Below are 55,975 nucleotides of genomic sequence, written 5' to 3'. Positions count from 1 at the left end.
TCTTGGAAGGTTTGCAGCAAGCGTCCGTCTATGCTCCACAACTTCGCTGTTCCCCCCTCCCCCAATCCCCAATCCCCGAACCGCAATTTACCACTTCCAATGACTACGCTCTTGCCATCGGGCGCAAAAGCTACGCTAGTGACTGGAAATTCTTCTTGGAAGGTTTGCAGCAAATGTCCGTCTATGCTCCACAACTTCGCCGTTTGATCTCTACTCCCAGTGAGAATGAATTTCCCATCGGGTGCAAACGCTACGTCAATGACGTAATCTTGATGACCTTGGAAGGTTTGTAGCAATCTGCCATCGATGCTCCATAACTTCGACGTTTTATCCCCACTGCCCGTGAGAATGGATTTCCCATCGGGTGCAAAGGCGACGCTAGAGACGGGATCTTGATGACCTTGGAATCTATTTTTTTCTTTGCGGATCATTGTAGCCCGATGAACGGTAGACATAAGCTCTAGTCTAGTATCTCCCCGAAGATCGCCTAGGGACTGGAGCCATTTCTCTTTTGACTTGGCAACCATCGCCACCTGTTCATCCAGATTCAATAGCTCCGCATCCATTAACCCCTTCCAATAGAGACTATCCACCACCGCCTCAGCATTCAGCGTATCCAACTTACTTTTTTGCGCGAATTCTTTCGCCTCAGCCTCAGCCCGTCGCGCAATATCCGCCTTCTGCTCCGCAATCTGTCGTTGTGCTAACTCATTCTGTTTCGCCTGTTCCGCCTCCTTACGACGCTCCTCCTCCTTTTCCCTTGCTGTTTTTTCAGAGTCCCTCGCCTTATTCGCCACTAGTTTTTGATCGTTAGCAATTCCCTCCTGAGTTTTAGCAAGCTTCGTCTGTTTCTCAGCCTCCTCTTTCTGTTGTTTAGCAATTACTGTTTGTCTATCTGCGTTCTCTTTTTCCTGTTTAGCAATTTTCTCTTGATTCTTTGATTCCAATGCAAACCCAACCGCCACTAAACTTAGTCCAGCCATGACCAAAGCCGCAATCAAACTCCCCTGCAACAACCACTTATTTCGTTTCTGTAAACTTGCCTCTACTTCCTTCCGTTTCTGTCGCTCATCCTCCAACCTTTTCTCTAGTTCCCCTCCAAATTGCTGACGAATTGGCTTTACAAGATAATCATGAATCAACTGATAGCAAACCTCTGGACTAGCAGGAATATCAAAAGCTAAGCCAGCCCCAATCAAAGCTCTCAACACAAAATCTAAATCTCCCCTGACTATCAAATCGCGCTCATCTCCCAATAATTCCGAAGAATCCAATCTCACTTCCCTTATTAACTCTGTCTTAGTCTTCTTTGGACGCTTCTCTGGCTCCTCCGTCAACGCATACAACACCCTCTGCGCCAACTCCTCATTCTCCTGCCCACAATCCCGCACCACCTGCATCAACCACCCCTCTACCAGCGCCCGTTTCGGATTCTTCCCCAACCCCTCATACGCCGCCAAAGTCGTAATCTTCGCCTCCCCATGCAACATCTGCGCCCCCACCACCTGCAACTCAATCGGACGCACATCCCCAAACTCCGCCGCCAGATCCGCCACCAACCGATCCACCAGCGCCTCCTCCAACCGATAAGGCGATCGCTCCGTCAACTCCTTAATTACCGCCTTCGCTCTCTCCTTCGAGAAATTACCAAGGTAATAGCGCACATTCTTATTGAGAATGTCATTGTTAATCAATTCAATATTGGCAAGGCGATCGCATTCCAGCAAATAGTGAATATAATCCTCACGCAACGACAAAATCACCCATACATAAGGCACAGCCAGACATTCACGCAAAAAATCATATAACTTACGGCGATCGGGTACTTCCGTATGCTTAAAAAAGAACTCCTCAAACTGATCGAAGATGAGAACCGTAATTAGATTCTGGCGATCGCGATCGTGTAGTTGCGCGATAAGTGACTCAGATCCCCCTAAATCCCCCTTAAAAAGGGGGACTTCAAGATCTTCTTCTTTTCCCCCCTTCACAAGGGGGGCTAGGGGGGATCTCCCAAACTTACTCGCCAATTCCCCTTGCCAATCTTCATAATGCTCAATCACCACAGGTTGAACCGATCGCGATTGATGAATAACCTTCCGCAAGGCTGGTACTAACCCCGACTGCAACAGCGAACTTTTCCCCACACCTGACGGCCCATGCACCACCGTTAACCGACAATCGCTGCGTTTAACCCGATCCACCAACGCCTCAATATCCGCCTGTCGTCCCGAAGCCGCAACCTCCTCCATCGCATCCTCACCGATCGCCCCGACACGACGCTGTGGTTGCAACCTTCCCGCCCCAATAAACGCCCGAAAACCATAACTCGTTTCCACCGACTCGCGATCGCACTTCACCGTAAACGCATCACGATAATTTCCCACCACCGTATAAGCCCGATGCAAAGCTTGCAAAATCCGAATATGCAAATCAGGATCGACCTCTGGCAATACCAAAGCTTTCGCCTGTTCTAAAGGTGCGATCGCCTCCTTTGCTCGCTCCATACCAATCAGCGATCGCCCCAAGGACAACAAATAAAAACCTTGGCGCTCCTTTCCCTGTAAAGCTTTCTCCGCTTCAGTCTTGGCAACTTGCCAATCTTGACTTGCGATCGCCACCTCAGCACGTAACCCCGCCGCCCAGTCGGGCAGAATTACCAACTCATTTGCAAAATTTGCTAATGCTTCCCATTGGGTCGCATTTCTAGTTTCTGGCAAAGCTAAAGCTAACAAAATCTCACCTAAAGCCAAAGCTACCGATACTTGCTTACCCTCAGGCTCATGCCAAGCCATCTGTAACTGCTCACGGGCGCGATCGCAATTCACCAAAAAATTGACGCGCTCCTGCTTGCCCCGCAGTTGCCACCACAAACCCAACCGATAACGCGCCGCCGCCGCCAAACTCCCCGTACTCACCTGCACCAGACAATTCTCAAAATGCTCCCGTGCAACATCACCACTCCCAGCCTCAATCCCAAATGCCAATGCAACCTTTGCCGCTAACTCAGGCGATCTGTTTTCCTCAAGGCGTTGCCATTCTTGCCATGCCCACTGTAACTCTTGCCCAATCCCGCGTTTACCCTCCCGCGCAAACGCCCAATCCAAAACATCCGCAGTCTCACGCTCCAGCATTGCTTGCAATTCTGCACGATCCAAAGCAAAGTCAAAGGGAGGCGCAGCCCAACTTGCCAAATCAGGCGATCGCCTGCGTAGTTGGGCATCCACCTCATCCGTCACCCATAGCACCAAGGGAAACTTAAACCGCTTCCGAAATTCCTCTCTCGCATTATTCGCCAGCGCCAAAATATCATTCAGGTGTGGTGAAGCTTCCAACCCCGTGACACTAATTACCTGCGTCCCCTCCTCCACCTCATCCAAAATATCGACAAGATTTACCACCCCATCCGCATCTGTGACATGGCGATCGTAAAGCCTATCCCCCAATTGTGCCTTCAAATCTGCCACAAGGCGATCGCGCACCTCTATCGAGTTACAACGTGCCAACAGCAAAGCAAAATCGCCTTCAGAAAGTGCGATCGCCCGTAATAGCCGTTTCAGAGTATCCTGTCTATCTGCACTCATCTCTATCCACATCAGCGCTTTTAAATTAAAACTTTCGAGCCGATTCACTGAAAAAATCAAAAAAAATTAGTAGCTGCTCAAGTACAAATGCTATTTCTCAATATGGCGATTATTTCTGTATTTATTAAGATTTAGTCATATCTAAATCTTATAAAGAAACCGTTTCCTTTGATAACTGAGTAGATGATTCTAATAGCTTATTTTGGGAAGATGGCGGCGATAGCAATTTGCCCTCACTACCCAGAAACTTATCAAACAACTCAAAAAACTTATCTAAAGCATCTCTCTCATCTCCAGAATAAAATAAAATTATTTCAGCCCATGAATGAGAAGAAGTAATCTTAAATCTTGATTGAATCCATTCTTGAAATTTATTCAACGTTTCCTCCTGTTCGTTGAGAGCAAAACCCAAGTCATTTCTCGCACCAATATAGCCATCTAAAAAAGCTTTAAAACGAGTAATATAAGGTTTACCCAAATACATGCTTGGTCTAGTCCTGATCCTCTGTATAAGTTCATATATATCGGTCATAATCCACCAGTCTCTGCTTGAAATTTTGCTTGAGATTAGAAGTATTGTTCAGTGATTTGAAATTGCTTACCTAGATAAAGTTTACCATCAAATTTTAGGTTGTCTAGCCATTGATTTCTAGGCAGTCCATTTGGGTGCAGATTGTCATAGATCACTTCCATTCCATTCACAATAATCGACACTCCCTCATGCCGACCATTAACTGAAATCGCATATCCCAAAAGATCGTCATAAATATTTGCATCCCATCCCATTGACGAACCCGTATAAATTTTAATCCTCTTTCCCTTGATTTCTTGACTAACTAAGTATTCTTGAATTGCCTGAGCAGTTTCAACGCATTGAAAGTTTTCAAAATCATCGATTATTGTCTGAATTTGGCGAATGTGTTTAATACTAATTGAAATAATATTTGCTCCTACTAAGCCCAATAATGCATCAATTTATAATAGTTTGGCCAAAATGACCTCTTTTTGATGTTGGTTTATGGAACGATCGCCTTGTTAATTTATGACGATGGATTTAAGCGATCGCTATACAGGAATACTTAATATATATAGTTGTAATAATTTTTAATCACAATCATGACGAACCCTCTCAAACGTACTCCTCTTTACGATCTCCATGTTGCTGCTGGTGCGCGGCTAGTGGAATTTGGCGGTTGGGAGATGCCCGTGCAGTATAAAGGGCTGGTCGCCGAACATAATGCCGTGCGATCGCAGGTGGGGATGTTTGATGTGTCGCATATGGGTAAATTTGCGATCGCAGGCGAAGGTGTTCTCGAAACCTTGAACAAACTCGTACCATCGAACTTAGGGCGCTTAAAGGTTGGACAAGCACTCTATACAGTTTTACTCAATGAGCAAGCAGGAATTATTGACGATGTGATTTTTTATCGTCATGAGCCTGATGGCGATCGCGAAAACTGGTCAGTTATCGTCAATGCCTCAACCACCGACAAAGACAAAGCATGGTTGCAACGGCACTTAGGCGATCGCTTGATTGATAACTCAGATTCGCAAATCTTGATTGCGGTACAGGGTAAAACTGCGATCGCTACATTACAAGAGTTAGTAACAGCGGATTTATTGAAATTACCTCGTTTGCGATTTGGGCATACTCGCACCGATATTTTGGGAACATCCAGCTTTATTGCAAGGACGGGCTATACAGGCGAAGATGGCTGCGAAATTATGACCGATATCGAAACGGGTAAAGCGCTTTGGCAAAAATTGCTCGATCTTGGAGTTGTACCTTGTGGTTTAGGTTGCCGTGACACCTTGCGTCTGGAAGCAGGAATGCATCTCTATGGACAGGATATGAATGACACGATCACACCTCTCGAAGCCGATCTTCAGTGGATCGTGCATCTCAAAGAGAAAGGTGATTTTATTGGGCGTGAGGTTTTAGAAGAGCAGAAACAGAATGGAGTCACCCGCAAATTAATCGGGCTTGAATTGGAAGGTCGCAATATTGCCCGTCATGATTATCCAATTCGTTATGAAGGCGAAACTGTCGGGCTTGTAACCAGTGGCACAATGTCACCAACTCTGGGAAAGGCGATCGCCTTTGGCTATGTCCCATCTGAATTAGCAAAAATGGGGCAAATTCTCCAAGTCCAAATCCGCAACAAAGATTTTCCTGCCAAAGTCACAAAGCGTAATTTCTTGTGAGCTTTTTATGACCCAATTTTAAGATTTGTCGCGATGGTGCGACAAATCTTAAAATTGGGTCATAAAAAAAATAGCTTGACAATCAGATCGCAGCTGCGTTAGGATAATGAGCTTATGTCTTGAGTCAAACCTAGACATATACTCCGCCCACTAAAACTGCAGTCACTTAGTGCATGAATAAGCCTACTCTTGTTACTCCTGCCTTCGTTCTACCAGATCTTGTAGAAATCCAGCGGGAGAGTTTTCGATGGTTCCTAGAAGAAGGACTTATTGAAGAGCTTGAGAGTTTCTCACCGATTACAGATTATACGGGCAAAATGGAACTCCATTTTATTGCCAAAGATTATAAACTCAAGCGCCCAAAATACAGTGTTGATGAGTCCAAACGTCGGGATGCCACCTATGCCGTACAGATGTACGTTCCCACGAGGCTCATTAACAAAGAAACAGGAGAAATAAAGGAGCAAGAAGTTTTTATCGGCGATCTGCCTCTAATGACAGATCGTGGAACATTTATTATCAACGGTGCTGAGCGAGTCATCGTCAATCAGATTGTGCGTAGCCCTGGGGTTTATTACAAACAAGAAATTGACAAGAATGGTCGCCGCACTTACAACGCCAGCCTTATTCCTAACCGAGGAGCATGGCTGAAATTTGAAACCGACAAGAACGATCTTGTATGGGTTCGTATTGACAAAACCCGTAAACTTTCTGCGCAGGTACTACTCAAAGCGATCGGCTTGAGTGATGCTGAAATTCTTGATGCTCTTACTCACCGTGAGTACTTCCAGAAAACAATTGACAAAGAAGGTCAGTTTGACGAAGACGAAGCACTCAAAGAACTTTATCGTAAGCTCCGTCCAGGTGAACCACCTACAGAGTCGGGTGGTCGTGAACTGTTGCGATCGCGCTTCTTTGACCCCAAACGTTATGATCTCGGAAAGGTTGGGCGTTATAAGCTCAATAAGAAATTGCGCTTGAATACCCCTGACACCATGCGGGTATTGACCGAGAAGGATATTCTCACTGCAATCAACTATCTGATCAATCTCAAGTTTGACATCGGTGAAATCGATGACATTGACCACTTGGGCAACCGTCGTGTTAGGTCAGTTGGTGAATTGCTGCAAAACCAAGTCCGTGTTGGCTTAAACCGTCTTGAAAGAATCATTCGTGAACGGATGACCGTCTCCGATGTTGATGCTCTCACCCCAGCTTCCTTGGTTAATCCCAAACCCTTAGTAGCCGCAATCAAAGAATTCTTTGGTTCCAGCCAACTATCGCAGTTCATGGATCAAACTAATCCTCTGGCTGAGTTAACTCACAAACGCCGTCTTAGTGCTCTTGGTCCTGGTGGTCTAACTCGTGAACGTGCAGGCTTTGCGGTTCGCGATATTCACCCTAGCCATTACGGTCGTATCTGCCCCATCGAAACTCCTGAAGGACCTAACGCAGGTCTGATCGGTTCCTTGGCAACCCACGCGCGTGTTAACCAGTACGGATTCATCGAAACGCCTTACTACGCGGTCGAAAACGGTAAAGTTCTGAAAAATCAAGAGCCTGTCTATATGACGGCTGATGAAGAAGACGAATTCCGTGTCGCCCCTGGTGACGTAGCTACCAACGACGAAGGCTATATCTTCCTTGAAATCGTGCCAATTCGCTATCGTCAAGAATGGGGTACGGCAAGTCCCGAAGAAATCGACTATGTCGCGGTTTCACCCGTACAGATTATCTCGGTGGCAACATCGCTGATTCCATTCCTTGAGCATGACGATGCTAACCGCGCCCTGATGGGATCGAACATGCAACGTCAAGCGGTTCCCTTATTGCGTCCTGAACGTCCTCTTGTTGGTACTGGGCTAGAAGCTCAAGCCGCTCGTGACTCAGGGATGGTAATCGTCTCGCGGGTTACAGGTGAAGTCTCCTATGTATCTGCTGATGAGATTCGCGTCAAGGCTGATGATACTGGACTAGAGAGCAGCTACCGTCTGCAAAAATATCAGCGATCGAACCAAGACACCTGCTTAAATCAGCGTCCTCTGGTCTGGGTTGGCGATACTGTGGTTTCAGGACAAGTTCTTGCCGACGGCTCCGCAACTGAAGGCGGCGAAATCGCGCTCGGACAGAACATTCTCGTTGCTTATATGCCTTGGGAAGGCTACAACTACGAAGACGCAATTCTAATCAATGAGCGTTTGGTAATTGATGACGTTTACACCTCGATTCACGTTGAGAAATACGAAATTGAGGCAAGACAAACCAAGCTCGGTCCCGAAGAAATCACTCGCGAAATTCCTAACGTCGGTGAAGATTCACTTCGGAACCTTGATGAGCAGGGCATTATCCGCATTGGTGCTTGGGTAAGTTCTGGAGAAATCCTTGTTGGTAAGGTCACACCTAAGGGTGAATCCGATCAACCACCCGAAGAAAAACTCCTAAGAGCGATTTTCGGTGAAAAGGCTCGTGATGTACGTGATAACTCTTTGCGTGTGCCTAATGGTGAAAAGGGTCGTGTTGTTGATGTGCGCGTATTTACTCGCGAACAAGGCGATGAGTTACCCCCTGGGGCAAACATGGTCGTCCGCGTCTATGTCGCTCAAAAACGCAAGATCCAAGTCGGCGACAAGATGGCTGGTCGTCATGGTAACAAGGGAATTATTTCTCGGATTTTACCAAAAGAAGATATGCCTTTCTTGCCCGATGGTACTCCTCTCGACATCGTGTTGAACCCTCTGGGCGTACCTTCACGGATGAATGTTGGACAGGTGTTTGAATGCTTGCTCGGTTGGGCTGCGGAAAACTTGAATGCTCGCTTTAAGATCGTACCTTTTGATGAAATGTACGGTGAAGAAGCCTCGCGCGAGTTGATCAATGGTCAACTTTCCCATGCGCGTGAACACACTGGCAAAGACTGGATCTTCAATGATGAATTCCCTGGAAAGTTGACAGTATATGACGGGCGGACTGGTGAGCCATTCGATCAACCCGTGACCGTAGGTAAAGCATATATGCTGAAACTAGTTCACCTTGTCGATGACAAGATCCATGCGCGATCGACTGGTCCTTACTCACTAGTTACTCAGCAGCCTCTCGGTGGTAAAGCACAGCAGGGTGGTCAGCGCTTTGGAGAAATGGAAGTATGGGCGTTGGAAGCATTTGGTGCAGCCTATATCCTTCAAGAGTTGCTCACGGTCAAGTCTGACGATATGACGGGACGTAACGAAGCTCTCAATGCGATCGTTAAAGGTCATGCAATTCCTCGCCCTGGCACTCCTGAATCTTTCAAGGTATTGGTGCGAGAGCTTCAGTCTTTATGTTTGGATGTCTCAGTCCACAAGCTGTCTGAGGACGGCAGTAACCAAGATACAGAAGTGGATTTGATGGTGGATACTGGCTCACGCCGTACACCAAATCGTCCTACCTATGAGTCAGTCTATCGAGGCGATATCAATTTTGATGAAGATGATGACTAACTAAATTAGATAACTCGTAATTCGTAATTCGTAATTATCAATTACGAATTACGAATTACGAATTTATTGATAATCAGCTAAAGAATTTATAAATAGTCAATTTACTAAGGACGTTGTAACGTATGGCGAAAGTGGAACAGCGATTTGACTATGTCAAGATTGGCTTGGCATCACCCGATCGCATTCGTAAATGGGGCGAGCGCATCCTGCCAAATGGCAGTTTGGTTGGCGAAGTCACAAAACCAGAAACTATTAACTACCGCACATTGAAGCCAGAAATGGATGGCTTGTTCTGTGAACGGATTTTTGGTCCTGCAAAGGATTGGGAATGTCATTGCGGTAAATATAAACGTGTGCGCCATCGTGGCATTGTCTGCGAACGCTGCGGTGTGGAAGTGACAGAATCACGAGTACGTCGTCATCGCATGGGCTTTATTAAGCTAGCTGCCTCAGTTACCCATGTGTGGTATCTCAAGGGGATCCCTAGTTATATGGCTACTCTGCTAGATATCCCTCTACGTGATGTTGAGCAAATTGTTTACTTCAATGCCTACGTTGTCCTTAATCCTGGAATTCAGTCCGAGGTTGATGGCGAAGTCACCGTAGTCAATAGTCGAGAAATTCGTGTGCGTGGAGTTGATGGCGTTGAGACAGCTTACCCTTTGCACCCCAAGCATACTCCAACTACTTCAGAAGGAAAAATTGTTGAAGTAGGAGAAGTGATCGCTACTGCCTATAACCTTTCTTATAAGCAATTACTGTCGGAGGATCAATGGATCGATCTCGAAGATCAGATTTATGCTGAAGATCCTGTCTTAGACGGAATTGAAGTAGGTATTGGTGCAGAAGCAATCAAGCAGTTATTGCAAAATATCAATCTTGAGAAAGAAGCAGAGCGTCTCCGTACCGACATCGAAAACTCTAAAGGTCAAAAACGCGCCAAATTAATTAAGCGTCTGCGCGTGGTTGATAACTTTGTGGCGACTGGTTCTAGACCAGACTGGATGGTATTGGATGTCATTCCTGTGATCCCTCCAGATTTACGTCCGATGGTACAGCTTGACGGTGGGCGCTTTGCAACCAGCGATTTGAATGACCTCTATCGTCGAGTAATTAACCGTAATAATCGCCTAGCGCGATTGCAGGAAATTCTTGCGCCTGAAATTATCGTCCGTAACGAAAAGCGGATGTTGCAGGAGGCTGTTGATGCATTGATCGATAACGGTCGTCGTGGACGCACAGTCGTTGGTGCAAATAATCGCCCCCTTAAGTCGCTCTCGGACATCATCGAGGGTAAGCAAGGTCGGTTCCGACAAAACTTGCTCGGTAAACGGGTTGACTACTCAGGTCGTTCGGTGATCGTTGTAGGACCTAACCTCAAGATCCACCAATGCGGTCTGCCCAAGGAAATGGCGATCGAGCTATTCCAGCCTTTTGTGATTCATCGCCTGATTAAAACAGGGTTGGTGAATAACATTAAAGCGGCAAAGAAACTGATTCAGCGCAATGATCCAGCCGTTTGGGATGTTCTTGAAGATGTGATCCGCGAACATCCAGTCATGCTCAACCGCGCTCCGACGCTGCACAGGTTAGGTATTCAAGCCTTTGAACCTTTGCTGGTCAGTGGTCGAGCCATTCAACTGCATCCGCTTGTATGTCCAGCCTTTAATGCTGACTTCGACGGTGACCAAATGGCTGTTCATGTGCCTCTGTCGATTGAAGCTCAGGCGGAAGCGCGTCTATTGATGCTTGCATCTAATAACATCCTCTCACCTGCAACTGGTCGTCCGATCGTTACACCTAGCCAAGATATGGTTTTGGGTTGTTACTATCTCACAACGGATAATCCTTACAAACAGAAGGGTGTAGGACGTTACTTTTCCAACTTTAATGATGTCGTGATGGCATACGAACAGGGCGAAATTGATATTCACGCCAGTGTTTGGGTGCGTTTTGAAGGAATTCTTGAAGGACAAGGCGAAGAAAAAGACGATGAAGAACCCAAGGTCACAGTTCTAGAAGATGGTACGAAAGTAAAGGAATTTGATTTCCGTCGTATTCGTGAAGATGCTGAAGGCGGTTTGATTTCTCAATACATTAAAACCACTCCTGGGCGTGTGATTTTCAATCAAGCAATCTATGCATCCCTAGCGAGCTAACTGTTTTTAGTCACATCGCTTGGCGATGTGACTAAAAACCATAGAATTTCGATTAATTATTCCAAAGATTATTTAATAGCTTAATACCATGGCAGATTTCACGACTAGCAACACGGACTCGCCTGAAGAAAAGAAGCCTCAGCGCTTTATCAATCGCACAATTGACAAAGGTCAACTGAAAAAGTTAATTGCTTGGGCTTTTACGAATTATGGAACCACTAGCGCTGCTAACGTTGCTGATCAACTTAAAGCTTTAGGGTTTCGCTATGCGACTCAGGCAGGTGTTTCAATTAGTATTGAGGATTTGCAGGTTCCTGCTAGTAAAAAAGCTTTGCTAGCGGCGGCGGAACTGGAGATTGAAGAAACAGAAAGCCGTTATACAAGAGGCGAAATCACTGAAGTAGAACGTTTCCAAAAGGTAATTGATACATGGAACGTGGCTAACGAGAATCTCAAGGATGAGGTGGTGAAAAACTTCAAGAGCAATAATCCTCTTAACTCTGTTTATATGATGGCGTTCTCTGGTGCGCGTGGCAACATTTCGCAAGTACGTCAGTTAGTAGGTATGCGCGGTTTGATGGCTGATCCACAAGGCGAAATCATCGATTTACCTATTAAAACTAACTTCCGCGAAGGTTTAACAGTTACTGAATACATTATTTCTTCATACGGTGCGCGTAAAGGTCTAGTAGATACAGCGTTACGGACTGCTGACTCTGGATATCTTACTCGCCGTCTGGTAGATGTATCACAAGATGTAATCGTCCGCGAAAATGATTGCGGTACGACTCGCGGCATTCGTCTGAAAGCAATGAAAGACGGGGAAAAGACCCTGATCAAGCTTTCCGATCGCTTATTTGGTCGTGTAGCTGCCGAGGATATTGTCGATCCGAAAACAGGCGAAGTGATTGTTTTTCATAACCAAGAAATTTCTGAAGATTTGTCGCTAGCCGTAGCAAAAGCTGGTGTCGAAGAAGTTTGTGTGCGTTCTGCCTTTACTTGTGAATCTACTCGCGCAGTTTGCCAGATGTGCTATGGCTGGAGCTTAGCTCATTTAGAGTTAGTAAACATCGGCGAAGCTGTGGGAATTATTGCAGCGCAGTCCATCGGTGAACCTGGTACACAGCTTACCATGCGGACATTCCACACGGGGGGTGTATTTACTGGAGAAGTTGCGGAACAGCAACGCGCTCCCTATGATGGCACAATCAAATACAACAAAAAGCTGAAAGTTCGCCCCATGCGTACTCGTCACGGTGAAGATGCCTTTATCGTTGAGTCCAATGGTGACTTTTCTTTAGAAAGTTCTGAAGGCAAAAAGGTCTATGCGATCACTCAAGGTTCGACATTATTGGTGCGTGAGGGACAGAAAGTAACTCAAAACCAATTGATGGCTGAGGTATCGATCACTGGTAAAACCTCTCGTAAAACCACAGAAAAAGCGACTAAGGCGCTCAATACTGGTTTAGCTGGCGAAGTATTATTCTCAGATCTTGCGATCGAAGAGAAAAAAGACCGTCAAGGTAATACCAGCTACGTCGCTCGTGGTGAAAAAGGTCGAGTTTGGGTATTGGCTGGTGAAGTCTATGATTTACCCCCAACTGCGGAACCAACCGTCAAAAATGAAGCGCAAGTCCAAGAGGGCGATGTGCTTGCGGAAACCCGCTTGATTACTGAGCATGGTGGCGTTGTCCGTCTTAGCGAAGAAGATAGTCGCCACAACCGTGAAGTGGAAATCATCACTGCTTCGGTAATCTTGGATCAGGCGATCGTCAAGGAAGAAAGCTATCAAGGGCGCGAGCATTATGTGCTTGAGACTCAAGGTGGTCAAAGCTTCTCCCTTAAAGCTTCTCCAGGGACGAAGTTGATTAATAATCAAGTCGTTGCCGAATTGATTGATGATACTTACCAAACTAAGAGTGGCGGTATTATCAAGTTTGCGGGTGTGGAAGTTGCGAAGCGCAGCAAGGGTAAGCAGGGTTATGAAGTCGTTAAAGGCGGCACATTGCTCTGGGTTCCTGAAGAAACCCATGAAGTTAATAAAGATGCTTCGCTGTTGATGGTGGAAGAAAATCAGTTTATTGAAGCTGGTACAGAAGTAGTCAAGGATATCTTCAGTCAAACAGCTGGTGTAGTCGAAGTATTCCAAAAGAACGATATTTTGCGCGAAATCGTGATCAAGCCAGGTGACTTGCATTTGGTCGATGATCCGCAAACGGCGATGCAAAAGAATGGAACTTTGGCTTATCCAGGCACGGAAATTATGCCAGGATTGACTTCGCCCGAACTCCGCTATGTGGAATATCTGGACTCAACCGAGGGCCCAGCATTGCTGTTGCGTCCTGTAGAAGAATACCAAGTCCCTGATGTACCAACGGTTCCTAGCCAAGAATCGGTTAATCAAGAAGGTCGTTCAATTGGTCTACGTGCAGTTCAGCGCATTCCTTACAAAGATGGCGATCGCGTGAAGGCGATCGATAGCGTTGAGCTATTGAAGACCCAATTATTGTTAGAAGTTGATACTGATGCCCCTCAATTAGCAGCGGACATCGAGTTCATTCCTAACGATACCGACCCAGGAAGTCTGCGCTTGCAATTGGTGATTCTCGAATCGTTGGTGATTCGTCAAGACAACTCTGGCGATCCTGCCCATAGCAACTCGCGTACAAGACTATTGGTAAATGACGGCGATCGCATTGAGCCAGGTGCAGTTGTTGCGCGTACCGAAATTCTTTGTAAGAAACCAGGTCAGATCCGTGGTATTCGTCAAGGCTCGGAAGTCGTTCGTCGTTTGCTGGTAGTCACGGAAGCCGATTGCATTACGACTCATTGTCCTAATCCCACAGTTCAAGTTGGCGATCTCTTGCGATCGGGTGATGAAATTGGCGATGGTGTAATTACAGAAGAGTCTGGACAAGTCCTCAGGATTGAGAATGACTCAGTCGTATTTCGGATCGGTCGCCCCTACCTCGTATCCCCTGGAGCCTTGTTGCAAATCCATGATGCTGACCTTGTTCAGCGGGGTGACAACATTGCGTTACTGGTATTTGAACGTGCCAAAACTGGAGACATCATCCAAGGGTTACCTCGGATTGAAGAACTGCTCGAAGCACGTAAACCCAAGGAAATGTGTGTACTTGCGCGGACAACAGGAACTGCTCAAGTTACCTACGACTCAGACGACAATCCTGAAGTAAAGATTCTTGGAGATGATGGCGTTCTGGATGATGACTATTCATTCAATGCGGGTCAGAGTGTAATTATTTCTGATGGTCAGAAGCTTTTGGCTGGTGAAGCACTTACCGATGGACCTGCCAATCCCCACGACATTCTCGACATCTATTTCCATGCTTACAAGGAATCCCTTGGAGTAAGAAAAGCTGCTCTAATTGGTTTGCAAAAGGTACAAGAGTTCTTAATGAACGAAGTCCAGTCTGTATACCAATCTCAAGGTGTAGATATTTCCGATAAACACATTGAGGTAATCGTGAAGCAGATGACCTCAAAGGTGCGGATCGAGGATGGTGGTGATACCACTCGTCTTCCTGGTGAGTTGGTAGAACTTCATCAAGTTGAACAAATCAACGAAGCGATGGAAATTACGGGCGGCGCACCTGCGGATTACACGCCTGTATTGATGGGTATTACGAAGGCAAGTTTAAATACCGACAGCTTTATCTCGGCAGCGAGTTTCCAAGAGACCACTCGTGTTCTCACCGAAGCTGCGATCGAAGGTAAGTCTGACTGGTTACGTGGCTTGAAGGAAAACGTGATTATCGGTCGTTTGATTCCTGCGGGTACGGGCTTTAATGCTTACGATACGCCAATCGTAGATGTCGATAATGGCTATGAGCCAGAACTTGGCTATGACGAAGAAGCGGATGATGTGATCATTGATGACAATACTGCGCGCAATTATCAAATCATTGAGCCTCGAATTGAGCCAATTCGCGTCGTCGATAAACCTCGCAGTCGTCGCAGTTTTGACGATGAGCTAGTGGATGATGATGTCGAATTTGAAGATGATGATGAGGAAGATGATGATGAGTTTGAGGATGAAGACTAGATAAAAAAGGCGGTGCTAAGCACCGCCTTTTTTTTAGGGATTACGCAAAGATGCGATCGCTTGATTAAGCGATCGCATCTCTTGCAAAATTTCTCGTAATAGTCGATTAGTCTCGTTTTGGGCTGGCTCTTGTACCTGAATGGTCACCTGTTTCATTTTCAAAACATCCCGTGCAAATCTTGATACCTCCGTGGGATGAAATAATAAAGGTTCGCGATCGCTTTGGCGTAGTTCAGGATTTAGTCTCGTTGGATCGTAGGGTAAATTAAGTAAACCTTGTGCTGGATCAGTATGGGCATAGCGATATATAGAAGCACGCGATCGCCCTAAAGCCTTTTGGATTGCTTCTACATCCATTAACTCGTAAGTATAATCAGATTTCAGTTCAGAGTGAGAAAACGAAGGACTCAAGTCATCGCTTGTATTCATAATGATAGTTAACGTGAGTTCGGGATAATATTCTCTTGGAGTCAAAAGGCAAAAGCCTCACTGAGTGAGGCTTTTGCCTTTTGAGTTGTCAATTTCTCAAGCTTAACTCAAACTGACGTTAGTTAGTCCAAACCTGTAAAGTTGCGCCCCTGCGGGGCGCAACTTTACAGGTTTGGGTTTGTAATTAACTATGTACATTTACTTATAATAAAACTGTATTTCGTGGAGATTTCGGTGAAGCGTAATTTTATGCTCTCTTTTTTGAGTCGAGGACTAGCCACCGCGATCGCAGTGGTGATGCTCGGTAACTTGCCCCTATCTTGGCAATCATCTTTGTGGCAATTGTCAGGTGGTCAAGCATATGCTGCTCAACCTGATCTAGTTGCTAAAACTACTACAATTACTAACCAATCGCCCGACTCGTTGACAGGAAATGTGATTAAAACTGTCTTAGAGAACGGTTTGACGGTGTTAACTAAGCAAGTGAATACGGCTCCTGTTGTCAGTGTGCAGGTTTGGTATCGCGTTGGTTCCCAAAACGAGAAAGCAGGGATTACAGGTATTTCTCACCAGCTTGAACATTTGCTGTTTAAAGGTACAAAAGAGCGTCCGATCCAGTTTGGACGCTTGTTTAGTGCCTTAGGTAGTGACTCTAATGCGTTTACTAGTTATGACATGACTGCCTATGTGGGGACAGCAGGGAGCGACAAACTGGATGCGATGCTTAGGTTGGAAGCCGATCGCATGGTCAATACGGTCGCGGGTGAAAATGAACTCAAAAGTGAGCGTACTGTTGTTTTGTCGGAGCTAGATGGTGGCAACAACAGTCCAGGCACGCGACTTTATCGACAAGTAATGTTAGCAGCCTATCCCGATAGTTCTTACGGTTGGCCGGTAATTGGCTATCGTCCCGATGTTGAGAACTATACAGTTGAGGATATCCAAAACTATTACCGTACTTTCTATCGTCCTGATAATGCCACTTTGGTAATCGTTGGCAATTTCGAGACGGAATCTACGCTCGAAAAAGTGCGCGAAATCTATGGTGCGATCGCAGCTCCAACGAAGCCCAAAATTTTAATCACCCCCGAAGTCCAAAAAAACAAGCCTAAACCGCCACAGCCTAAATCGGCTCAAGAGCCAATTCGGATCAAAGAACCTGGTAGCGTGCCATTTTTGCAAGCCGTCTATCCTGACTTGCCGAAGGTCGATGGCGCAGATGTGGCTGCGATCGACGTGATGGATAGCATTCTCACATCAGGTAGAAGTTCACGGCTCTATCAAGCGCTAGTGGAAACTGGCTTAGCGAGTAGTGCCAGTGGCAGTGCATCGTCAATGATTGGCACGGGCTGGTATTTTATGAGCGCCACACCGACAGAGGGCAAATCTCTCGAAGAACTTGATCGCCTATTGCTAGCTGAAATCGACAAGCTCCAAACGCAGCCAATTACCCCAGCAGAACTAGAACGCGCTAAAACTAGTATGCGAGCTAGTTATATTCTGGGCAATCGTGATATTGGTTCTCAAGCTACTCAAATTGGTTATAACCAAACTGTCGCTAAGGATTATCGCTTTAGCGATCGCTATTTGAGTGCAGTCAATAAAGTTACGAGTGCAGATGTCAAGCGCGTCGCCAAGCAATATTTGCCACGCGATCGCCGTGTGGTGGGATATTTCGAGCCATCGGTAATTACGGCTGGTGCTGGCACAACTCCGAGTAATGCCCATTCTGCTCAAGCGTTTAAACCTAGCTCGCCCGTCGATCCATCGGAAGTGGCGAAGTATTTGCCAGAAAGCGCTTTAAATAACCGAGTCGATATTCCCACAGCCGTACAGCCCGACAAGTTCACATTAGCCAATGGCTTGAAAGTTCTGTTATTGCGCGATCGCAGTACACCGACGGTAACTCTAGTAGGTGAAATCAAAGCAGGTGCAGGCTTTGACGTAATTGAAAAAGCGGGATTGGCAGGAATCACAGCTCAAAATCTTACTAATGGTACAACCACCAAAGATGCGTTGACCCTTGCATCGCGTTTAGAAAATCGTGGCGCTAGTTTAGGATTTTCAGCAGGGCGTGAAAGTGTGGGTATTTCTGGCATTGCCTTAGCCAAAGATTTGCCAATTGTGATCGATCAATTAGCCGACTTGCTCCAAAATGCGACTTTCCCAGCGAAGGAATTTGACCTCAATCTTCAGCGCAATCTCTTAGCCTTTAAGTCGGAACTGGATAATCCTAATGCCCTAGTGCGGCGGATTTTTCAATCCACGCTCTACCCTAAAGGACATCCATTTAATGCGATGCGAACTGAAGCAACTATCAAATCTTTAAAACGCGAAGATTTGGCAAAGTTCTATAAAACCTATTATCGCCCTGACAGTACGATTCTCACGCTGATGGGAGATTTCGAGCCTGTGACAGTGAGAGCTTTACTCGAAGAAAAATTGGGTGAATGGCAAGCTACTGGCAAAGCGCCAAAGTTCCAATTCCCAAAAGTCCCCAATCTTGCAGCTACCAACGAGAAGCAAACATCTCTAGCAGGTAAAACTCAAGCGGTGACGATCATTGGACATCCGAGTATTTCTCGCTCTGATCCGCAGTATTATCCTGCGATATTGCTAAATCAAGTCTTAGGTGGTGACACATTATCCAGTCGCCTTGGTACCGAAATACGCGATCGCCTTGGTTTGACCTATGGTATTTACAGCTATTTCCAAGCGGGCAGACCGCCACAGGGCGCATTTATCGTGCAGATGCAGACCAGTGGCAAGGATACCGCCAAGGCGATCGCAGCGACGGTGGGTCTACTCAAAGATGTCCGCGATCAGGGCATTACCGAAGCTGAATTTGATGTCGCAAAGAAGAGCTTGATCAATAATTTTTCGACTGAGTTTGCCGATCCTGATAACATTGCTAGTTCTTTACTCAGCGATGAGATCTATGGCTTACCAGTTGGCGATTTTTACAAGTTTCCGCAGCGCATCCAATCAGTAACTTTTGAGCAAGTCAATCGTGCTGCCAAGGAATTATTACAACCCGATAATCTCTTGATTGTGTCGGTAGTTCCTAAAGCTGAGAAATAAATCATTCAATGCGGCGCAATGCGCCGCCTTGAATGATTTTAAAAAGCAGTTAAAACTGTTACGATCGATCTTAATTAAGTATTTTGAAATTTAAATTTGGTTACTATCGTGGACGCGATCGCCATTAGCACTCTTACTCTCAATATTGTTTTGGGACTATTCATCCTGATGTATATATTTCGGATCATCATGACATGGTATCCCCAGATTCCTCTCAAGCAATTTCCCTATAGCCTGATTACTTTCCCGACTGAGCCTTTGTTATTTGTGCTACGGAAATTAATCCCGCCTATTGGCGGTATTGATATTTCACCTGTAATTGGTGTTGGCATTTTTAGCCTATTGCGCGAAATGTTGCTAGGTCAGCAAGGAATTTTGACGATGATGCAATAGAAAAGCGGCGCGATGCGCCGCTTTTCTATTTTTAAATTGTAGCAATAGTAGAGAAAATTTGCTATAGTTATAAATTGTGATTATTCCAAGAGCGTAAATCTTGATAGAACGCTATACATTGCCCGAAATGGGTCGGTTATGGACAGATCGGCACAAATATCAAACTTGGTTGCAAGTAGAGATTGCCGTTTGCGAAGCGCAGGCAGAATTAGGCTATATACCTGCCGACGCTGTCGAAGAAATAAAAGCAAAAGCAAACTTCGATGCCGATCGCGTCAATGAAATTGAATTAACGGTCAAACACGACATGATCGCGTTTTTGACCAACGTAAATGAATATGTAGGTGATGCAGGGCGCTACATCCACCTCGGTTTGACTAGTTCCGATGTGCTAGATACGGCTCTAGCAGTGCAATTAGTCGATAGCTTAGAAATCATCCAAGCCCAGTTAGAAGAAGCAATCCAAGCCATTCGCTACCAAGCCCAGCAACATCGCTACACGATTATGTCGGGTCGGACGCATGGTATTCATGCGGAGCCAATTACCTTTGGATTTAAGCTCGCTGGCTGGTTAGCAGAAATGCTCCGCCATCGCGATCGCCTATTAAACTTAAGCAAAACTATTGCCGTTGGTAAAATTTCGGGCGCAGTCGGAACCTATGCCAATGTCGATCCGCGTATTGAAGCGATCGCTTGCCAAAAGTTAGGACTCCAGCCCGACTGTGCCTCTACACAGGTAATTTCTCGCGATCGCCATGCGGAATATTCGCAAGTATTAGCGCTGATCGGTGCATCGATAGAGCGCTTTGCGGTGGAGATTCGCAACCTGCAACGCACCGATGTACTAGAAGTTGAAGAACATTTCACCAAAGGTCAAAAAGGCTCTTCGGCAATGCCCCACAAGCGTAACCCGATTCGCTCGGAGCGCTTAACTGGTATGGCGCGGTTGCTACGCGGCTATGCGACAACGGCTCTAGAAAATGTGGCGCTATGGCATGAACGCGATATTTCCCACAGTGCGGCGGAACGGGTACTCCTACCCGATAGCTGCATTCTCACCCATTTCATGCTTAGAGAAATCACCGATCTGGTCAAAAATCTGTTGGTGCATACTCACAACATGGAGCGCAATCTCTATTGTTATGGTGGCGTGGTCTTCAGTCAGCAAGTGCTGCTCACATTGGTAACTAAGGGTCTGAGCCGTGAAGATAGCTATGCGATCGTCCAGAAAGCCGCGCACTTAGCATGGAATAAACCTGAAGGCGATTTCCGTAAGTTGATTAGTGAAGATGAAACCGTGCGATCGACTTTATCTGATGATGAGTTAGCTGCTTGTTTTGATCCGAATAAACATCTCAAAAATCTTGACCAAATCTATCAACGGTTGGGTATATAATTCCTAACCTAGGCTAGAAGGGTAGCTAAAAAGCTACCTTTTTAGTTTATTCTTTATTTTTCGTGATATCCGCTAAAGTTTATACAGACTTAATCAGGCTATGATCGCAGTATAACTTTAGATATCACAATGAGTCATCGTTAAAACAGTTCAGCAAATATACCTGTCTTAAGAAAAAACATGTCAAGAGCCAAATTCGCAAAATCACCACTAACAGAGGTAATTTGTGGAATTGAGTTCAATGCCACAGAATTTTCATCTGTTCATTTTGGTTTGTACTGGCAAACTATCCGAGACAAGTTTCCTAACCCACCACTAGATCGACCACCAATAGGCGCAATTGAATTTTTATCCATCCTTCCAAATCTTCGGAGAGTTTGGTTTGAGTCTGAAGACAGAAAACAACTAGTTCAGTTACAAGCAAACCGTTTTCATTACAATTGGCGACGACAAGAAGAAGATCAATACTTTCACTTCCAAAAAATTTATCCAAAATTCGCCCAAGAATGGCAAGGTTTTCAAGATTGGTGGATAAATACTGAAGGCACACCATTACAGCCAATCCGCTATGAACTTTCGTACATCAATCAAATAGATCAAAGCTTTGGGTGGAATAGTGTTAGTGATCATCAAAAGATATTTAGATTTTTTACTGAAAGATTTGATAGTCTATCTTTAAATCCTAGTAGATTTGACTTTAATTTAGAGCTTGAATTAAAAGAAAATAATGGGAATTTATCTGTTAGATTACATCAAGGTGTTAAACCAAATGATAGCCTCCCAGTTATTATTTTGGAATTAACCGCTAGCACTACAGGTACAAATATAGATGACCAAACATGGTTTGATTTAGCTCATAGATCTACAGTAGAAACATTTTTAAGCTTGATTACTGATGAAATTAAAGAAGAATGGGGTTTTGAATGGCTGGATTAATTACTAGTTCAAAAGATTACAAGCTAGATAATGCTCAAAGCTTTTCTAAAGCGAGTTCTGTTGATGCTTATCGAAGTGATCCAGATCTACTTATTAGAGAATATTTTTTATCATCTTCATTGCAAAGATCTAAATCAAGGAAGGTTATTTTTCAATATATTAATTCATGGCAATCTGTTTTGGATGTTTTACGATGGGGAGCAAATAGTAAAGCTAATGAGAGCTACGATGGCGCAGTTAACTTATTAGCTGAGATTGATAGTTTTGCTGTTTTAGAAATACTTGGATTAGTTGCTAAAAAGCTATATATTCCAATGTTAGATAATGAAGCTCATAGATGTTTGGCAGATTCTTGTTTGGAAATATTAATTAAATCTATCGCTTGTGCTTACAAAGTTGATCCTACACAAAGATATAGGTTGATTTTTGATGTTATTCCTCCAACTAATAGACGAACAATTAAGGCATCAGTTATAGATGCTTTGTTAATTATTGCTGATGAAATTGACGTAAATACTATCAAAAATGCTATAGAGCGTTATACCTTTGACAAAGATCAATATATTTGTGACTATGCTAAAGAAGCTTTGCAAGAGCTTAACCTAGATTAATTGCTTATGCTTCCAACTCTTGCGGATTTTGATATTCTTTCTGGCATTTTTATCAGAAAACTAAATAAGCGTACTCATTGGGATCCACAGGAAGGTGATAATGACTTATCTTTGCGAGCTAAATTAGCCTCAGAGAGAATTTTTCCTGCTGAGCGAAAACACAGTCTTTGGTATGTCAGCACCGAGAGTGAATTTTATGGTGTAGTAGCTTCACTGACTGCTACAGCAACACCAAAAAATAGGGATATTGATTTTATCTGGATAGAAGAATGTGAGTTGCAAGAGGTTGGAGTAATATTTGAAAGTATTCCAAATGGGGACTGTTTACATGTTAAATCTTTACACATTGATGCGGAGATTAATAAAAGTATTTTCCAAAACCTTTGCTACAACTTGATGAATAAAAAAAGAGAAGCTTATCGTTGCTCAAAAAGACAAACGACTTACATCCTTGAATATCAAAGACAAATCGGATGCAAATCAACAGATACTGATTTAAAGTCCTGCGAATGCCAGAGATAGAGCTAATAAATATGCATGTTTTACCAATATGAGATGTTTTCTTTGATTTTTGAAGTTTTCAAATATAAAAAATGGTACAAAGTGCCATTATTCTTTTTTGGGTAGTAATCGCAATCAGCAATTCTCATTATGATTTTTGCTTTGTCCAAACCGACAAATTTTCAACGAAGATATAGGCTTTTCAAGGATTGCTATTGCAATTATTCTCAATAACTGCCGCCAAATCAAGCCAAAATTGTCATAATGAGAATTGCTTAATCGCAATTATCGCGATCGCTGTAGTGTTAGGGATTCTGGTATAATACATAACTGAAAAATAAATGTTTTACTCAATGCTTTTAAGGCAACTCCATTAAGAAAAGTTAAGTTAAGAAACATCAATGCAACTCACACATCGTCCTCGTCGCCTCCGCCGTAATCCTTCTGTCCGCAGCCTCGTTAGAGAAAATCATCTATCAACAGATGACTTTATCTATCCCATGTTTGTAATGGAAGGAGAGAATAATCGTGTTGAAATCCCATCCATGCCCGAAGCCTATCGCTTTACCCTCGATCTGTTGGTTAAAGAAGTAGAAGAGATTTATGCTTTAGGAATTAAGGCGATCGCCCTTTTTCCCGCTGTACCTGAAGAGAAAAAAGACCTCACTGGTAGCGAAAGCTTTAATCCTGAAGGACTAGCACAGCGTACAGTTCGGGCGATTAAGGCAGCAGTCCCCGATGTGATTATCTTCACCGATGTGGCTCTCGATCCTTTCACCACCCATGGACATGATGGCATCATTGATGACAATGGCGTAATTCTTAATGATGAGACAGTGGAAGTTTTGGTCAAAATGTCCATTTCCCAAGCTGCCGCAGGAACTGATTTTGTGTCGCCTTCTGACATGATGGATGGACGCATTGGTGCAATTCGGCAAGGACTAGATGAAGCTGGATTTGAAAATGTTGGTATTCTTGCCTATTCCGCAAAATATGCATCCGCTTACTATGGACCATTTCGTGATGCGCTAGGCTCTGCACCCAAGTCGGGCGATAAAAAGACCTATCAAATGGACCCCGCCAATTCCCGTGAAGCAATTAAGGAAGTCTATCTCGATATTGCCGAAGGTGCAGATATTGTGATGGTGAAGCCTGCGCTCGCCTATTTGGATATCATCGCTAAGGTCAAAGAAGCAACTAATGTACCTGTAGCAGCCTATAACGTCAGTGGCGAATATGCGATGGTCAAGGCGGCGGCGCAACTGGGCTGGATTGATGAGAAGAAGGTCATGTTTGAAACTCTGTTAAGCATGAAGCGTGCTGGTGCAGATATTATCTTGTCTTATCATGCTAAGTCAGTCGCGCAATTGCTTGCTTCAGGTTATCGTTACTAATTGTCTTTCCCTCAACCATGAACGCAAAAGAACTTCTTGAAAGTTACGCTTTGGGCGATCGCGACTTTAGTAAGCGATCGCTCGGTGGATTGATTTTGACTGGAGCGAATTTGTCTGGAGCAAATTTTATTGAATCAGATCTCGAAGAGATTACGCTGGATATTGCTAATTTAGAGGATGTGGAACTAAATCTAGCTAATTTAATCAGAGCGAACTTGAGTGGTTCAATTTTGATTCAAGCAAATCTCAATGGCACAATTCTCGAACAGGCTTCATTGATCGGTGCAAATCTTTCTGAAGCTTTTTTGATTGAAGCCGATCTTAGTGATGCGGTATTGGTGGAAACGAATTTTAGTAATGCGTTTTTGACTAGCGCTAACCTGACGCGATCGCGCCTATGTCGAGCAAATTTATCGAATGCCTTTTTGACAGGCGCTTGTTTGAACGGTGCGGATCTGCGTGGTGCAAACCTCACGGAAGCAGATTTAACAAGAGCAAATTTGACTGGTGCAAATCTGGCTGGTGCGGATCTTAGCCGCGCAAACTTAACTAACGCCAAGCTAAATTGGGCAAATCTTGCCAATGCCAAGTTAATTGGTGCAGATTTGACAGGAACTTATCTATCAACACTGAAAAGTATTGATGGGACGGATTTTACCGATGCGCGTAATGCCCCGAACTCCGTCGAGCTTGTTAAGATGGAAGAGTTAACTCCAGAAGAATAGAATTTTTACGGTCAATAACGTAAATTAAAAAGTTTATGCCCTTGTTTCGCTCACTCACCAAACTCACCAATCTCGCTCTAGTAATGACAATCGCTACGGTGATCGCTATGCCGATTAGCGAAAAGGCTCATGCCCAAGACAAAAAGGATGCTACGGAATGGATCAGGCAGGGGCGGCAACTGTGGCAAAACAATAACATTTCAGGCGCGATCGCTGCTTATCAACAGGCTGCGAATTTAGAGCCAAAAAATTCTCGCATTTTAACTAGTCTCGGCTTTTTATTAACCCAACAGAACAACTATTCTGGGGCGATTGCAGCTCTAGACAAAGCGACCAAACTAGATGCGAATAATGCTAAAGCCTTTAATGCATTGGGATATGTCTATGTACGTATTAAAGACTATCCCAATGCTTTAACGGCTTATCGTCGCGTCATCGCCTTGGATCGCCAAAATATTGATGCCTATAACAGCGTCGGTTTTTTGTTGACTGAACAAAAAAATTATACTGAAGCCGCCAAAGTTTATCGTCAAGCGATCGCGGCGGCTCCAAGAGATCCGAAAAGCTATCTGAATTTGGGCTATATATTGAAATTATCTGGCGATCGCAAGGGTGCGTTTGCTATTTATAACCAAGCTGATAAGATTGCACCCTTTGATGCCGATGTCTTGGTGGCAATTGGTGGGTTGTTTGCTGAGCAAAATCAATATGAGGAGGCGATCGCTAATTACAAACGTGCCTTAGAAATCAATCCGCGTCATCCCCAAGCCAATCTTGCGATTTCTAGGGTCTACCAAAGTGAAGGTAATTATGCTGAAGCGATCTCCTCTTTGCGTCGAGCCGCAGGAGCGCGAAATATCACTGCTAATAATTTGATCGAGTTGCAACGTGCGATCGCCGATATCTATATTCAGCAAGGTTCTCTATCGGGTGCGATCGTCGCCTATCGTCAAATTCTTGAGGCTGAGCCAGAGGATGCCCCGACTTATCTAGCTTTAGGGAAGCTTCTGGCAACCCAGCAACGTGCGATCGAAGCTCGCAAAATGTTAGAAAATGCTGAGCGTTTCTTTAATCGACAAGGCAATATTGATGGTTTAGCCCAAGCCCGTAAAGCTCTAGCGGAGCTTAAATAACAGAAAGAGGCTGTGCGATGCACAGCCTCTTTCTGTTATTTAAATTCGCATAATTTATCTAAAATCGAAGGATATTCTAGAGTGGAAGTATCGCTGATGATTTATTGTCCAGAGGCAAGCGATCGCATAATATCCCTGTCGTTTATGGTGATACAAGTCTAGAGTAGAAAGTTTTTATGTTACCAAACAATTCCAATTTCTTTACCGAAATCTCCACTAAGTAACTCCTCCCACTCCTTGTAAGTTCTTACTTTCTTAGTCCCCGCCATAACTTCTTCAGGTTTTAGATATGTAACCATAACTCCAAACCCTCTAGAGATCTTGCTGCGCCTCATTGAGGATCGGTTGACCGTATTGCGTGATGAGACTTTGTATATATTCTTTCGCCCTGCTTCTTGAGTCGGTAAACGCATACACTTCACCTTGTTCTAAACGTATAGAGTTCTTATAGGTCATGCCTATTTTTTCTTTGTAGTAGTTGAATGCTTTAGGCTTAGAAAAAAGGAAAATCATAGGATTATTCTCTACATCTTTACCTAAGCAGAATTTGATGCCAACTCTGTAACAATACCATAATAACCATTTTCCGATAGGTTCAACAAGCCTATCTTGCACATTTTGTTCTGTTTCTAAATGCTCAACAACCAATGTATTCCGATTTTCGCCAATTATATAATTCACCAATCCAAGTACCTTCTTCTCGTATTCAAATTTTACTAACACTCTTTTTTCGGATTTGGCACTTTTCCTAATATCAACTTCCCAATGAAATGACCAATTGCCTGTAATTGGTTCATCGGATTCATTTATGGGCATTAAGATGGCATAGTCGTTTTTGCTATTTGAGTTTAGTGTGATTGGCACTTTAACATGACCAATATTAAAATCATTAAAATTTCGTGATTGCAGCATATTTTATATTTCTTAACAACTCTTAATATTACAGTATAAAAATGTGATTAAGAGTTTGACTTGCTTGGTGTAAAACAAAACCTGAAAATATTCACAAAGAAGGATCTCAATTTAGTTGAGATCCTTCTTTGTTTCATTTATACCAATTCACAAAAGTGTGACAACACTTCTGTGAATTAAAAAGCAAACCCTGTAAGGGTTTTAAAAACACAAAGTGGCGTAGCCACTTTGTGTTTTGGTATTATGCCCCTTCACGTAACTTATCGAGAACCGAACGATCTTCTAATGTGGAAGTATCGCTGGTAATTTCTTGCCCAGCCGCTAGCGATCGCAATAGGCGGCGCATAATTTTACCCGATCGCGTTTTTGGTAAAGCTTCCGCAAAGCGAATCTCACTCGGACGTGCGATCGCGCCAATCTCTGCAACAACATGCTTCTTCAATTCCTTCGCGAGTTCGTCACTAGGTTGATGATCGCCTTCTAGAATTACAAAAGCAAAGATATCTTCACCCTTTAATTCATCAGGCTTACCAACTACAGCAGCTTCCGCAACCGCAGGATGAGAAACTAGCGCTGATTCGATTTCCATGGTTCCCAAACGATGTCCAGCCACATTAATTACATCATCGACACGACCCATCACCCAATAATATCCATCCTCATCCTTACGCGCACCATCACCTGCAAAATAGACATAGTTGCCATCCTTGGGCGGAATATGTTCCCAATAGCTCTTACGGAAGCGATCGGGATCGCCGTAAACCGTTCGCATCATCCCTGGCCAAGGATGACGCACGATTAGATAGCCACCTTCATTATCAGGCGCTGAATTACCCTCAAGATCGACTATATCAGGAATAATTCCTGGGAAAGGAAGTGTAGCGGAACCTGGTTTGGTCGGTACAGCGCCAGGGAGAGCTGTAATCATAATTCCGCCTGTTTCAGTTTGCCACCATGTATCCACAATCGGACAGCGGCTACCACCAATCACACGGTGATACCACATCCAAGCTTCAGGATTAATTGGCTCGCCCACAGTGCCTAGTAAACGCAGTGAGGTCAAATCGCGGGTATTGGGATGATGTTCGCCCATTTTGATAAAGGCGCGAATTGCGGTGGGTGCAGTATAGAAAACACTGACTTGATACTTCTCAATGACATCCCAAAAACAGCCAAGGTTAGAAGGGCGTGGCGCTCCTTCGTACATCAGTGTCGTCGCCCCATTGGATAAGGGACCATAGACAATATAGCTATGCCCTGTAATCCAACCCACATCTGCTGTACACCAATAAACATCGGTATCCTTGAGATCAAAAATCCATTTGGTGGTCATGTGGCTATACAGATTGTAGCCAGCGGTAGTATGCACGACTCCCTTCGGTTTACCAGTACTGCCAGAAGTGTAGAGAACGAACAGCATATCTTCGCTATCCATTGGTTCGGCTTCACATTTAGCGGAAACACCCTGCTGCAAGTCATGCCACCAATGATCGCGCCCTGCGGTCATATACGTATTTTGACCAGTACGTTTCACAACTAAGACATCGGTAACAGAAGGAGCGGCTCCATTAGCGATCGCCTTATCCACTTGTTCTTTTAAAGGCACGATCGCATCTTTGCGCCAACCCCCATCGGCGGTAATGACGAGTTTTGCCTCGGCATCGACAAGGCGATCGCGTAAAGCCTCAGCACTAAATCCGCCGAATACTACTCCATGCACTGCGCCGATTCTGGCACAGGCAAGCATGGCGATCGCCGCTTCAGGAATCATCGGCATATAAATACCAACGCGATCGCCTTTTGTAACTCCTAATTGTTTGAGGGCATTGGCAAATTGACAGACTTCGCGATGCAATTGGGCATAGGTCAGCGTGCGCGAGTCGCCATTTTCGCCTTCCCAAATTAGAGCAGCTTTGTTTTTGCGCCAAGTGGTCAAGTGGCGATCAAGACAGTTATAGGAAATATTGATTTTGCCACCATCAAACCATTTCACTGATGGTGGTTGCCAATCGAGAACGGTGTGCCATTTCTCAAACCAATGGAGTTCCTGCTCGGCAAGCTCCGCCCAGAATGCAGCAGGATCGGCTTTTGCGCGATCGTAAATTTGTTGATATTCAGCAAGACTTTTAATATGGGCTACTTGCGAGAACTCCGCAGAAGGCTCAAACAAGCGCTTTTCTTGTAAAACAGATTCAATCGTGGGTTGTGACATAGATATAAGGTTAGTAATTACAACAAATTGAGTTTAGAAAGACTAATAATTCATGTAATAAGTTGATCGCTATGCCCCTAGTGTAAATTACTAAGAATACTTAATTGAGAAACGGTAAAGTTCCGCAACGATTAGCAACATAGAAATCAATAATTACTATCAGCAACACAAATACCTTGGCATTTAATGCCATTAGTGGCTGTACGCAGGCAGTGAGCGCAGAGAATTGGTTCTTGCTTAGTCTCAGGACAAGGTTGCCTATCAGGTTGAGGTTGAGTATTCATATTTTTGAAATTAGCGAGAAATGGAATCTTTTATAATAGCCTTGCACTCGAATAGCCTTGCACTCAAGTGCGGGCTAAGAGCGAAAGTCTGCTGAAGCAGACTAAAGAATAATTCTAGGAAACCCGTTTCAACGGGTTGATTTCGTTCATTCATCTTCAGATGACTTGAGCAAGTAGCCAAGAACACAAGTTCTTGGCTACTTGTTTGTACAGGGTAGCAAAAGCAGGGTTGTTTCAAGAATGAATAAGGAAACAATAAAAGCAAATTATAGCCATAAGAAAAGAATATAGTCGATAATTTCAGAAAATAAAGTCAAATGAGGTAGAAAATGAGTAAAAACATTGTAGATTATTTGAAGGAAGTACCAGATCCACGAGAAGCTCAAGGAAGTCGGGACGACTTATGGCAAATCCTGCTGATCATCATCATGGGAATTATGAGCGGAAAGCATACTTACCGAGGATTAGAGAGATTTGTCGAGAGACATAGGCGCAATCTGATAAAGCAACTAGCACTCAAACAAGGAACAGCCCCGTCATATTCAACACTCAGACGAATCATGATAGCCGTAGATTATGCCAAGCTTAATAGTGCATTTAATAGCTGGGCGCAAGAACAAACAAGGCAAACAGGAGAGGCGATTGCAGGAGAGGGCAAAAGTCTGCGAAATACAGTAAGTAATGCAGACAATAACCAACAGAACTTTATTAGTATGGTATCGCTATTCTCCCAACAGCAAGGCGTGGTAGTAGCAACCGCAATCATGGAGAACAAAAAAGAAAGTGAAATCAGTGTTATTCAACAACTGTTGTCGCAGCTTAAATTAGAAAATCATGTGTTTTACGATGGATGCATTACATTGTCAAAAGAAGACAGTGGAGACGATAAAAGAAACAACGACTACATCATTAAAGTAAAAAAATCAGTCAAAACTACGAGAGGCGATTAGAGTCCAGACAGAACAAGAAATAGCGATTCAAAAGTCAAGATTGAGGAGGAACAATCAAAAGGACGCAAAGTACAGAGATTGGTGGAGGTATTTACGCCGCCACCAAACATAGCTTCAAGCTGGAAAGATGTGCAGTCGGTGATACGGGTAACTCGTTCTGGTGAACGTGATGGCAATGCATACAGTACATTGAGTTACTACTTCAGTTCTTTGCCACCCACATCTGCACGGATTGCCAAAGTGATTCGAGGACATTGGCAGATTGAAAACTGACTACATTGGGTAAAAGATGTAATTTTTGATAAAGATAAGAGTCCTCAAAGGGCAGGAAATGCGCCGATTAATCTATCAATTATCAAGACTTGGGTACTTTCTATATTTAGAATTCATGGTTTTACCTCAATAAAGAATGCAATTGACCATTTTTCTCATAATATACCTGCCATGTCGTCTTTACTCATCTAAATACTCTCTTACCCTTTCTTGAAACAGCCCTGGGTGCGGGAGCGGGGGGACACTTGAGAAAGAAAAACCACCCATCTTCGGCATGATTCAGGGCGGTGGTGAAGTGGTAATTCGCATGTTAGAAAACGCGCAATAACAAACTATTGAGCCTCTGATTAAAGCAACGATTGCTCTGTTTACATTGACGAATATGCTATCTACATCCCTTTACAAGATTGGGGCTATGGACACAAAACTGTTTGTCATGGTGCAGGAGAATAGGCACGAGATGAAGATGGCGATGTTTTTTGTGAAATTCATGTCAATACGATGGAAGACTTTTGGTCGCTTTTGCGCTCTTGGCTAAGACCTCATTGCGGTATTTCTCAAGAAAAGTTACCTTTGTATTTGAGTTTCTTTGAGTTTGTTCATAATGCCAAGAGAAGGGGTAAAGCTTTGCTGAGTGCTTTGCTGCACTCTCTTCTTTCCTTACCTCCCCGAAACACCTATTGCTCCTGATTTATTACCTACTGGCGGATTTGGATCAATTACGCGATCCACCTCATCGATCTCATCCATCTTCTTCAACTCAGACACAAGGCGCTGAGACTGTTCATCAAGATCTTCTGAATCAAGATCAGGATCATTAAATGCGATCGTAAATTTAATGCTGGAGTTAGAAGCCATACTGATTCAAAGAGTTTTTCATATTCTTTACTCGATTACTGCGAATTATATCAGCTAAAAACTTGATATTCATTAAAACGTCTCGATTAAAGCGATCGCCCCATCCATCAAACATTGCGTTAAAGTTAAACTTACTGCACAAAGCCCGATCGCCAATATCAACCATGAATATTAAAGTCAAGCTTCGCCGCCAAACATCGCGCACCAGCGAACCCACCTATCAAACCTTTCAAATCGAAGCCGATCCAACTCGCACAACAGTATTAGATGCATTAATTAAAATCCAGAGCGAACAGGATGGCTCCATCGGCTTTCGGCGCAACTGTCGCAATGCTATTTGCGGCTCTTGCTCAATGCGAATTAATGGGCGATCGGGCTTAGCTTGTCAGAAACATATCAGCGAAGTGATGAGCGATCGCGATACCGAACTAGTCATCGAACCAATGCAAAATCTACCCGTGATCAAAGACTTGATCGTGGACATGACTAAGTTTTGGGATAATCTTGCCAAAGTCGATCCCTACGTCTCCACTGCATCACGGCAAATTAGCAAAACTGAATACCTCCAAACCCCAGCCCAACGTGCCAAACTCCAAGCCGCCGCCAATTGCATTCTCTGCGGTTCCTGCTATTCAGAATGTAATGCTGCGGCTGTCAGCGATCGCTTTGTTGGCCCCCATGCATTAGCGAAAGCATATCGAGTCATGGCAGACAACCGTGACGATCGCACGGCTGAACGAGTAGAAAAATATAACGAATCAGGATTTGTCTGGGACTGCACGCGCTGCTATAACTGCAACGAAGTCTGTCCAGTAGAAGTACAACCCCTAGATCGAATTTCCCAAATCAAACATGAGATCCTCGCTAATACAGATTTACAAGAATCCACCGCTCAACGTCATCGTCACGCGATGGTTGAGCTAGTCAAAGAAGATGGATGGATCGACGAAAGCAAATTCGGAGTGCGCGTAGTTGGTAATAACTTCCGAGATATCAAAGGATTATTAAGCATTTTCCCTCTCGGCATTCGCATGATTTTAAGCGGCAAAATGCCCTACCCTTGGCAATTTCAAAAATCAGAAGGAGCAAAAGAAGCTAAAGCTTTGATTGAGGCGATCGCTTCTGCGAAAAATCAGAAAATGCCTGCGGATTCGTAGAGACGGCGAATGAGAGCGAGTATCTTGCGATCGTAGAGAGGATCGATCGCCCAACGTCCTGTTAGTTGATGTAAGACTGGGGCAATACCTCTCGCCACCAAATGGAATCTGGGTGCAACTAAAGGTTTAAATAGCGGGGCATTACTGGCATAAGCTTTAAGCTGTTGGATATGTGCTCTTACACCTGTGCGCTGATCGGCAAAACTGGCGGCTGATCCATTTGCCATAGAACTAGCCGCTGCACCCAAACTAGCAAAATTATTTTTCTCAGGTTCAATACCTTTGACAAACCTGAGAAAGCCAGTTTCAATGCACATTTGACAAAAAGCAACATCATGATTTACGCCTTCAATTTCTGCTTCTTCTCGATATATTTGGGGTAGATCGCTATAATTTGTGAGAACTGCTTCATTATTATTTTTAAGAAACATCAGCATCTGTACTTCCGAAGCATTGCCAACCCCCATGATCTGATCGATTTGTCCAGTGAAAACTTTAAAAATTGTTTTCAAATAAAGGGTGCGTGTAGTGCTATCCCAAGATACAGAAGTATTTAGCTCGCGCAGCGCGATCGCTTGTACATAGACAATACTTTGATAACGCAGACGACAGGTTAGAGGGATTTGGTTAAGATCGAAGCCGAGGCGATCGACTAAATCCGCAGGTACAAAAACATTGCCTGAAACTAGAATCCCTTTTTCTTCATAACTTTGACCATTGAGATTGATATTAATCTCTGGATAAGCCACAGGCTTAATATTTGTAGGGCGATTGGATGGCGTATATACAGGAATCGTCGTGGCAGTTTCGTTAATCCATGCTTGCAACCCATCAGCAATTCCGATCGCATAGTCACGTCGCCTAGTTTGCATTAATAACTTGTCTTGAGAATTGTTAGAAAAAACTAATTCCAGCAAAATAGAAGGAACTGAAATTTGGCGGCAAAAACTCAAACTACCTATGCCCGCGATCGTATCCGCTTTTGCGCCGCGATTGATGATTTCTGGTACACGCTTAGTTAAGGCGCTGGTAAGTATTTCTGCTTGTCGTTTTCGTAGTGCATTATTAGTAATGTAATAGGCAGTTGTACCGCGTAATTCACTAGCATTGGCGATATCAATCTGCAACGACAAAGCCACATCTTGAGATGTGGCTCTCGCATTAATCCATGCGATCGCCTCAGTTAAATTTAAATCATCGCTAGGGATGGTAATCGAAATACCACGCGATCGCAATTCGGCAATCACCAAGTCCCTTGTGGCAGCTAATTCAGCAGTTTCCATAGCTCCACCCGTCATCTCACTTAGATCGCGAAATGAACCCTCAAAACCACCGTGACCTGCGGAAATAAATATTTTACCCATATCTCTATCTGCCAGCCAATTTCAGCAACCCAAAAAGTCTTCGTAAGTCTATCAGCTTTTGTCCTGTTTGACTTTTTATTATTAGAAACCCTAATTATGAAAACCAATTTTGGCGTTTACAGCGCCTACGGCGCTGTAAACGCCAAAATTGGTTTTCATATTAAAAATAGAATGGTGCTTCGCGCCCTTCTATTTTTTGGATTGAGATTCGATGGTAAAAATATCAAAATTGGTTTCATAATTAGAATTGCTGGTTTATTAGGGCGGGAATCTTCAAAAAGTACCAATTATGAAAAAAAGAGTTAATCTTACCTTTCCCAAGCGAGCAATCAGCATTCCGATCACCTATCGGCTTGCCAAAGATTTTAATATTGCCGCCAATATCATTCGTGCCCAAGTTGCCCCCAATAAAGTTGGCAAAATGGTGCTGGAGCTATCAGGCGATATTGACCAACTCGAAGAAGCGATGGACTGGATGCGATCGCAAGATATCGAGGTTTCATTACATGGGCGCGAAATTGTAATCGATGATACTGCCTGTGTCGATTGTGGCTTGTGTACAGGCGTATGTCCAACCGAAGCCTTGACTCTCGACCCGAAGACTTTTCAACTCAACTTTTTGCGATCGCGCTGTGTGGTATGCGAACAATGCATTACTGCATGTCCTGTTAATGCAATATCTATTAACCTATAGCTTTTTTTAGCAATTTCCGATTAAACGAACCCCCAATAAATTTTTTAAAAGTCTTGCTTTGCAACACTTTCAAAAAATTTATTGGTTCGGGATTGAGCACAAAGCAATGTAAGCTCAAAAGAGGTAACGCTTGAGATATAAATCATCATCAACTGATTTGAGAACGCGATAACCGCCTATAATGATACAAAAAGTAACAATTTTTTATAAGTAGCTAGGCACAATTAAATATAAAACCTCAAAATCTGTACCGCCCGCTACGCGGGCGGTACAGATTTTGGCTCTGGGTTTTTAATTATGCCGAGGTACTTAAACCATTTAATAAATCAAACTTTGAGTCATAACTCATGCATTTTGAGTTTTTTTCGCTAGAAATTATTCAAGAATGGACGCAGCAGTACGGATACTGGATTGTCTTCTTTGGCATCATGCTAGAGAATGCAGGTATCCCATTACCAGGGGAAACGATCACCTTAGTTGGTGGATTTTTAGCTGGAAATGGTGAATTGCGCTATCCATTAGTTTTGCTATGTACTGTCGCAGGAGCGATCTTAGGAGACAGTGCGGGTTACTGGTTAGGTCGTTGGGGAGGCTTGCCAGCATTAGAAAAAATCGGCAAGTTATTTCGGATGCCCAGCGATGAAATTGCGATCGCCCGTGAAAAATTTCGTGGCAGCGCCGATCGGGCTGTCTTTTTTGGGCGCTTTATAGCTATTTTACGAATCTTTGCAGGGCCAATGGCAGGATTATCGGGGATGTCCTATTCCCGATTTCTATTTTTTAATGCCACGGGTGCAATAGTTTGGGGAACACTCACCACAGGGGTCGCTTACTACGCAGGTACATTAATTCCCCTAGAAGCTCTAGTCTCTGGAGTCGTCAGGATTAGTTCAATTATTTTAAGTGGTGTAGTGCTATGGTTTGCTACGCCTCCTGCATTCCGATGGCTTAAGGCAAGATTTATCAACTGGGGCAATGCAAATAAACCTCAATCCTCTAAACCTAGTCATCCTAGTCTCATATCTGCTCAAGATTCACCCGTCCTGTTATCAATCACTGAAGATAAAGTGATGGTGAAAATCGAAAAAGATTAAACAAAAAAAGATGGGCTACCCAGTGGGTAGCCCATCTTTTTGTAATCACGGAGAGAGAGGGATTCGAACCCTCGGTTGCTTTCACAACATTCGATTTCAAGTCGAACGCATTCGACCACTCTGCCATCTCTCCCGATGGATATTCTAAAGCATGATTACACCTAACACAAGCAAAAAATAAAGACTCGCAATGCGAGTCTTTATTTTTTAGAGATAGTGGTTTCAAATGAGTATGCACTCATTTAAAACCCAAAATCAATCCTATGCCATAGGTAGTATAAAAACCCTTACAGGCTACCTAGCCAATTACCTATGCCTTAACCGCAGACATCGACAAGGTGTAGTAACCCAACTGGTTAGGAACTCTCTCCCACTTACCATCCAACTTGCCCTTAGACAAGTTTTTGGTAACGCGATCCTTCGCTTGACGGAAGTTTTCTGCCGAGAGATCGCCATAGAGAGCTTTGACAACGCTATCAGCATTCACAAACTCGCCCTTACGCTCTTGCAAAACCTTCTCGATCGCATCAGTTAAGGTATTACCTTGATAGAGAGGACGCATAACCAGAGAACTCATGCGACCAGACTTCTTAGGCTGTGAAGATTTAGATGCTTCAGCTTCAGCCTTTTTTGAAGCCTTAGGAGCAGCCTTGGTTGCTACTGTCTTAGGAGCTTTGGTTGCTACTGCCTTAGGAGCTTTGGTTTCCTTAGGAGCTTTAGTCGCTTTGGTTGCTTTAGGAGCAGGAGCAGCTTTCGCAGCAGTTTTAGGAGCAGGAGCAGCTTTGACTGCTTTAGGAGCAGGAGCCTCAGCCTTCACAGATGCAGCTCTACCTCTCTTAATAGTAGAGGTAGGGACTGTTTTCAAGGTTTCCAAAGACAATGTGTAGTAACCAAGTTGGTTAGGAACACGCTTCCATCTATTTTCACCTTTACCCTTAGAGAGATTTTTGGTGACGCGCTCTTTAGCGACTCGGAACACTGTCTCGGTCAGATCACCGTAAAGGATACTGACCACGTCATCAGCATTTACTGCTTGACCTTGGCGTTCATTCAAAATCTTTTCGATCGCTTCTGTGAGGGTAAGCCCTTCGTAGGCAGGACGAGTTGTCAAAGAACCACGACGATGTCCTCTTCCTCTTCCTTTAGCGGCAGGAGCAGCTTCAGGCTTAGCGACGGCTTTAGGTTTGCGACCTTTAGTAGGGGCAGGTGGAACTTCAGCAATGACGACGGGAGCAACAACAGGAGCAACAACAGGAGCAGCAGCTACGACTTCTTTCTTTTTAGCTTTGGTCTTAGGAGCTTCGGCGGGTAATGTGCCTAGAAGAGCTTCAACATGCGCAAGTTGGGCACGGGCTTGAGCAACTTTATCTTCATATTCAGAGAGGAAGCCTTGTAAACTGCTATGCAAAGCTTGTAAAGTCGCACCAAAGCCGTCCGGCTGTAGGGTTACAGGTAGATCTATAGTCATATTACGGAAACCAAAAAGATAGTAATGATTGATTGATTAGATTAGCTTGTTTCTTCGTACTTTTACTTATGATGGAAGAAACTCATCATTCCGTTCTATCACGTTTTGAGAGAACTCGCAATAGTTTAGAAAGAATTCTCACCATTTTATTTTATTTTAGAAGAAAGAGAGATATGCATCGTCTCTTTTCCCTCGTTGTATAAGTTCATAAGAAGCACCCTAACTCAAGCTAAATACTACCAATTCCCTGAAGTGTCGGTCATACGTCACGGGATTAAATCTATACCCAGCAAGGTTTTTATATTTAAAGAAATTTCGCCGCCATTTTTTGAATTGGCATAAAGTCTATTCGGGTTAAGTTAAATATTGCTGAGAGAGAGTTCTCTGCGCAAACTCTCTCTCAGAGCCAAAAAACAAAAGTCTCGCTAAGCGAGACTTTTGTTTTTTGGCTCTGATGACTTAGCCCGGACTATCGTTAAATAAAGTTTTGTGGGTTTTAATAAAGCGTTACTATTTTTTTAAGTCTAGGAGAAACTTTGCTTCTGCGGAGCGATCGCTGTTGGGATATCGCTCTAGCAACCTTTGCAAATAATTGGATTGCTCACTGAGAAAGAAGCTAGAAAATAGCAAATCATCAATATATTGGCTCCGAGGAAACTTCACCTGTAATTCAGTGATGATGCCATCAATGCGCCTTTGGTAGTCAGAACGCATATTCTTTTCGCGTTGCTCGTAATCTTGGTAAGAATAGCTACGTCTACTCGCTGGTTGATATTGCTTAGTAGTAGTCACTCCTGCGGGTGGATGGATACGTTGGGTTTCTGAGAAAGTGTGGTTTTCCCACTGGGCAAGCAGGGTCATTGCTACCATGTAAAGAGATTTTTCTCGAAGGTCAGTCGGGAGACTGCCATCTTCAAGCAAGTTTTGATAGAGGGAAAGAGCGATCGCATTTTGACTGCCAGCTTGATACTTAGCGAGAATTTCCGCATCACTGCGCTTAGATTCATCGCATACCCACCACTCGCTACAATTCCAGTTTGGCAAGCGATAAAGGCGACTACCATCCCAGATCGGCAAATAACCGTTTTTCCATCCGCCCATGCCTGCCCAATCGGAGGCGATCTGATATCGCGATTCGGGAGTATTTTCGATTTGCCATTGGCGGAGTTTTTGCCAGCGTAATTTTTGTTCGCTCAATAATGATTGGGCTTCTTTCTTAAAGTTTTCGACCTGATTATATTGCCATGACCAACGCATTCGTCCTTGCGGATAATAATAAGCTTCGAGGATTCGATCAGGAATAGCTTCTAATTGCACATTTGCGGATATCTCTAGAGCCTTGGCATAGTCATGCGATCGCGCATATTGGATCGCGATCGCATATTTCAAGAGAGAGCCAAGGGGTTGATTTTCTGGCTCTTGCAGGAGGGTCTGCATCTGGTCGATGGATAGACCGATATCAAGGAGGGTACGCACATGGGGGAAGGCGAGGTAAAGGGCATCGCGATCGCCCATTGGTTGTGCCATAACTTTGATCCAGAGACGCATCGCTCCGACAATATCATTGTTGTCTTGGAGACTCAGAGCAAGGAAGTGATGAGCATCGTCGGCTCCAGAATGCTGTGAATATCGCTTGAGCCAGTCTTGCCATGCATTGAGGCGTTCTTTCTCAGATCGTTTGGCATTGCTAGCAAGAACTGCTTCACTACGGGGCTGACCATCAAAATAAGAGCGACCTGTTAAATCACCATATTCGCGACAGGCGATCGCAAATTTTGATTGCGGATATTTCTCCACCATTCCCAGCAGCAAGTAATAGGCATAGTCACCTTTTGGCGCAAAATTTTCGTAACTGACGATCCGTGAGAGGGAATGTAGTTGAGATAGATCGTTATTCAAAATATTTTTGAGGATTTCTGTCCCTTGAGGATCACCATGTCGATCCAATTCTGCGATCGCCCACATGCGATCGCTAGCAGATTGATCATTAGCTAAAGAAAGAAAGAAGGAGCGAGCGAAGGGCGTAATTTGTCCTGCTTTGATAGCACCTAATCGCTCAACTAAAATGTGCTCTTGGGCATCGCTAGACAACTTTTTATAGAGGGCGATCGCTGATTTGACTTGAATATCTGTAGGCTTTTGAAGTTGCTCGTACTGTAACCATTCCGATAGACCCACAAAATTCTTGTCCTTCTCGTAGGAGTTTTTGCCATACACAGCTTCATAACCTAGTAATTGCGTTAAAAAACCTAGATTAAATTGGTCGTAATATTGCGGCGAATTCCGAGGTTCAAGATTTGCTTTGGCAAGACTGATTAACTCTTTCCGTACTTTTGGATCATCCAAGCCAAATTCTTTTTCCCAGTCCTTGCTTTGAGCCTCTGAAGTATAGGGAGCGATGTCATAAAAGTTAGGATAAGCCAAACGTCGTTGAATCTGTCCTCTCAGCCACAGGGTTGTATAGGGTTTACCTAGACGACGAATTCCTTCGATACCATACTTTTGGCGAGTATCATCACGGGAGCTAGCATAATAACTCAGTAATGGATATGCCTTGGCTCCATATTTTTTCCAGACTGGATTCTCAACTGGATCTTTTCCCCATTTAGCAACAATAATATCTTGGCGAATTGCTTGAGCGATTTCTTGCCATTGGGGATCAAATCGAAGGCGATCGCGCAGGACATCATCGATTTCTAGTTGTGAGATTTCTTGGGGACTGAAGGAATCCGCAAGTTTTGACATTTCAGATGGACTAGGTATTTTGACTGTCCGTGATTGAAATACTTCTGTCGCTTTAAGGGCTATGCCAAACGAGAAGATCGTGACGAATATAGTCAATATATATAGATATCGCTTTTGCATTTTGATCTCCAAGTTTAGGCAAGCTGACAGAAGGCTAGATAAGAATTTGCTTTTTATCATTAAACTTGATTTTGGTGAGATAGAAATACTTCTCAGTAATTTGAAACAAAGCAATTCAGAGAGAAATCCCTCTCTCATGACTAGAAAGCTTGCAATTTAGATTTATTTGTGCAAAAAATGACTAAATACTGATTTTCGCTAGGATTAACAGGTGAAAAATGAGACGATTGATCAATAGTTTTTGCATAGCTTTAGCGTTACTTGTGCCAACATTCTTATGCCTGTACGCACCTATTTGGTATGCATTTAATCTATTTTTAGTAATCCCACTGGTGCAAGATAAAGTCTTTATGATTGGGGGTATGGCTTTTTTTGTTGCTTTCAGCCTAATTCTCTATCTAATCTTTATCGGTATATGGCGCTTGGCATTAAAAATCTTTTGGAGTAAACCACCATCATGGACTTATCCACAAAGCTGGAAAAGTGTCTTTATTAGTTGGGTAATCGCTTCACTTTGTTTAGTTGTGGCAATGTTATTTGAGCCTAGATTATGGGATAGTCCTAGATTGCTATTGCAAGAAAATGACTACTATATGAAGCGCCTAGTAGAGAATACACTAGGTAAAATCATGAGTATCTGGTTATTTGCTACTACTGCTGTTTACTATCTTAAAAAGTAGAGAAACACCTATTCTCTCCGTAAAAATGTCTTTCAAATTTTGCTCCCCCTTTTCAAGGGAGAGCAAGTAGAGATTTATACTAAAGCCTAGGTTTTCTAAACGCACTATTAAAAGAATAAATGGCTTTCGGGTTGAATATTGATTTCCATCGGGACGGCTTGTGGATCAGCAGAAAGAGCAAACATGATTGCATTTGCCGCTGTTTCAGTCGTTAGCATTTTGCTGCGATCGACCTTCAGGCTGACGTTATCCCAAAATGGCGAATCAATCCCTCCAAAATAAAATAAAGTTACCTTAATCCCCAAGCGGCGAAGCTCATCTGCCATACATTTGCTAAATCCGATCGCCCCAAATTTCGATGCACAATAAGCTGCTGCCATTGCCATTGGATGCTTGCCAAGAATGCCAATTACATTACAGATATGTCCAATCTTGCGATCCTTCATGACATTGGCAACTGCTTGACTGGTATAGAAATTCCCCTTGAGATTGAGATCAATCATCTGATCAAGTTCTTGCGGTTCAATGCGAAGGAATTGCTTCATCACGCCCGCACCTGCGGCATTAACTAAGACATCAATCTGTCCAAACTTTGCGATCGCCTTCTGCACCATGGCTTCGACTTGCTCATATTTAGTGATGTCTGTAGGAATAGCGATCGCCTCAATGTCGTTGTCATCTTCCAAATTGTTGACTAGCTCTTCTAACTTATCAGCATCTCTAGCCACGAGAACTAACTTCGCTCCTGCTTCAGCAAGTTTTGGAACAAGTGCTGAACCAATTCCACCTGTTGCACCGACAACGACAACAACTTTATTTTGCATCTGAAAAAACACTATTTGTTTACAATACTTTACACTCCTTTACATGATAGAGCTTTGCAAGAAAAAAGAGCGCAATGCGCTCTTTTTTCTTGTTTAACATCATTTCAGCGGCTACTAATAAGTAGCTAAAAATCTGTGCCGCCCGCGCAGCGGGCGGCACAGATTTTGAATTTTTATATTTACAGCAATTTGCTTTCAAACCTGCCACGAATAAGAATATAAAACCCATTGCGGGGCTTCGCCCTGCGACCCTTCTTATGACGGGTTTGATCGAACACTGTTGTAATTCTTATTTACCGATGAAACTCAATTTTTGTTTAGATAACTTCATTTTCCTTAAACCAAGCCTGTAAACGTTTCCAGCCATCCTCAGCGTCTGACTGACGATAGGAAGGACGATAATCGGCGTGAAAAGCATGAGGCGCGTCAGGATAAACGACGATCTCAGATTTAGTACTGCAACCTTTCAGGCGATCGCGCATTTGCTCAACCGTATCTAAAGGAATGCCCGTATCTTTGCCACCATAGAGTCCTAAAATTGGTACTTGCAAGCTCATGGCGATATCCAGTGGATGTTTGGGCGTAAGTGCGGTTGATTCGCCCACAAGTCTGCCATACCATGCCACCCCAGCCTTAACTTTGGGGTTATGGGCAGCATAGAGCCAAGTGATTCGGCCACCCCAGCAAAAACCTGTAATCCCCAATTTTTGAATATTACCCTTAGACGATTTCGCTGCCCATGCCACGGTTGCATCAAGATCAGACATTACCTGAGCGTCAGGTACTTTACTAACCACTTTCCGAATCTCAGCAATATCTGTCAGTTTTGACACGTCGCCTTGTCGATAAAACATTTCAGGGGCGATCGCTAAATAACCTAATTTGGCTAAACGGCGACAAACATCTTGTATGTATGCATGAACTCCAAAAATCTCTTGGACAACTAAAATCACAGGGAAATCTTTCCCAAAAGTAGGCATGGCTCGATAGGCAGGGATTATGCCATCTTTGACAGGGATTTTGACTTCACCTGCGATGATCCCCTTGAGATCGGTAGTAATTGTTTTTGCAGAAATAGGCTGCACAGCGATCGCAAAGCCAGCCGTCAGACTGCTAATCGCAATGAACTCGCGTCTGGTCAGTTTTGACATTTAAGTTAACCTTCAGAATATAGATGGCGATAAGTTTTCTCTAACGCTATCTATATTCTGCAACCTAAAAAGGAAAGGTGGCGCAAGCGCCATCTTTCTTTAAAAAAAATCCGTGTCATCCATAAATCTGTCTAATCCGCGATTCAGCCCTTTGATTTATTTACCAATTTTGACTGGAGTTTTGACGCTCTGTAACTCATAAATTGCTGTTTCTAATAAAGAAACACCTGTCATTTCTTCTGGTTGCGGGACTTTCAGAATTTCTAAAATCGTAGGCGCAATATCCGCTAGACGACCACCTGAAGGCTTGAGCTTGACATCAGCACCATGACCATAGATCTTGCATCCTTCACCCTCTATCAAAATAAATGGCACAGGATTGCTAGAGTGGGCAGTCCAAGGATTGCCATGCTCATCCCACATATATTCAGCATTACCATGATCGGCGGTGATTAAAGCCGTACCGCCTGCATTGGCGATACTAGATAATAATTTGCCCAAACATTTATCTACATGTTCAAGAGCCTTGACCGTAGCTTCAAAGTTGCCAGTATGCCCGACCATGTCAGGGTTAGCGTAGTTAATCACGATTAGCGAGTAAATGCGCTTAGCGATCGCGTCTGATGCAATGCGCGTCACCTCAGCCGCAGACATGGCAGGTTCTTGATCGTAGGTAGAGACCCTTGGACTATTTACCAAAACTCGATCATCGCCTTCACTGGCTTCTTCCAGACCACCATCAAAGAAATAGGTGACATGGGCATATTTCTCAGTTTCGGCTAGCCGTAACTGCTTCAGTCCATGCTTCGCCACAACTGGCCCCAGCAAATTAGTTAAGTTTTGGGGTAAAAAGGCGACAGGAACTGGTAAAGCGCTATCGTACTGCGTAAATGTGGCATAAGCGAGATGCTCAATATGATCGCGTTCAAAAGCTACAAAGTTTTTTGCGACAAGGGCTTGAGTGATCTCACGAGAGCGATCGGGGCGGAAATTAAAGCAAATTACGCCGTCACCTGAGGCGATCGCGCCATGAGCAATTCGAGTTGGGGGTAGAAATTCGTCGGTAATTTTTTCTTTGTAGGCAGCTTCCAACAAATCTGTTGGTTCGGTTAGCTCAGTGGTGATGCAATCATTTGTCAGGACTTCATAGGCTTTTTGAAGGCGATCCCAACGCTTGTCGCGATCCATGACAAAATAACGCCCACTGACTGTGACAATGCGTCCGACACCAATCTTTTTAATATGTGCCTGTAAAAGCTTAATAAAGTTGATCCCTGAATGGGGCAAAGTGTCGCGCCCATCGGTAATCACATGAATACAGACATCATCAATTTGTTGGGATTTAGCTAAATCTAGTAATCCCAATAGATGATCGATATGTGAATGCACGCCGCCATCGGAGCAAAGCCCTAAAAGATGCAATTTGCTATGGTTGGCTCTGACCTTTTCACAAACTTGGACAAGCACAGAATTTGTCAACAACGAGCCATCATCGACAGCATCAGAAATCCTAACTAATTCTTGAGGAACAACTCGACCAGCACCAATGTTTAAATGTCCAACTTCAGAGTTGCCCATTTGACCTTTTGGTAAGCCAACATCTTTGCCAGAGGCTTGGAGGAGAGTTTTTGGGTAGGTACTCCATAGGCTATCCATGACGGGAGTATTTGCTGCGGCGATCGCATTGCCCTCGGTTTCTTCCCTATGTCCCCAGCCGTCTAAGATGATCAGAACCAGTGGAGAAACAGACCCCGTTTGCATAAAAGACAGTTCCTTGTTAAGTACACGTTCACTCCTGACTAGGTAATCATATCATTGGAGCAAATCTACGGATTATCTTAACAATACTTGTCAATTAGCGCGATCGCAATGTATCGTAAAAAACTTTTAATTATTTCCAAAATTGCCGTGCTTTATTTCAAGAGATGAATTGCTGGATTCAAAACCAATTTAGGGGTTTGCAGCGCCGTGGGCGCTGCAAACCCCTAAATTGGTTTCATAATGAGAATTGCTGGAATCCCCCCTCATTTATTTTGCCGATCGCTATATGAAATGTATGATGAATAGGCTGTAATGCTTTACTTTAGCTATTTGGCAAAACATCTCAAAAATTCTTTCAAGTTTAATTTTCTCTAACGAATGGCGTTAATAGTTCAGAAATATGGTGGCTCCTCCGTAGCCGATGCCGATCGCATTAAAGCAGTCCGCGATCGCATTAAGAAGACAGTTGATGCTGGCAATCAAGTTGTAGTCGTGGTTTCGGCTATGGGCAAAACCACCGATGGTCTGGTTGGTCTCGCTGAAGCAGTGTCAGCAAATCATAACCAAAGCCTCACCGAAATTGCGGCGAAAGAGCGCGAAATGGATCTGCTCTTAGCCACAGGCGAACAGGTGACAATCGCGTTGCTAAGCATGGCACTGCAAGCAGTAGGACAACCTGCGATCGCCATGAATGGCTCGCAAGTAAGGGTAGTCACCGAGCCGTACCATACCCGCGCCAGAATTTTATATGTGGAACCCGATCAAATCAAAGCCGCGCTTGCTCTTGGAAAAGTTGTGGTGATTGCAGGATTTCAAGGCGTGGCAATTGATCCAGAAACGGGGGAGCCTAGTACTGAAATTACGACTCTAGGACGTGGCGGCTCAGACACCTCGGCGGTAGCGATCGCGGCGGCGATCGAAGCTGACATTTGCGAGATTTATACTGATGTTCCAGGGATTTTGACGACTGACCCGCGCATTGTTCCTAAGGCGCAAATGTTAGCGGAAATTACTTGCGATGAAATGTTAGAGCTAGCAAGTTTAGGCGCAAAAGTCTTGCATCCGCGATCGGTAGAAATTGCCCGTAATTTTGGCGTAAAAATGTGTGTGCGATCGAGTTGGCTCGATGATGCGGGTACGGTGATCACTTCGCCGCGCATTGGTACTGGTAATCTCAAATCTCTAGAAGTAAATCGTTTTGTCGAGACAGTCTCGATTGATTACGATCAAGTCAAAATTGCGCTCTTGCAAATTCCCGATCGCCCAGGGATCGCCTCACAGTTGTTTAAATCTCTAGCCGATCGAGGAATCAATGTTGACTTAATTATTCAAGCGGTACAAGAAACCGAAGGAGTAAATGACATTGCTTTTACGATTCCTCAAAATCAATTGCAGTTGGCGGAAGTGGTCACCCGTGGTCTGGAAATCGGGGCAAGTTTAGTTACCGTCGATTCCAATGTTGCCAAAATCAGCATTATCGGTGTGGGCATGATCGGACGACCAGGGGTTGCCGCGCAAATGTTCACGTCTCTCGCTGAAGCGGGAATCAATATTCAAATGATTTCCACTTCTGAAATAAAAATTAGTTGTGTGATTGCGGCAACCGACGGGGAAAGTGCGATCGCGGCGATTCAAAAAGCCTTTAATGTACCAGTGAGATCGCATCAAGCCTGTGAAATCACTTCTGATGAAAATAGCTCAGATATTTCGCCTGTGCGTGGCGTGGCTCTAGATCGCAATCGCGCCAGAATCGCGGTGCAACAAGTGCCCGATCGCCCAGGCATGGCTGCAAAAATCCTTGAGCAACTTGTCGAACACAATATTAGTTTGGATATGATCGTGCAGTCGCAATCCGATCGCGATGTGAATGAAATTGCCTTTACTGTAGCGATCGCCGATCTTGCCAAAGCCGAAACAGCGCTCAAACAATATGCTAAAGTTCTCGGCTATGGTGAAGTTAGCTGTGATGGTGACATTAGCAAAGTCAGTATTGTCGGCGCAAATATGATCCATCAGTCGGGAATTGCCGCACGCATGTTTAGCGCCCTTGCGGATGCAGACATTAATATTGAGATGATCGCCACATCCGAGATTAAAGTTAGCTGTGTGGTGCGCGATCATCAAGCGGAACAAGCACTGAAAGTTATTCATCAAGAGTTTAACCTGTCTGGCGATCATGCAATTGAAGTTCCCAGTGCCTTGAAAAAGTAGCAAGTATGACACTTCACGTCAAGCTTGCTAAACAGGCTTTAAGATAAGTACATATCCCGCGAGCATTTCTATGTCATCTGATAATTCTAGCGATCGCACTGATGATTCACAATCCAATCCTCCCACCGATCCTAAGCAGTCACCTCCTGTTCCCAAACAAGAACATCCAGTCAAAAATTTCTTGCTCGATAATTTACCCACTGTCACAGTGGCAATTTTGTTGGCAGTAGGTGTGCGGATAGCTGTTGCAGAGCCACGTTACATCCCCTCTAGCTCGATGGAGCCAACTTTATTAATCGACGATCGCCTAATTATCGATAAGCTTTCGATCCGTTGGCGCAAACCTGAGCGCGGCGAAATTATCGTGTTTAATCCACCGATTAATCCAGTTGTCCCTGATGCTTCTAAGGTCTATATCAAACGGGTGATTGGTTTGCCAGGCGATCGCATCAGTATTCATGATGGCAAAGTCTTTATAAATGATGCACCTCTAAATGAGCCATACATTGCCGCACCACCAAACTACACTTTGCCAACCCAAGACGATGCGCTCTGTCCCAACTGCTTCCGTCCTGATAATGTCCAGTCTGGCAAAGAGCATCCATTTTTCACTGTGCCGAATGGCAAATATTGGGTGATGGGCGATAATCGCAATAACAGTTTGGATTCCCACGCATGGGGATTTATGCCCGAAGAGAATCTAGTTGGTCGAGCGGTGTTTCGTTACTGGCCCTTTGACAATCGCGCTGGGAATTTAAACGTTCCTAAATATTAGACCCTCACCCCAGCCCTCTCCCGCAGGAGAGGGAGCCAAAATAAATCCCAATAAATATTATTCATGACCACAGAAACTAAGCTCGATCCGCAAGTTCCCATTAAACCTTGGTGGCAACAACATGGCGAAACCATTCGGATTTTTGTCGTGGCTCTTGCGATCGCCTTATTTTTGCGGACTTTTATTGTCGAGCCACGCTTCATTCCCTCTGGCTCGATGGAGCCGACTTTGCAAGTAGGCGATCGCATCTTGGTCGATAAGATTTCGCAGCAATGGCAAGAACCACAACGTGGCGATATTTTAATTTTCTATCCGCCTAAGTCACCTGCGATTGAAGACAATACTAAAGCCTATATCAAGCGCTTGATTGGCATCGAAGGCGATCGCATTGCGGTACACGGTGGCAAAGTCTATCGCAATGATAAACCTCTCGATGAGCCATATATTGCGAAAGCACCTAAATATATGATGCGTCCTGTGACTGTTCCCAAAGGTCATTATTGGATGATGGGCGACAATCGCAATCACAGTAATGATTCGCATATTTGGGGATTTCTACCCAAAGAAAATGTGATTGGCAAAGCAACTATTAGATTTTTTCCTTTTGGCGATCGCTTAGGCGCAATTACAGCAAGTAAATAGCATCTAAATTTGTGTTTGGATAATCGCGAAAAAATCTGAATGTTAAAGTATCAGTAAACATACTCAAGAAAATCCATGGCACTAACCCTTAACCTACCATCAGAAGTTGAGAAGTATCTTTTACAGGAAGCCAATCAAAAGGGGCTTTCAATTGAATCTGTGACATTGGATTTATTAACCAGCTTTATTCTTCTAAAACAAAAACAAACTAAAGCGGTTAATTTGATTCAGTCTTGGATCGATGATGAAGATGTTGAGGAACAGCAAGAGACAGGTCAATATTTGATCAGCGCATTGGATGAGGATCGTCTCTCTGATCGCAAATTATTCCCAGTTGAGATGAAGGGTGTAACTTGGTAGGTTTCATTAATCTTTACTTTCATGACTATATGCGATCGCAGAAGAAGTTATCGCTAGAGTGGGTGTAAAAGAAATGAGTCGTTTTACTTCAATAAAAAATATAATTGGTAAATCGACTATTAGTTTTTTGACTTTTGGCGATCGCTTAGGCGCAATTACAAATTGACATTAGATAGCCTATCAATCCTTAAAAATGGCGACAAAGACTAAATCTCCCTGCTATGAGTGTGGCAAAAGTACAATTCGCAAGCATCCTATTCTTGATATGTATCTGTGTGCCAATTGTCAACGTCAGAATCAAGATAAGTATCAATACATAACTAAAACACGAGCAATAGGTGAGTATCGCCTCAAACCTAATGACCTAGAATCACTCGGTGTACATGAAGTTGATAATCCCTATTACAAAAAGGCTGCTCCAATGCAGTTATACCTACTTAATCAAGTTGAAGAACTTTCTAAGAAAAAATGGGGAAGTGCTGAACCTTATACTGTAGAACTTATTGAGTTTTCTAGCTCTCTTCTTGCTTGGTTTCTTGAGGATACAGAGCGTCTAAAACAATTACCTCCTGATAAGTTCCAATACTTGGTTGCTGATCGACTTGAGAATATGGGATTGAGCGTACAGCTAGTTGGTGATGTCTACCGTAAAGATGGAGGAGTAGACATTATTGCCTATCCAAATGGAGGCTGTGCTTTTCCTTTTTTGTTAGCTATTCAAGCGAAACATCATCACTCAAATCGTAAAACAGGCTCTCCTGATGTCCGTGATTTTCATGGAGTGCTTACTTCACGAACATCACAATTTCATATGGGTATGATTGTAACAAACACATCTTTTACTGCGGATGCCCAATGGTTCGCTAATAATAATCAAAATTTGCTGAGACTTAGGGACATGAAAGATCTAAGTCGTTGGATGAAAAACGATTTTGTGAACGAGTCCGAATGGCGCGAGATTCCTGAAAAAGTTGAGCTTGCTCACGGTATCACTATACAAATACCCAAACAACAGCTTTGGCTTCCGAGGAAATAAATTATTCTGTGTAATAGCGTTGCTATCTAACACTTTGCAACTGTACGTTCGCCAATCTCGTAAAATGCATTCAATGAAATGTAACGCACCTAATTTTGGTTGGGGCATTATGGTAGGCAGCAAGGTTAATCTTATCAAGTTCACCTAGATATTAGGAGATAGCGTATGCAAGCGTTTATTTGCGGATTGTCAGTCTAATCTTTTAAGTCATTGTTAATCTTGAAACGTCAATTTATCTAGAAAGCCATGCGATCGCAGATTCTGTAAAACACTCTAACAAAATGCAGCATATCCTAACTTATTTGAATGAAAGCGATCGCTTAGGCAAAAAGCAAATAGCATTTAGTTTTGTTGGATAGGAAACAATGCATCTAAAGCGATCGCAATATCAGGAAAAGCTTGCATAGCGAGACTATCGTTGCTACTCAAAATCAATTCTTCACGATAGCTTCCATCCTCTGGCTGACGGAAAATGTAAACTTGTCGATTTTGTAAATCGAGAATCCAGTACTCTAAAACTTGGTTTTTGCCATAAATACGCGCTTTTTGTTTACGATCCTTTGAGATAGTCCAATCAGCAACTTCTATCAACAGATAAATATCAGATACTTCAGGATGTCTAAATGAATATTCATGATCATCAAATCTGACAACAGCAATATCTGGTTCAGGCTCAGAATCATTCCCTAAAATCACGGGTAACTGTATACGAATTTCAGCGCGATCGCTTAGCAATTTAAACAGTAATCTACTACTACGTTGCACACTTGCAGCATGAAATGGTCGTTGCGGACTCATACAAACAATTTTTCCTTCCAACAGTTCTACGCGATCGTCCTCATCCAAAATCCCTGCTTCGATCATTTGGTGATAATCTGCGATCGACCAAAGATGAATTTGAGGTTCGAGTTCTTGTTCTGCTTCAATTACAGTTGCTTGCATGATATTTCAGCTCACAGCTTGGTTATGTTGATTTTAGCAAAAATCGCCGTTCATTTAATCTTACAGAGATAATAAAGCCACATGTCGGAGTTGTCACTTAACTCCTGTTGAGTTGTAATTTCTAGACCACTTTTCCAAGAGTACATTCTGATATGATCGAAATCTGTTTTTAATTGATTGAGCTGCTCTTGAGGTCTAATGTAATATTGCTTTAAGCAGAAGTTATGAGATTCATCTTGAATGATTTCATGTTCGGAATGTTTTATCTGCTGTGGGGAAATTGAACGATTGAAGAAACGCAAAAGAGCAAACATGATCATATTGACATAGGTTTTTAGCGGGTTAAAGCTAATCTGATTCTGCCATTTAAATTCTCGTTCTAGCCCTTGTAGGCTATGGCTTGAAAAGAAGAAATACCCTCCAGATTTACCAACTCGACTGACTTCTTGCAACGCTTGCAACCGATCCAAATGGGAAAGCGTATCAAGACCATTAAAGCTAAATAAAATAAAATCGAAAGAATTATCTTGAAACTGCCTCATATCTCTGGCATCGCCCACCTCAAACCCTCTTGATTGAGAAGATGATGGAAAGCGCTTCTGACAAGCTACAATCATCTCTTCAGCATAATCAATGCCAACATATTCCTTAACTACTTTAGAGAAATGTTGGGTAGTACGTCCTCCCCCCACACCTATATCCAGCATTTTCATATTCGACCATTCATTGCATAGAAGCTCCAAAATGGTTTGTTCTGCAGGTTGTAATTGGCGTAACTGGCTGTAATGTCGAACAATCTCACGAGCCATATAAACTTGATGATTATGATCAAACATGATGTTTCATGTTTGAAGGAAAATTCTGAAAGGGTACTTGCATTTTAAAATTGGAAGCGTCAGACTTATTAACATACCATTTTGAGTGCAATGCTTAAGGCTATTCTCATCTCAAAAAGCTGTTCTCATTCTGAAAATCAGTTTTGAGAAAAGTCAGCCGACGGCTGATTTTCCTCAAAACCGATTTTAGGGTTTGTAGCGCCGTACCCGATGCGAACCCTAAAATCGATTTCATAATGAAAATTGCTAAATCTCAAAAGATAACAACAAATAGAAATTATAATCACCAGAAATTCCAATGCGAAAAATAAAGAAAAAACGATATATTCTACTTTTCATTATTACGGTCTTAGTATTACTGCCTATTTATGCGTTTAGTATTGAGCCAAATCTTTTTGTGGTGACACATCATCGGCTCAACCCAGAAATTCCTTCTAATCATGACAGTTTAAAAATCGTTCAAATCAGCGATCTTCATCTGAAAAAATTTAACGATCACGCTCAAAGAATTGCCGAACAAGTTAATAAACTCCAGCCAGATATCGTAGTCTTTACTGGAGATTCTGTTGATAAAGCCGAACAGGTAGATGGGTACGATCGCTTCTTATCACTTCTCGATCGCCAAACAGCTAAATATGCGATTTTGGGAAACTGGGAATATAAAGCAAGAGTCAATTTAGAGCTTCTCACAAAAATATATGCTACTTACAATTGTCGCTTATTAGTTAATGAAAGTGTTTTATATAAACAAGGCGATCGCAAGCTATTGATAACAGGAATTGATGATTTAGTTAGCAAGCCTAATTTAACCAAATCGCTTCAAAATATTAATCCCAATCCCAATCATTTATTGCTTGCCCACTCACCCGCATATGCAGATACATTCTCTACTGATGAGTTGCGAATGCTGGCAGAATATAAGCCGCAATATATGCTGACAGGACACACTCATGGGGGACAATTATCTTTTTTCGGCTTTGTACCTATTCTGCCACCACGTAGTGGAAACTATGTTAGCGGTTGGTATCAGACCAATTCAATCTCCGTATATGTATCTCGTGGATTGGGAGTTTCGATATTACCTATGAGAATTGGATCAGTGCCTGAGATTGGCTACTTTGAATTGTTTTTGAAATAGGCGCGATCCATTATCTATAGATGTGTCAAGTGAAGTTACGACATAAAACCCAAAAGAGAGTTGCGGCGCTTCGCGCCGCAACTCTCTTTTGGGTTTTATGTGACAAACGCTAATATGAGGCAAAATCGTGAGTCGAATTGTTATTGCTATCATTGGCAGTCTTGGCGATCTGCATCCCAAGATTGCGATCGCACTTGAGCTAAGAAAACGTGGTCATCAGGTCGTTTTCGCAACACACCAAGAATATCAATCTAGAGTGGAAGCTTTGGGCTTCGAGTTTCATCGAATGCGCCCTGACAACCTGATGCTCAACGATCCTCAAATGGCGGCACGCATGATGGATTTACGAACGGGATCGAAATATGTGATCAATTGGTTGGGAGCAAGGTTGCGCGAAACCTACACTGATTTAATGAGCATTGCCAAGGATGCAGATTTTATCCTTGCAGGCGAACTTGTCTACGCGGCTCGACTGGTTGCAGAAATGTTGAAAATTCGCTGGGCATTAGGCGTACTTCAGCCAACTTCATTCTTCTCAGCTTACGATCCGCCCGTGCGAGCCGAGTATCCTTTTCTAGCAAAGTTGAGGATGTTAGGGCCTAGATTCAACCGAGGCGTAGTCCAGTTTGCAAAGTTGGTGAGTCAATCTTGGGCACAACCGATCTATCAACTTCGCTCCGAGCTTGGATTACCGCCACTTTTCGGCAATCCTCTGATTGATGACAAGTATTCACCCTACTTGGTGCTGGCTCTGTTTTCTCCACTGATGGTCAAGCCTCAACCAGACTGGGTAGCCAATGAGATCGCAACAGGATTCACATTTTACGACGGTAGCCAAGAAATGGAACCCAATTCGGAACTCTTACAATTTCTAAATGCAGGTGAGCCGCCCATTGTGTTTACCTTAGGTTCATCCGCCGTTTTCACACCTGATAACTTTTATCAGGAGAGCATTCAAGCGGCAAATCGATTAAATCGTCGTGCAGTCCTCCTAATGGGCAAGAATGCACCGCCCGCAAATCTTTCGCAAAACATTATTGCCGTGAATTATGCACCCTACTCTCAAATTTTTTCACGGGCTTGTGCAGTTGTTCATCAAGGTGGGATTGGAACAACGGCTCAAGCATTACGAGCAGGTCGTCCAACGTTGGTGATTCCCTATAGCCATGATCAGCCTGATAATGCGGCAAGAGTTGAGCGACTAGGAACATCACGCACTCTTTCCCGAAAGCAATACTCAACGCCACGAATTGTCAAGGAATTAAATGAATTGTTCGCAAATCCTAACTATGCGGCAAAAGCCACAGAAATCGGTCGCCTCATACATGCAGAAGATGGAGTAGGTGTAGCATGTGATGCCATAGAAAAACAGCTAATCCCAATTCCCAAAAACAAACCCAGTGAATATTAGTGGTGCGCGGCTTTGCCGCGCACCACTAATATTCACTGGGTAAGTTATACCAATTCTCAAAATGGCAACGCCATTTTGAGAATTGGTATAACTTACCGAGATAGCCATGCGATCGCTTCTTTAATCCAAGCTTCGATATCTTGGGTTTTAGCAAGAATTGGTAAACTTGCGATCGCATTCAGAGCATTACTAATTTCAGTTGGGGTATAACCTAGAGCTAACAAAGTCATCTCGACCTCCTCTTGCACCGCCAAACTAACCACGCTACCAACTGAGCTAGTTACACCAACTTGAGCCAAGCGCCAATCAGCTAGTTTTGTTTTTAGTTCCAGAGCCAACCTTTCCGCCGTTTTCGTGCCAACCCCTGGAGTTAAACTTAATACCCGCGTATTTCCTGAAACGATCGCCTTAACTAAATCTTGAATACCCAAACTATTGAGCAGCGCTAAACCAACCTGAGTCCCAATTCCTGAAACGCTAATTAATTGGCGAAACAACTCACGTTCAGCAAGAGTGGCAAAACCAAACAAGGTCATTTGATCTTCACGAACGATAAGATGCGTAAATATTTGCGTCTCTTCGCCTACGAGAGGCAACTTATTCGCAGTGCTCGCCGTAACTTGAATATCGTAACCAACACCCTGTACATCTAGGGTGAGCCAATAGGAAGGTGTATTTTTTCGAGAACTGTCGGCAGCTTTACAAGCAGCGATCGCACCACGCAGAAAACCAATCATCGGCGTGGCAATGGCGGAAACTGGGGAAGTTGCACAGCCGCTAGGGAAGTTACGGCTTTGCGAGGGCTAGAATTTGCGATCACAAGCTGAGTATCTTCTTCTCTTTCTGGATTAGCAACACTGCCATACAAAGCTTGCATAAACTTGGGCGTGGCAACAGTGGAAACCATTGCCGAGTTAGTTACGGCTGAGAGTGACGAATCAGATGAGTCGTTGTTGGCGGTAATATTTTTGCCCATAGCGATCGGCTGTTGCTCTGGTTGCGCCTCAATACGCCAGTTAACGATACGTTCATCCTTTGGTTCCGCAACAACCTGCAAAGGTGGCAAGTTAGGGGAGATCGGTGAACCTTGAGAAGCCTTGTGTGGTCGCATAATCAAAGGTGAAATCGGCTGGGTTCTTGATGGCATAGACAACTGAAGAGGTTCAGGTTCTTCAATTATTACTTCAGGCATTACTTCGGACTGGTGTAAATCAGTCGCAAAAGGCTTTAGCTCTTGAGAATCTTCTAGCTCAATTGGTTGAGGCGCAGGTACAATTTTGACCACATTTTGCAGAGTTGAGTCGTTGCTCGCCTCAACGGGAGTAATCTTTTCATCGGCAAGCTTAGCGATCGACCAAGACTCTAATGCCGACAGTGCCATGTCATTAGGAGCAGGTGTTGAGGTGTCGAGACAGCGTTCGAGGGCTGCTTTTAGTTGCGACGTGTGATGTTGTTGGCGCTTGAGGCGATCGCGCAGTTCATCACAATTAACATGCACATCTTGCAACTCACGTTCAAGCTGGTCGATGCGCGACTGAAGAGTTTGAGTGAGGGTTTCCTGTCTTTGGATGACTAGCTGCGACAGTTGCAGTTGCTCTTGAGCTTGTCGCAACAAAACCTGAGCTTGCTGACTTCGCTCATTGCAAAATTGTAGCTCCTGCTCTAAGACTTGTCTGGGCAAGGCGTTGAACAGAGTTGTTGGCTCACCGTGTACGTTTGAAGATACACTCTGTAGCGGGGTTTGCGGCTCTGGCATCAATGGACTAATGCGCTCTTGTGCTGATGAATCGCCAAATCCAGCTTGACTCATGACTTACCCTTCACACCAAGAATTTTACCTAGTGACAAATTTTAACTTAAAAATTTGTTTTTTGTATCATTAATTTTCATAAATTGACAAAGATTTATAACGATTATGACAATGCTGACTATAACTGACCTAAAGAAAAGGCAAATTCTGACATTTCTAAACCGAAAAGAGAGTTGCGGCG

The 55,975-nt window shown here is 43.7% G+C and carries 47 protein-coding genes, 1 tRNA gene and 1 pseudogene; 28 read left to right on the top strand and 21 right to left on the bottom strand.

Translation table 11 applies throughout. The annotated features are described in order from the left end of the window. From APA_RS17140 to APA_RS17130, 3 genes are all read right to left on the bottom strand, one after another. Positions 1–3,581 (bottom strand): hypothetical protein (locus APA_RS17140; protein WP_374101367.1); only part of this gene is annotated, 3,581 nt, incomplete at its 3' end. A 148-nt stretch (positions 3,582–3,729) separates the two neighbouring features. Next, on the bottom strand, positions 3,730–4,065 hold the full coding sequence (locus APA_RS17135) for a hypothetical protein (protein WP_201323467.1): 336 nt from the start codon (positions 4,063–4,065) through the stop codon (positions 3,730–3,732). An 83-nt stretch (positions 4,066–4,148) separates the two neighbouring features. Beyond that, entirely contained in the window at positions 4,149–4,544 is a 396-nt protein-coding gene (locus APA_RS17130) for a papain fold toxin domain-containing protein (protein WP_201323466.1), read from the bottom strand. Positions 4,545–4,697: 153 nt separating this feature from the next. Here APA_RS17130 and gcvT point away from each other — a divergent pair, with 153 nt between their 5' ends. The 4 genes from gcvT to APA_RS17110 all read left to right on the top strand — a co-directional run bounded on the left by gcvT (position 4,698) and on the right by APA_RS17110 (position 15,487). Continuing rightward, positions 4,698–5,786 (top strand): glycine cleavage system aminomethyltransferase GcvT, encoded by a 1,089-nt coding sequence (gcvT, locus tag APA_RS17125; protein WP_201323465.1) that lies wholly within the window; start codon positions 4,698–4,700, stop codon positions 5,784–5,786. A 173-nt stretch (positions 5,787–5,959) separates the two neighbouring features. Further along, positions 5,960–9,262 carry a DNA-directed RNA polymerase subunit beta gene (gene rpoB, locus APA_RS17120; protein ID WP_201323464.1) on the top strand — a complete coding sequence of 1,101 codons (3,303 nt, stop codon included), beginning with the start codon at positions 5,960–5,962 and terminating at the stop codon, positions 9,260–9,262. A gap of 122 nt (positions 9,263–9,384) precedes the next feature. Then, the gene (gene rpoC1, locus APA_RS17115; protein ID WP_201323463.1) at positions 9,385–11,421 is read left to right on the top strand and encodes a DNA-directed RNA polymerase subunit gamma; all 2,037 of its coding nucleotides are present in this window, start codon (positions 9,385–9,387) and stop codon (positions 11,419–11,421) included. An 88-nt stretch (positions 11,422–11,509) separates the two neighbouring features. Then, positions 11,510–15,487 carry a DNA-directed RNA polymerase subunit beta' gene (locus APA_RS17110; RefSeq protein WP_201323462.1) on the top strand — a complete coding sequence of 1,326 codons (3,978 nt, stop codon included), beginning with the start codon at positions 11,510–11,512 and terminating at the stop codon, positions 15,485–15,487. 33 nt (positions 15,488–15,520) lie between these two features. Here APA_RS17110 and APA_RS17105 read toward each other — a convergent pair whose 3' ends face one another. Then, positions 15,521–15,844 carry a resolvase gene (locus tag APA_RS17105; protein WP_201323471.1) on the bottom strand — a complete coding sequence of 108 codons (324 nt, stop codon included), beginning with the start codon at positions 15,842–15,844 and terminating at the stop codon, positions 15,521–15,523. Between the two features lie 321 nt (positions 15,845–16,165). On the opposite strand from APA_RS17105, the gene APA_RS17100 reads away from it, so the two are divergent. The 9 genes from APA_RS17100 to APA_RS17060 all read left to right on the top strand — a co-directional run bounded on the left by APA_RS17100 (position 16,166) and on the right by APA_RS17060 (position 26,086). Continuing rightward, complete coding sequence (locus tag APA_RS17100; RefSeq protein WP_201323470.1) at positions 16,166–18,997, top strand: pitrilysin family protein; 2,832 nt, start codon at positions 16,166–16,168, stop codon at positions 18,995–18,997. Positions 18,998–19,105: 108 nt separating this feature from the next. Beyond that, a complete protein-coding gene (locus APA_RS17095) occupies positions 19,106–19,390 on the top strand; it encodes a YggT family protein (RefSeq protein ID WP_201323469.1) in 285 nt (94 codons plus the stop codon). Between the two features lie 100 nt (positions 19,391–19,490). Then, a complete protein-coding gene (purB, locus tag APA_RS17090) occupies positions 19,491–20,786 on the top strand; it encodes an adenylosuccinate lyase (RefSeq protein WP_201323461.1) in 1,296 nt (431 codons plus the stop codon). 180 nt (positions 20,787–20,966) lie between these two features. Beyond that, complete coding sequence (locus tag APA_RS17085) at positions 20,967–21,722, top strand: TIGR04255 family protein (protein WP_201323460.1); 756 nt, start codon at positions 20,967–20,969, stop codon at positions 21,720–21,722. Then, entirely contained in the window at positions 21,710–22,333 is a 624-nt protein-coding gene (locus tag APA_RS17080; RefSeq protein ID WP_201323459.1) for a hypothetical protein, read from the top strand. The genes APA_RS17085 and APA_RS17080 overlap by 13 nt, the downstream gene beginning before the upstream one ends. Positions 22,334–22,339: 6 nt before the next feature. Further along, a complete protein-coding gene (locus APA_RS17075; RefSeq protein WP_201323458.1) occupies positions 22,340–22,855 on the top strand; it encodes a hypothetical protein in 516 nt (171 codons plus the stop codon). A gap of 380 nt (positions 22,856–23,235) precedes the next feature. Then, positions 23,236–24,228: a porphobilinogen synthase gene (hemB, locus tag APA_RS17070; RefSeq protein ID WP_201323457.1), complete on the top strand. Its 993-nt coding sequence runs from the start codon at positions 23,236–23,238 to the stop codon at positions 24,226–24,228. A gap of 17 nt (positions 24,229–24,245) precedes the next feature. After that, positions 24,246–24,953, top strand: coding sequence for a pentapeptide repeat-containing protein (locus APA_RS17065; RefSeq protein WP_201323456.1), 708 nt, complete (start codon positions 24,246–24,248; stop codon positions 24,951–24,953). Positions 24,954–24,988: 35 nt separating this feature from the next. After that, entirely contained in the window at positions 24,989–26,086 is a 1,098-nt protein-coding gene (locus APA_RS17060; protein WP_201323455.1) for a lipopolysaccharide assembly protein LapB, read from the top strand. 312 nt (positions 26,087–26,398) lie between these two features. Here APA_RS17060 and APA_RS17055 read toward each other — a convergent pair whose 3' ends face one another. From APA_RS17055 to APA_RS17045, 3 genes are all read right to left on the bottom strand, one after another. Then, entirely contained in the window at positions 26,399–26,998 is a 600-nt protein-coding gene (locus tag APA_RS17055; RefSeq protein WP_201323454.1) for a hypothetical protein, read from the bottom strand. A 241-nt stretch (positions 26,999–27,239) separates the two neighbouring features. Then, the gene (gene acs / locus APA_RS17050) at positions 27,240–29,210 is read right to left on the bottom strand and encodes an acetate--CoA ligase (protein WP_201323453.1); all 1,971 of its coding nucleotides are present in this window, start codon (positions 29,208–29,210) and stop codon (positions 27,240–27,242) included. A 146-nt stretch (positions 29,211–29,356) separates the two neighbouring features. Further along, positions 29,357–29,494 carry a hypothetical protein gene (locus tag APA_RS17045; protein WP_201323452.1) on the bottom strand — a complete coding sequence of 46 codons (138 nt, stop codon included), beginning with the start codon at positions 29,492–29,494 and terminating at the stop codon, positions 29,357–29,359. Between the two features lie 329 nt (positions 29,495–29,823). On the opposite strand from APA_RS17045, the gene APA_RS17040 reads away from it, so the two are divergent. The 3 genes and pseudogenes from APA_RS17040 to APA_RS25835 form a co-directional block, all read left to right on the top strand. After that, positions 29,824–30,444 carry an ISAs1 family transposase gene (locus APA_RS17040; protein WP_201323451.1) on the top strand — a complete coding sequence of 207 codons (621 nt, stop codon included), beginning with the start codon at positions 29,824–29,826 and terminating at the stop codon, positions 30,442–30,444. A gap of 129 nt (positions 30,445–30,573) precedes the next feature. Then, complete coding sequence (locus tag APA_RS17035; RefSeq protein ID WP_201323450.1) at positions 30,574–30,717, top strand: hypothetical protein; 144 nt, start codon at positions 30,574–30,576, stop codon at positions 30,715–30,717. Between the two features lie 223 nt (positions 30,718–30,940). Further along, a pseudogene (locus APA_RS25835) lies at positions 30,941–31,407 on the top strand (transposase); the annotation flags it as partial. Here the strand turns inward: APA_RS25835 and APA_RS17030 are convergent. Further along, positions 31,378–31,575 (bottom strand): hypothetical protein, encoded by a 198-nt coding sequence (locus APA_RS17030; protein WP_201323449.1) that lies wholly within the window; start codon positions 31,573–31,575, stop codon positions 31,378–31,380. The pseudogene APA_RS25835 and the gene APA_RS17030 sit on opposite strands and share 30 nt — an antisense overlap. Continuing rightward, positions 31,565–31,741: a hypothetical protein gene (locus APA_RS17025; protein ID WP_201323448.1), complete on the bottom strand. Its 177-nt coding sequence runs from the start codon at positions 31,739–31,741 to the stop codon at positions 31,565–31,567. Before APA_RS17025 ends, APA_RS17030 begins: the two co-directional genes overlap by 11 nt. On the opposite strand from APA_RS17025, the gene APA_RS17020 reads away from it, so the two are divergent. Further along, positions 31,740–32,732, top strand: coding sequence for a succinate dehydrogenase/fumarate reductase iron-sulfur subunit (locus APA_RS17020; protein WP_201323447.1), 993 nt, complete (start codon positions 31,740–31,742; stop codon positions 32,730–32,732). The genes APA_RS17025 and APA_RS17020 overlap by 2 nt on opposite strands. Here APA_RS17020 and APA_RS17015 read toward each other — a convergent pair. After that, positions 32,708–34,096, bottom strand: coding sequence for an N-acetylmuramoyl-L-alanine amidase (locus tag APA_RS17015; protein WP_201323446.1), 1,389 nt, complete (start codon positions 34,094–34,096; stop codon positions 32,708–32,710). The two genes, APA_RS17020 and APA_RS17015, sit on opposite strands and share 25 nt — an antisense overlap. Before the next feature lie 96 nt (positions 34,097–34,192). Between APA_RS17015 and APA_RS17010 the strand changes: the two genes are divergently transcribed. From APA_RS17010 to APA_RS17000, 3 genes are all read left to right on the top strand, one after another. Then, positions 34,193–34,402: a hypothetical protein gene (locus tag APA_RS17010; RefSeq protein ID WP_201323445.1), complete on the top strand. Its 210-nt coding sequence runs from the start codon at positions 34,193–34,195 to the stop codon at positions 34,400–34,402. Further along, positions 34,386–34,790 (top strand): NIL domain-containing protein, encoded by a 405-nt coding sequence (locus APA_RS17005; protein WP_201323444.1) that lies wholly within the window; start codon positions 34,386–34,388, stop codon positions 34,788–34,790. The genes APA_RS17010 and APA_RS17005 overlap by 17 nt, the downstream gene beginning before the upstream one ends. 347 nt (positions 34,791–35,137) lie before the next feature. After that, the gene (locus APA_RS17000; RefSeq protein WP_201323443.1) at positions 35,138–35,884 is read left to right on the top strand and encodes a DedA family protein; all 747 of its coding nucleotides are present in this window, start codon (positions 35,138–35,140) and stop codon (positions 35,882–35,884) included. A gap of 48 nt (positions 35,885–35,932) precedes the next feature. Here APA_RS17000 and APA_RS16995 read toward each other — a convergent pair. From APA_RS16995 to APA_RS16985, 3 genes are all read right to left on the bottom strand, one after another. Beyond that, positions 35,933–36,017: transfer RNA gene (locus APA_RS16995), tRNA-Ser, on the bottom strand. Positions 36,018–36,194: 177 nt separating this feature from the next. Continuing rightward, positions 36,195–37,352: a hypothetical protein gene (locus APA_RS16990; RefSeq protein ID WP_201323442.1), complete on the bottom strand. Its 1,158-nt coding sequence runs from the start codon at positions 37,350–37,352 to the stop codon at positions 36,195–36,197. Positions 37,353–37,862: 510 nt separating this feature from the next. Further along, on the bottom strand, positions 37,863–40,217 hold the full coding sequence (locus APA_RS16985) for a hypothetical protein (protein ID WP_201323441.1): 2,355 nt from the start codon (positions 40,215–40,217) through the stop codon (positions 37,863–37,865). 218 nt (positions 40,218–40,435) lie between these two features. Between APA_RS16985 and APA_RS16980 the strand changes: the two genes are divergently transcribed. Further along, positions 40,436–40,897, top strand: a complete 462-nt coding sequence (locus tag APA_RS16980; protein ID WP_236579632.1) for a hypothetical protein — start codon at positions 40,436–40,438, stop codon at positions 40,895–40,897. A 107-nt stretch (positions 40,898–41,004) separates the two neighbouring features. Here the strand turns inward: APA_RS16980 and APA_RS16975 are convergent, their stop codons facing one another. The 4 genes from APA_RS16975 to gpmI all read right to left on the bottom strand — a co-directional run bounded on the left by APA_RS16975 (position 41,005) and on the right by gpmI (position 44,633). Beyond that, entirely contained in the window at positions 41,005–41,721 is a 717-nt protein-coding gene (locus APA_RS16975) for an SDR family oxidoreductase (protein ID WP_201323439.1), read from the bottom strand. A gap of 19 nt (positions 41,722–41,740) precedes the next feature. Further along, positions 41,741–41,929, bottom strand: coding sequence for a hypothetical protein (locus APA_RS16970; protein WP_201323438.1), 189 nt, complete (start codon positions 41,927–41,929; stop codon positions 41,741–41,743). 109 nt (positions 41,930–42,038) lie between these two features. After that, entirely contained in the window at positions 42,039–42,872 is an 834-nt protein-coding gene (locus APA_RS16965) for a dienelactone hydrolase family protein (RefSeq protein WP_201323437.1), read from the bottom strand. A 156-nt stretch (positions 42,873–43,028) separates the two neighbouring features. Beyond that, the gene (gpmI, locus tag APA_RS16960; protein WP_201323436.1) at positions 43,029–44,633 is read right to left on the bottom strand and encodes a 2,3-bisphosphoglycerate-independent phosphoglycerate mutase; all 1,605 of its coding nucleotides are present in this window, start codon (positions 44,631–44,633) and stop codon (positions 43,029–43,031) included. 378 nt (positions 44,634–45,011) lie between these two features. Between gpmI and APA_RS16955 the strand changes: the two genes are divergently transcribed. The 5 genes from APA_RS16955 to APA_RS16935 all read left to right on the top strand — a co-directional run bounded on the left by APA_RS16955 (position 45,012) and on the right by APA_RS16935 (position 49,657). Further along, entirely contained in the window at positions 45,012–46,844 is a 1,833-nt protein-coding gene (locus APA_RS16955; protein ID WP_201323435.1) for an aspartate kinase, read from the top strand. 70 nt (positions 46,845–46,914) lie between these two features. Continuing rightward, entirely contained in the window at positions 46,915–47,619 is a 705-nt protein-coding gene (gene lepB / locus APA_RS16950; protein WP_201323434.1) for a signal peptidase I, read from the top strand. 63 nt (positions 47,620–47,682) lie between these two features. After that, a complete protein-coding gene (lepB, locus tag APA_RS16945) occupies positions 47,683–48,261 on the top strand; it encodes a signal peptidase I (RefSeq protein WP_201323433.1) in 579 nt (192 codons plus the stop codon). A 75-nt stretch (positions 48,262–48,336) separates the two neighbouring features. Continuing rightward, positions 48,337–48,621, top strand: a complete 285-nt coding sequence (locus APA_RS16940; protein ID WP_201323432.1) for a hypothetical protein — start codon at positions 48,337–48,339, stop codon at positions 48,619–48,621. A gap of 193 nt (positions 48,622–48,814) precedes the next feature. Then, positions 48,815–49,657: a restriction endonuclease gene (locus APA_RS16935; RefSeq protein WP_201323431.1), complete on the top strand. Its 843-nt coding sequence runs from the start codon at positions 48,815–48,817 to the stop codon at positions 49,655–49,657. A gap of 342 nt (positions 49,658–49,999) precedes the next feature. Here the strand turns inward: APA_RS16935 and APA_RS16930 are convergent, their stop codons facing one another. Beyond that, a complete protein-coding gene (locus tag APA_RS16930; protein ID WP_201323430.1) occupies positions 50,000–50,599 on the bottom strand; it encodes a Uma2 family endonuclease in 600 nt (199 codons plus the stop codon). A gap of 50 nt (positions 50,600–50,649) precedes the next feature. Further along, positions 50,650–51,435 carry a class I SAM-dependent methyltransferase gene (locus tag APA_RS16925; protein WP_236579630.1) on the bottom strand — a complete coding sequence of 262 codons (786 nt, stop codon included), beginning with the start codon at positions 51,433–51,435 and terminating at the stop codon, positions 50,650–50,652. A 298-nt stretch (positions 51,436–51,733) separates the two neighbouring features. On the opposite strand from APA_RS16925, the gene APA_RS16920 reads away from it, so the two are divergent. Together APA_RS16920 and APA_RS16915 are read left to right on the top strand one after the other, a co-directional pair. Then, a complete protein-coding gene (locus tag APA_RS16920) occupies positions 51,734–52,573 on the top strand; it encodes a metallophosphoesterase (protein ID WP_201323429.1) in 840 nt (279 codons plus the stop codon). A 127-nt stretch (positions 52,574–52,700) separates the two neighbouring features. Further along, complete coding sequence (locus APA_RS16915) at positions 52,701–53,984, top strand: glycosyltransferase (protein WP_201323428.1); 1,284 nt, start codon at positions 52,701–52,703, stop codon at positions 53,982–53,984. 92 nt (positions 53,985–54,076) lie between these two features. Here APA_RS16915 and ruvA read toward each other — a convergent pair whose 3' ends face one another. Together ruvA and APA_RS16905 are read right to left on the bottom strand one after the other, a co-directional pair. After that, positions 54,077–54,721, bottom strand: coding sequence for a Holliday junction branch migration protein RuvA (gene ruvA, locus APA_RS16910; protein ID WP_201323427.1), 645 nt, complete (start codon positions 54,719–54,721; stop codon positions 54,077–54,079). Then, positions 54,718–55,794 (bottom strand): hypothetical protein, encoded by a 1,077-nt coding sequence (locus APA_RS16905; protein WP_201323426.1) that lies wholly within the window; start codon positions 55,792–55,794, stop codon positions 54,718–54,720. Before APA_RS16905 ends, ruvA begins: the two co-directional genes overlap by 4 nt. Positions 55,795–55,975: the final 181 nt, after the last annotated feature.

This window comes from Pseudanabaena sp. lw0831 (assembly GCF_016584665.1).
Classification (GTDB): Bacteria; Cyanobacteriota; Cyanobacteriia; order Pseudanabaenales; family Pseudanabaenaceae; genus Pseudanabaena.
The sequence above is the reverse complement of the archived record's forward strand: the minus strand, read 5'-3'. Positions and strand labels throughout refer to the sequence as shown.

Coding starts and splice junctions, on each gene's coding strand:
- APA_RS17135 (WP_201323467.1), bottom strand. CDS start 4,065: ATGTATTTGGGTAAACCTTATATTACTCGTTTTAAAGCTTTTTTAGAT.
- gcvT (WP_201323465.1), top strand. CDS start 4,698: ATGACGAACCCTCTCAAACGTACTCCTCTTTACGATCTCCATGTTGCT.
- rpoB (WP_201323464.1), top strand. CDS start 5,960: ATGAATAAGCCTACTCTTGTTACTCCTGCCTTCGTTCTACCAGATCTT.
- rpoC1 (WP_201323463.1), top strand. CDS start 9,385: ATGGCGAAAGTGGAACAGCGATTTGACTATGTCAAGATTGGCTTGGCA.
- APA_RS17110 (WP_201323462.1), top strand. CDS start 11,510: ATGGCAGATTTCACGACTAGCAACACGGACTCGCCTGAAGAAAAGAAG.
- APA_RS17105 (WP_201323471.1), bottom strand. CDS start 15,844: ATGGATGTAGAAGCAATCCAAAAGGCTTTAGGGCGATCGCGTGCTTCT.
- APA_RS17100 (WP_201323470.1), top strand. CDS start 16,166: ATGCTCTCTTTTTTGAGTCGAGGACTAGCCACCGCGATCGCAGTGGTG.
- APA_RS17085 (WP_201323460.1), top strand. CDS start 20,967: ATGTCAAGAGCCAAATTCGCAAAATCACCACTAACAGAGGTAATTTGT.
- APA_RS17080 (WP_201323459.1), top strand. CDS start 21,710: ATGGCTGGATTAATTACTAGTTCAAAAGATTACAAGCTAGATAATGCT.
- APA_RS17075 (WP_201323458.1), top strand. CDS start 22,340: ATGCTTCCAACTCTTGCGGATTTTGATATTCTTTCTGGCATTTTTATC.
- hemB (WP_201323457.1), top strand. CDS start 23,236: ATGCAACTCACACATCGTCCTCGTCGCCTCCGCCGTAATCCTTCTGTC.
- APA_RS17065 (WP_201323456.1), top strand. CDS start 24,246: ATGAACGCAAAAGAACTTCTTGAAAGTTACGCTTTGGGCGATCGCGAC.
- APA_RS17060 (WP_201323455.1), top strand. CDS start 24,989: ATGCCCTTGTTTCGCTCACTCACCAAACTCACCAATCTCGCTCTAGTA.
- APA_RS17055 (WP_201323454.1), bottom strand. CDS start 26,998: ATGCTGCAATCACGAAATTTTAATGATTTTAATATTGGTCATGTTAAA.
- acs (WP_201323453.1), bottom strand. CDS start 29,210: ATGTCACAACCCACGATTGAATCTGTTTTACAAGAAAAGCGCTTGTTT.
- APA_RS17045 (WP_201323452.1), bottom strand. CDS start 29,494: ATGAATACTCAACCTCAACCTGATAGGCAACCTTGTCCTGAGACTAAG.
- APA_RS17040 (WP_201323451.1), top strand. CDS start 29,824: ATGAGTAAAAACATTGTAGATTATTTGAAGGAAGTACCAGATCCACGA.
- APA_RS17030 (WP_201323449.1), bottom strand. CDS start 31,575: ATGGCTTCTAACTCCAGCATTAAATTTACGATCGCATTTAATGATCCT.
- APA_RS17020 (WP_201323447.1), top strand. CDS start 31,740: ATGAATATTAAAGTCAAGCTTCGCCGCCAAACATCGCGCACCAGCGAA.
- APA_RS17025 (WP_201323448.1), bottom strand. CDS start 31,741: ATGGTTGATATTGGCGATCGGGCTTTGTGCAGTAAGTTTAACTTTAAC.
- APA_RS17015 (WP_201323446.1), bottom strand. CDS start 34,096: ATGGGTAAAATATTTATTTCCGCAGGTCACGGTGGTTTTGAGGGTTCA.
- APA_RS17010 (WP_201323445.1), top strand. CDS start 34,193: ATGAAAACCAATTTTGGCGTTTACAGCGCCTACGGCGCTGTAAACGCC.
- APA_RS17005 (WP_201323444.1), top strand. CDS start 34,386: ATGAAAAAAAGAGTTAATCTTACCTTTCCCAAGCGAGCAATCAGCATT.
- APA_RS17000 (WP_201323443.1), top strand. CDS start 35,138: ATGCATTTTGAGTTTTTTTCGCTAGAAATTATTCAAGAATGGACGCAG.
- APA_RS16990 (WP_201323442.1), bottom strand. CDS start 37,352: ATGACTATAGATCTACCTGTAACCCTACAGCCGGACGGCTTTGGTGCG.
- APA_RS16985 (WP_201323441.1), bottom strand. CDS start 40,217: ATGCAAAAGCGATATCTATATATATTGACTATATTCGTCACGATCTTC.
- APA_RS16980 (WP_236579632.1), top strand. CDS start 40,436: ATGAGACGATTGATCAATAGTTTTTGCATAGCTTTAGCGTTACTTGTG.
- APA_RS16975 (WP_201323439.1), bottom strand. CDS start 41,721: ATGCAAAATAAAGTTGTTGTCGTTGTCGGTGCAACAGGTGGAATTGGT.
- APA_RS16965 (WP_201323437.1), bottom strand. CDS start 42,872: ATGTCAAAACTGACCAGACGCGAGTTCATTGCGATTAGCAGTCTGACG.
- gpmI (WP_201323436.1), bottom strand. CDS start 44,633: ATGCAAACGGGGTCTGTTTCTCCACTGGTTCTGATCATCTTAGACGGC.
- APA_RS16955 (WP_201323435.1), top strand. CDS start 45,012: ATGGCGTTAATAGTTCAGAAATATGGTGGCTCCTCCGTAGCCGATGCC.
- lepB (WP_201323434.1), top strand. CDS start 46,915: ATGTCATCTGATAATTCTAGCGATCGCACTGATGATTCACAATCCAAT.
- lepB (WP_201323433.1), top strand. CDS start 47,683: ATGACCACAGAAACTAAGCTCGATCCGCAAGTTCCCATTAAACCTTGG.
- APA_RS16940 (WP_201323432.1), top strand. CDS start 48,337: ATGGCACTAACCCTTAACCTACCATCAGAAGTTGAGAAGTATCTTTTA.
- APA_RS16935 (WP_201323431.1), top strand. CDS start 48,815: ATGGCGACAAAGACTAAATCTCCCTGCTATGAGTGTGGCAAAAGTACA.
- APA_RS16930 (WP_201323430.1), bottom strand. CDS start 50,599: ATGCAAGCAACTGTAATTGAAGCAGAACAAGAACTCGAACCTCAAATT.
- APA_RS16925 (WP_236579630.1), bottom strand. CDS start 51,435: ATGTTTGATCATAATCATCAAGTTTATATGGCTCGTGAGATTGTTCGA.
- APA_RS16920 (WP_201323429.1), top strand. CDS start 51,734: ATGCGAAAAATAAAGAAAAAACGATATATTCTACTTTTCATTATTACG.
- ruvA (WP_201323427.1), bottom strand. CDS start 54,721: ATGATTGGTTTTCTGCGTGGTGCGATCGCTGCTTGTAAAGCTGCCGAC.
- APA_RS16905 (WP_201323426.1), bottom strand. CDS start 55,794: ATGAGTCAAGCTGGATTTGGCGATTCATCAGCACAAGAGCGCATTAGT.